Genomic DNA, 57,671 nt, shown 5'->3' with positions numbered 1-57,671 from the left:
TTTCGCCGCCGGACAGCACCTTGACCGGCTTATAAATATCATCGCCGGAGAACAGCATTCTGCCCAGGAAGCCCCGCAGGAACGTTTCGGTTTCGTCCGATGTGGAATACTGGCGGATCCAGTCCAGAATGGAATCATCGTTGTCGTTGAAGTATGCGGAGTTATCCACCGGAAAATAGGAAGTGGAAGTAGACACGCCCCATTTGAACGTACCCTCGTCCGGCTGTTCTTCCTCCATGAGAATCTTGAACAGCATGGTGATCGCCTGTTCGCTCTCGCCGATAAACGCCACCTTGTCGGTGCGTCCCAGCGTAAAGCTGACGTTGTTCAACAGCTTCACGCCGTCCACAGTCTTGGAGATGCCGTTGACCTGCAACACTTCCTTGCCCAGTTCCCGATCCATATCGAAGCCGATAAAAGGATAGCGGCGGCTGGACGCAGGGAGTTCTTCCACAGTCAGGTTGTCCAGCAGCTTCCGGCGGGAAGTCGCCTGTTTGGACTTGGACTTATTGGCGGAGAAGCGGGCAATAAAGGTTTTCAGTTCGGCGATTTTATCTTCAACCTTTTTGTTCTGCTGTTTGATGAGCCGCTGCATCATCTGGCTGGATTCGTACCAGAATTCGTAGTTGCCCACATACATTTTGATTTTGGTATAGTCAATATCCACGATATGGGTGCAGACGTCATTGAGGAAGTGGCGGTCATGGGAAACCACGATAACGGTACCGAAGTACTCGGACAAAAAGTCCTCCAGCCACGCGATGGCATCAATATCCAGATGGTTGGTCGGCTCGTCCATGAGGATAATATCCGGATTGCCGAACAGAGCCTGTGCCAGCAGGACTTTCACCTTTTCATTACCGGAGAGGTCTGCCATTTGCTGATAGAGCAGTTCTTCCGGCAGACCCAGCCCCTGAATCAGCTTGGAAGCGTTGGATTCCGCCTCCCAGCCGTCCAGTTCGGCGAATTCCGCTTCCAGTTCGGAAGCCAGAATACCGTCCTCCTCGGTGAAATCCTCCTTGGCATAGAGGGCATCTTTCTGCTGCATGATGTCGTACAGCCGCTGGTTGCCCATAATAATGGTATCCAGAACGGTATAGGCATCATAGGCAAAGTGATCCTGTTTGAGGACACTCATGCGAAGATTTTTCGGAATGGTCACTTCACCGGTAGTGGGTTTCAGCTGACCGCAGAGAATTTTCAGAAATGTGGATTTTCCGGCACCGTTTGCACCGATAACACCGTAGCAGTTGCCGGGGTTGAATTGCAGGTCTACATTTTTGAACAGCGTATCGCCGCCGAATTGCAGACTAACGTTAGAAACAGTAATCATAATTATCATATCCTTTCGCGGCGAGTCGCCGCTGACCTTACGCCCGCGGCGGGTCGCCGCTGACCCTACGCCCCAATTTCAACTGTGAAAAGGGTAGTGTTACGGCGGACAAGCCGCCTGTATGCCCCGCCGGGGAATTTTTGTTGGTGGAAAAAGCCTCCCCTGAAAGGGGAGGGGGACCGCCGTTAGGCGGTGGAGGGGTTCCTACGTAACTCTCAACATCAAACAAAAGATTTTACATCAGTGGGAGATTCTCTGTGTAATCTTCGGGTGATACTTAAATCTTACAGTACAAGTGAAACGCGAACTCTTTTCTTTTTTTGCTTCTTTTTTTCTTTTCAGTAAAGAAAAAAAGAAGCGTAACTCCTTGTGAAATCGCCTGTTTGCTGTAGCGGCAAATCCCTCCACCGCCTAACGGCAGTCCCCCTCCCTTTTCAAGGGAGGCTTATACACAAGCTTGCAAACGCCGTACAAAATAAGGTTGACCGCTTACATAAGAAAAATGCTTGAATATCAACATTACCGATACAGGCAAGGGCAACCACCGGCGTTGGCAAGCCCCAGGCGGACAGCGAGGGCAACGAGCGAATTCCGCCGGACGGTTTCGACACGGCTGCACTAGAAAGTACACTTTACGGGTGAACCCCTCCACCAGCTTCGCTGGTCCCCCTCCCCTTTCAGGGGAGGCTTATTTCAGGCTCCCATGAAAGGGCACCCGTAGGGCGTGCCTTGTGCTGAGCTGGCAGCCGCAGGCTGACTGAGAGGTTTCTTCTGCGAAACCTGAAACATGAGTAAAAGATTTCACCAAAACCCCGCCCGTATAATAAAAAAATCGCCCTGCCTGCGGAGAATCCCCCACGAACAGGGCGAAATATTTTCGTTTTGTCTTGCGACAGTGCTGTTACATTGCCGTCCGGTTTTCCAGTGCCTTGAACAGTGTCACCTCGTCGGCGTATTCCAGCGAACCGCCTACCGGCAGCCCAAATGCCAACCGTGTGACCTTGACCTTCAGCGGCTCCAGCAGCTGTGCCAGATACATCGCCGTGGCATCGCCCTCTACAGTGGGATTGGTCGCCATGATGACTTCCCGCACCTTGCCGTCCTGCAAACGTGCCAGCAATTCCCGAATCCGCAGCTTGTCCGGCGTAATGCCGTCGATCGGTGAGATCAGCCCGTGCAGCACATGATACACGCCGGTGTATTCCCCCGTGCGTTCCAGTGCCGTCACATCTTTCGGGCTCTCTACCACGCAGATCAGGCTGTGATCCCGTTCTTCGTCTGCACAGACAGAACAAAGTTCCATTTCCGTGAGATTCTGACAGCAGGGACAATAGTGAATGTCCCGCTTCGCCGACAGCAGAGCGTTGGCAAAGCGTTCTACGTCCTCCTCCGGTCTGGAAATGATCGAATACGCCAGACGCTGTGCCGATTTCAGCCCGATGCCCGGCAGTTTTGCAAATTCCTCCGCCAGAAGTTCCAGCGGGAGTGCGTGATAACCAGCCATTCTGTTCCCTTAGAACAAGCCCGGGAGAGAAACACCGCCGGTGATCTTGCTCATTTCAGATTCTGTGGTTGCCTCTACCTGATTCACTGCCTCGTTCACTGCACTGATGATCAGATCCTGCAACATCTCGATGTCCTCCGGATCTACCACTTCCGGCTTGATCTCCAGAGCCTTTACGGTCTTTTTGCCGGTAACAGTAACGCTGACTGCACCGCCGCCTGCGGTTGCAGTAAAGTCACGGCTCTCGATGTCTTCCTGCAGTTCGGAGATCTCGTCCTGCATCTTCTGTGCCTGACGGATCATTGCGTTCATATTCTGGGCACCGCCCTGATTCTGTTTCGGTAATCTTGCTCTCATGAGAAAATCTTTCCTTTCAGTATAAACTCATATCTTTTCGCATTGGTAAAAATGCGGGTTTCACTTCATCACTTACGCCAGCCTGTCAGGCAGGCTTCTATCATTCTTCCACTGCCGTATCCAGATGACTGTCCATTGCCTTTTGCAGCAGATTCTGTGCCTTGGAGGTCTGTTCCTCCGGCTCGCTGCACTTGGCACGGATATTGTACTCTGCCCCGAGGAACTGCTTGACGGTTTCCCGCAGGGACAGTGCGTTTTCCTTATTCTTCAGCAGGGTGAGGAAAAACCGGTTCTTTGCCACGATCAGCAGGTTGTTTCCGGCAACGTATGCCGAAGACTCCGCCAGACTGCCGGACACCGCCGGATTCACTGCCTGATATGCCGCCAGAATATCCGCCCAGTTGTTGACCGGCTGGATCTCTGCCGCCGTCAGGGGCTTCTGTTCCGGTTCCGCCGCAGCAGGCTCGGCTGCCGGTGCAGACTGTGTGGTCTGTGGTGCCGCAGCAGGCTGCGGGGCAGGCTGTGCCGGCTGAGGAGCCGCCGTCACTGCGGACGAAACTGGTACAGCGACTTTGGGTACTGCCAGCTGCAACAACAGCATTTCCAGTTCCACACGCTTGTTCTGATTTCGCTGCATGCGTTCCCGACAGTCTTGCAGCTGGGCGATCTGCCACAGGATCGTATCCAGCGAGGGCTTCTGTGCCAGCTGTTCCAGCCGCGGCAGCTCGTCCGGCAGACAGGTCAGCAGATCCGGCTGTCCCGTGCCGGCTTTCAGCAGCATCATATTCCGCAGCTGTTCCAGCAGTTCGTCACAAAGCCGCACCATGTCCTTGGACTGATCGTAGAGGGCACCGGTGTATTCCAGTGCCTTTGCCGCGTCCTGTGCCTGCACTGCTTCCAGAATGGCGAACACACTGTCCCGACCGGCAACACCGGCTGCCGCCGTAACAGATGCCGCGGTGATTGCTTCGCCGCCGGACGCACACTGATCCAGCAGGGACAACGCATCACGCATACCGCCGTCAGACAGGTGAGCGATCAGCTGTGCCGCCTCCGGCTCCAGCGAAAGCTGCTCCTCGCCGGCGATATATTCCAGCCGTGCCGCAATGTCCGCAGTGCGGATCCGGTGGAAGTCGTACCGCTGGCAGCGTGAAATAATGGTCGCCGGCACCTTGTGGACTTCCGTGGTCGCCAGAATAAACTTGACGTATTCCGGCGGTTCTTCCATGACTTTCAGCAATGCTCCCCACGCACTGGGAGAGAGCATGTGCACTTCATCGATGATATACACTTTATACCGGCAGCGTTCCGGCAGATAGACGGTGCCTTCCCGCAGGTCGCGAATGTCCTCGACGCTGTTGTTGGAAGCCGCGTCGATCTCCACGATGTCAGAAAGGGCTCCCCGTTCTGCTTCGCGGCAGATGTCGCATTCCAGACAGGGATTCCCCTCCGGCGTGCGGTGTTCACAGTTGACCGTTTTCGCCAGAATGCGGGCACAGGTGGTTTTTCCCGTGCCGCGGGAACCGGTAAACAGGTAGGCGTGGGCTGTCTTTTCCTCACGGATCTGATTCCGGAGAGCCGTTGTGATATGCGGCTGCGAGATCACATCGTCAAACGACCGCGGCCGCCATTTCCGATACAATGCCTGATACAACCCTTACACCTCCCAGCAAAAAAGATTCCGGAACATAGGTGTGCAGGTTTGCTGCGGCACACAAACACATCCGCTTAATGCTGCTCGGTCCCCCGCCTGACATGGTTCACGGTGCTTTGTTGCACAGGACCCGCACACCTATATTCCGGAATCCGTCCTGATGTCAACGCATCAGATATTTGTATTATAGCATACTCTTACAGAAATTGCAAGTGTTTTTCGAAAAAAACCACAGAAATTCCTTTCGGCCGTCAGCCAGAGAAAGCATACGTGAATATATATGGCACTTTACGCACAAGCTTTGTGCGGTGTTGCCATATCTCAGGAGCTTTCCAGACTTTTCCGCTTATCGTTCTTCCAGCGGTACATATTCCTGCGGCTCTGCCACAGAGAGATATGCCGGACGGATAATTTTCCGGCAGTTGATGAGTTCTTCCAGCCGGTGTGCCGACCAGCCGGCAATGCGGGCAATGGCGAAGATCGGCGTGAACAAATCCATAGGCAGTCCCAGCATGCGGTATACAAAACCGCTGTAGAAGTCCACATTGGCACAAACGCCCTTATAGATCTTCCGGTTCTGGGTGATAACTTCCTTGGCAAGGCGTTCCACGGTGGCGTACAGCTGGTACTCAGCGTGGCAGCCCTTTTCATCGGAAAGCTGTTCCACAAAGGATTTCAGGATCACGGCTCTGGGGTCGGATACGGAGTACACCGCATGACCCATGCCATAGATCAGACCGCTGTGGTCGAAGCCCTCGCCGCGGAGCAGCCCCTTGAGATATTCCCGCAGAGCGTCCTCGTCCTCCCAGTCGGGGCAGTGCTGTTTCAGGTCTTCGAACATCTCCATAACCTTGATGTTCGCCCCGCCGTGCTTCGGTCCTTTCAGAGAGCCCAGTGCCGCAGCAACGGTGGAATAGGTGTCCGTTCCGGAGGAGGAAACCACGTGCACAGTGAATGCGGAGTTGTTGCCGCCGCCGTGTTCCGCATGGAGCACCAGACACAGATCCAGCAGTTTTGCTTCCAGACGGGTATATTTGCCGTCCGGACGCATCATATACAAAATGTTTTCCGCAATGGAAAGCTTCGGGTCGGGCTTCTGGATAAACATGCTTCTGTCGTTGCGGAAGTACATAGAAGCCTGATAGCCGAACACCGCCAGCGACGGGAACTGGGACACCAGCTGGATACACTGCCGCATCACGTTGGGCAGGCTGGTATCATCGGGCTTGGGGTCATAGGCATGAAGTGCCAGCACGCACTTTGCCATTGTATTCATGATATTGTCACTGGGCATCTTCATAATAACGCCGCTGTTAAAGTGGTTGGGCAGTTCCTGATAATCTGTCAGCAGCCCCTTGAACTGTGCCAGCTGGTCGGCTTTCGGCAGATGTCCCATGAGCAGCAGATAGACGATCTCCTCGAAGCCAAAGCGGTCGTGGGTAATAAAGCCCTGCACCAGCTGTTCAATGGGGATCCCGCGGTACAGCAGCTGTCCGGCTGCGGGCACTTCTCGGCCGTCTACGATCTGGGTAGCGGACACCTTGCTGATCGTGGTCAGACCGGCACGTACCCCTTTACCGTCCAGATCGCGAAGGCCACGCTTGACTTCGTACTTTTTATAAAGTTCCTGTTCGATCTCGTAGTGGGGTTCTGCATCTGTGGTCAGCTGGTCTACCAGCTGCATGTCGTGCTTATATTGTGCGATCATTTGCTGGATCTTTGTAGAATGCAACAGTTTTTCTTTTTTCATCTTATTCAGTCCTCTCTTGTCGGAACAGCGGTTTCGTCTGTTCGGGCTCCATATCGTTCAAATTCTGCTGTTGGAAAGCAGTGCATAAAGCTCGTGTAGAGAATGCAACACCCTATGAACATTCTGCATAATACTATGATTGAAAAGTTGATTTCTTTTTATTATACAGGATTTTTGCAGAATTGTCAAGGCAATACCGCACAAAGATTGTGCGACAGATGCGTCGTCAAATTTTCCGTCAGATGAAACAAAAAGCGGAGTGAATACTTAATGTATTCACGAGCATTTTTGTGAAATATGACGGGAAATTTGCAAGCAGATGGCGTGCAAAGTCGCCAGACGCTCTTTGTGCGGTGTTGCCTCAAGTTCGTTGGTGACGTTAAAATATAACAAGGCGGCACTTCGTGCGATGCATTTGCCGTATAGTACAGGTGGAATGCGAATTCTTTTCTTTTCGCGGCGGGTCAGCCCGTCGCCCAGCGGAAATGGCGACGGCAGACTTGCTCAAGGATAGCAAGCCGCCGCTGACCTTACGCCCCAATTTCAACTGTAAAAAGGGTAGTGTTACGGCGGCGCAGCCGCCTGTTTGCCCCGCCGGGGGATTTTTGCGACGTGTAATCTTCGTGTGATATTTGACCTTGTAACACAAGGGAAACGCGAACTCTTTTCTTTTTTTGCTTCTTTTTTTCTTTTCAGTAAAGAAAAAAAGAAGCGTAACTCTTTGTGAAATCGGTTGGCTGCTGTAGCAGGTAACCCCCCAGTCACCTGCGGGGACAGCTCCCCCAAAGGGGAGCCTAGAAATACAAACTTGCAAACGCCGTATGAAATAAAGTTACCCGCCTGCACCAGAAAACACCTGAATATCACATTACCGATACAGGCAAGGGCAACCACCGGCGTTGGCAAGCCCCAGGCGGACAGCGAGGGCAACGAGCGAATTCCGCCGGACGGTTTCGATATGACTGCACTAGAAGTTGCACTTCGTGGGCGAATCCTTCCACCGCCTAGCGGCGATCCCCCTCGTACTGAGCGGTCCCCTCTGCCCTGCGGGCATCTCCCCACCCCGTGGGGAGTCACCGGACTTGTCCCAGCTGTTCAGCGGATTTCTCAGGCATCTCCCCACCCCGTGGGGAGTCACCCTTTTCAAGGGAGGCTTATATACTGCTTGCAAACGCCGTAAAAATAAAAGTCACCCGCCTGCACCAGAAAGCACCTGAATATCACATTACCGATACCGGCAAGGGCAACAATCGGCGTTGGCAAGCCCCAGGCGGACAGCGAGGGCAACGAGCGAATTCCGCCGGACGGTTTCGACATGACTGCACTAGAAGTTGCACAAAAATGTTTTTTCTACAATAGCCTTCCTTGAAAAGGGAGGTGGCTGCCCGTAAGGGCAGACGGAGGGGTTTCTTCCGTGAAACCTGAAACAGAAGTAAAAGATTTCAGCAGAACACCTACCTATTTCAAGGAAGTCTACAGTGTACTTACAATCACCCCAAAAATGAACAAACCGCATCGAGAAATCAAGGTTGATTTCGGTTTGTACACAAAATCATGTGGTTTCTCCGTGGCAGGCATCACTTTGTGTCACGAAATTTTCCGGTTTTTTTCAGTGCTTCAGCCAGAAACGCTCCTTCGTGTCGCTTTTGTAAATTTTTAAGCAAAGTCCGCGGGCGGCTTGCAAATCCAAACACTATATGATAAAATAGATAAATCGGAACGATGTATGTGCGATTCCTTGGCAATACCGCACAAAGCGAAACGCAGCACAACATCAAAACTCCCCGAAATTTTTCGGAATATCCGCAGGAAATCCCTGCGAAACCATACGAAACCATTCATCAAGAAAACAGTTTCAGAATTTGAAAGAGGAAGAAGAAGCATGAATGACTGTGGCATCAGTAAACTGGATCTGAAACGGCGAAACCGCATGCAGATCCTGAAAGTTGTTCGGGAACAGGGGCCAATCTCCCGCGTGGACATTTCGGCAATTCTGGGCATCACCCGTGCGGCTGTCACCATTATCACCAACGAAATGATCGACCAGCACATTCTACAGGAAGTGGGCGAAGAGCCGGTCAACCCCAATGCCGAAGTGCGAAAGGGCAGACGGAAGATCCTGCTGGACATCAACGAAACCTACAAGTTCGCGATCGGCATCTATGTGGACGAAAAAGAAATTTCCATTGGTCTGACCACCCTGAACGCGGCGGCGTTGGACAAGAAGTCGATCACGCACAAAGCCGACATGACACCGGAAGCACTGGCGGAACTGCTGGGGACCACACTGGAAAAAATGCTCCAGAACAGCTGTCTGACTTACGAGAACCTGCTGGGCATCGGCGTGGGCATCATGCCCTCCGCTTTTGAAATGATGGGCGGCAGTACAACGGACACCGGCTGTCCGGCATTTCCGGTGCTGCAAAAGGCACTGGAGGACAGCACCCGACTGCCGGTATACATCAACAGTGCCGTCACCGAATTCGCCATGGCAGGCGTGCACTACGGCGACCTGCATGCCAAGGCGGAAAATCAGGTCTTTCTGTACTGGGACAGCGGCAGTTACCGTGCCATTCCCGTCAGCGGCAACGCTCCCATTCTGCCTGCCGGCTCCGATGATGCCTTTGTGGAACACATCTGTGTAAACCCTGCCGGTGCTCGGCTGGAGGGCTACCCCAAGGGCAGTGTGCGGGCAGAACTGTCCGCGGCAGCAGTGGCGGAAAAGATCCGTCCGGTCTTTTCCGAAGAACAGACTCCGACACTGTACGCTGCACTGGAGGGTGACCTTTCCCGTCTGACACCGGCTTCCCTGCTGGCTGCGGCAGAAACGGACACCGCCTTGCAGCCTGTTGCAGACGAAACCATCAAGCAGTTCTGCGTCATGCTCCATATATTATATTGCCTGTATTTTGCAGAGCATATCAACCTGTACGGTTTCGGCTTTACACCGGAGCATCTGGAACAGATCCGCAAAGCTGCGGCAGAATTCGCTGGCAAGGATTTCGCACAGGCGATCATTCTCTGCCCCATCGGGGAACGGTATCACTTCCTAAGCGGCTGCACCTATCTGATCCAGACAGGATTCTATCAGCGTGGCGGGCTGTGCTCGTAAGCGGGTGGCGAAGAAGACCTGCTTACAAAATCTTTGTAATTTTAGATTCACGTGAAAATCCCTCAGTCACCCTACGGCTGCCAGCTCCCTTTTCAAGGGAGCCTGATTTAAGAAGTTACAATATGCGATTCACCTGCACATATTAAGGAAACACTGAATAAAGCACCTCTCCATTTCCGGAGAGGTGTTTTTTTATTCTGAAAGCTGTCTGATTTTCCCGTGGCGTTCTCGAAAAATTAACTTGTGTTTTTTTACGGAGAACACTTGCACACCAGTGGGAGATGTGCTATAATAATACTTGCGGTATGCGGCGGAAAATCCCTGCATCACGCACGATCATATGATGTATCAAAAATGGAGAGCCGATTCCCAAAACGACTTCTCCAAATTTATGCAAAAGGAGCAGAGTTCGCAGGGGTGCGGACCGGGTGAGAAATCATGAGAGTAGCAGAGATGAATCGAGAAGCATTGGAAGCATTTGCCGCTGACTGTAAAAAGCAGTACGAGGCATTTCAGGCACAGGGGCTGAAACTGGATATGTCCCGCGGCAAGCCCTCGCCGAAACAGCTGGATCTGACCAACGGCATTACCGACTGCCTGTCTGAGGACGACTATAAGGCAGAAAATGGTCTGGACTGCCGCAACTACGGCTGTCTGGACGGTCTGCCGGAAGCAAAGGCATTCTTCGCTCCCATGCTGGGTGTAAAGCCGGAAGATGTCATCGTCTGCGGCAACTCCAGCCTGAACATCATGTACTGGGCAATGTCCCTCGCCATGACCAACGGCGTAATGGGCAGCAAGCCGTGGGGCAAGTATGACAAGGTAAAGGTGCTCTGTCCGGTGCCGGGCTATGACCGCCACTTCGCTGTCAGCGAATTTCTGGGCATGGAACTGGTGAACGTCCCCATGAAGGAAGACGGTCCGGATATGGACATCGTCGAAAAGCTGGTAGCAGAAGACGATACCATTAAGGCGATCTGGTGCGTACCCATGTACTCCAATCCGGGCGGCGTGGTATACAGCGATGCAGTGGTAAAGCGTTTTGCAGCCCTGAAGCCGAAGGCAAAGGACTTCCGTATCTTCTGGGACAACGCGTACTGCGTACACCATCTGGTAGACAACCCGCCGGTACAGGCAAACCTGCTGGAAGAAGCCAAGAAGGCAGGCAATGAGGACATCTGCTATATGTTCGCTTCCACCTCCAAGATCACACACCCCGGCTCCGGCATTGCAGTCATCGCGGCAAGCCAGAACAATCTGGCATACCTGAAAAAGGCTCTGGGCTTCTCCACGATCGGCTACGATAAGATGAACCAGCTGCGGCACCTGCGGTTCTTCGGCGGCAAGTTCGAGAATCTGGTAGAGCACATGAAGAAGCACAAGGCTCTGATCGCTCCGAAGTTCCAGATCGTCGAAAGCACACTGGAACAGGAACTGGCAGATCTGGACATTGCCAACTGGTCCAACCCGCAGGGCGGCTACTTCATTTCCTTCAACCAGAAAGGCTGTGCAAAACGCATCGTTTCCCTGTGCAAGGAAGCCGGCGTGGTTCTGACCGGTGCCGGTGCATCTTTCCCCCACGGTGTGGATCCGGAAGATGAAAATATCCGCATCTCCCCCACATTCCCCACAGAGGAAGAACTCCAGAAAGCAATGGACGTTTTCGTTTGTGCTGCAAAGCTGGCTGCCGCAGAACAGGCTCTGGCAAAGTAAGCACTTCGCTCAGCATATAAAACTAAGGAATCACTGAATAAAGCCCGCCTGACGGCTTTGCACGCAATCTGCGTGCAGATTTTCCGTCATATTGCCCAGAAATCCCTTGCCATAAGACAGTATGCCTGCGGAATTTCTGTGCAATCTGCCGAAAAATCTGACTACGCATCTTACGCACAAGCTTTATTCAGTGTTTCCCTAAAAAATTTCCGGACGGACAGGGACAATCTCCTGTCCGTCTTTTTTGACAATTACCACAAAAGTCCATTGCCGGTTTTGTGCAGTATTTTTGCCCTGTCCGGAAAAGCCCGTAAAAAAATACGATTTCGGGGAAAAATATACGATTTTCCCGAAAACAGATTGACATTTCGATTACAAATATGGTACAATGGGATTACATGTAGATGGGTACGGGCACAGGCAGACACTCCGGTGTACCGGAAAGTCGCATGGAATACAATACATTCTATTTTTATGCAGGAGGTACTCCATGAAATTTTCTGACGGACTCTGGCTCAACCAGAGAGGATTTGACGTTTCCTATGCGGTACAGGCATACGATGTCACAACCACCAAAAACAGCATCAAGATCTTTGCCACTTCCAGTGCGATCTGGAACCGTGCAATGACACTGGGCGGTGTTGCGTTCGAGATCACATACACCGCAGTTGCACCGGACATGATCCGTGTGCACATCTGCCACCACAAGGGCGGCCTGCAAAACAAGCCGCAGTTTGAACTGAACCTGCCGGAGGGCTATGTGCCGGACGACATTCACGAAGAAGACGGCTTTGTTTCCATGACTGCCGGTCACACGACTTTGAAGATCAAGAAGGGCACAGACGGCTGGGACGTTTCGTTCTCCCGTAACGGCAAGCGGCTCACCGGCGGCGGCTGGCGTTCCACTTCCTATATTCAGGAAAACAAGTTCCACCGCGATGCACGTCTGGCTGTCCAGACCGACGACGACTTCTTCAACTACCCGCAGGACGCACACAACACTTTCATGCGGGAACAGCTGACACTGGACGTTGGCGAATGCGTTTACGGCTTCGGCGAAAAGTTCACCACATTCGTGAAGAACGGACAGAACGTGGAAAACTGGAACTCTGACGGCGGCACCTGCTCCGAGCAGAGCTACAAGTGCATTCCGTTCTACATCACCTCCAACAAGTACGGCGTGCTGGTCAACACAGCGGACAAGGTTTCCTTTGAAGTGGCTTCGGATACTATTAACAAGGTTTCCTTTACCGTACCGGGCGAGGAACTGGACTACTTCTTCATCGGCGGCGAAAACTTACAGGAAGTTCTGGTGAACTACACCAATCTGACCGGCAAGCCGGCTCTGCCGCCGGCAAAGACCTTCGGTCTGTGGCTGTCCACCTCCTTCACCACCACCTATGATGAAGAAACCGTTACTTCGTTCATCGACGGCATGGCAGAACGGGATATTCCGCTGCAAATGTTCCACTTCGACTGCTTCTGGATGAAGGAATACGAATGGACCAACTTCGAGTGGGATCTGGATCAGTTCCCGGATCCGCCGGCAATGCTGAAGCGTCTGACAAGCCGCGGTCTTGGTCTGTGCTGCTGGATCAACCCGTATATCTCCCAGAAGTCCAAGCTGTTTGACATCGGCATGGAAAAGGGCTACTTCATCAAGAATCCGGACGGCAGCGTCTTCCAGACCGACCTGTGGCAGCCGGGCATGGCGATCGTAGACTTCACCAATCCGGAAGCTGCCAAGTGGTTCGCTGCCGGCGTGCGGAAGCTGTGCGAAATGGGTGTCACCGCGATCAAGACGGACTTCGGCGAGAGAATCCCCACCAAGGCAGTTTACTACAACGGTGCAGATCCGATCCACATGCACAACTACTACACCTATCTGTACAACAAGACCGTTTTCGAGGTACTGGAAGAATACTACGGCAAGGGACAGGCATGCCTGTTTGCCAGAAGTGCCACCGTCGGCGGTCAGAAGTTCCCTGTACACTGGGGCGGTGACTGCTCCGCAGAGTACACCTCTATGGCAGAAACCCTCCGCGGCGGTCTGTCCCTGTGCTCCTCCGGCTTCGGCTTCTTCAGCCACGACATCGGCGGCTTTGAAGCAACAGCTTCTCCGGACGTGTACAAGCGTTGGTGTGCATTCGGCCTGATGTCCACCCACAGCCGTCTGCACGGCTCCACCTCTTACCGTGTGCCGTGGAACTTCGACGAGGAGTCCTGCGACGTGCTGCGGTTCTTCACCAAGCTGAAAGGCAAGCTGATGCCGTATCTGTTCGCACAGGCAGTCAAGACCCACACCACCGGTATCCCGATGATGCGTCCGATGGTCATGGACTACACCGACGATATTGCCTGCCGCTATCTGGATCAGCAGTACATGCTGGGTGACAGCCTGCTGTGTGCTCCGGTATTCCGCGAGGACGGCGTGGCAAACTTCTACCTGCCGGAGGGCAAGTGGTATGACATCATCACCGGAAAGACCTATGAGGGCGGCAAGTATCACGCTGTGACCTGCACCTTTATGGAAATGCCAGTCCTGGCAAAGCCGAACTCGATCGTCACCTTCGGTGCATTCGAGAACCAGTTCGAATACGACTATCTGGAAGGTGCAGATGCGATGATCTGCAATCTGGAAGACGGCAAGACCGCAGAAGCTTCCATTTACGATACCAAGGCAAATCTGGTGCTGACCATTCAGGCGACCCGCAAGGGCAATGTCATCTCCGTGGAAACCAGCAGCACCGACAAGACCTTTACCGTTTCTGTGGCCGGCACCGACAAGAAGATCACCCTGCAGGGCGGCAAGGGCGAGATCGTACTGTAAAAATCAGCGGCAACACCGGAAAGGCGGCAGTCATGACAAAAGGAAAAACCAAAGACGGGCTGGAGTATCTCTGGACGGACAAAAAGCGTACCCTGTTCGGACTGCCCCTGTCCTTTACCCGATATTATCTGACAGAAAGCAGGCTGATCACCCGCATTGGTCTGCTCACCGTAGTGGAAGACGAACTGGACATCTACCGCATCACCGACAAGAAAATGGAATTGCCGCTGGGACAGCGGCTGTTCGGCTGCGGCACGATCATTCTGTTCAGCAAAGACGTTGACACTCCGGAAAAGCACATTCACTCCATCAAGAATCCCCGACAGGTTTCCGACCTCATCACGGCTCTCATCAACGAACAGCGTGACCAGTTCGGGATCCGCGGACGGGACATGGTGGGACCGTCCGGCATGCCGCCGGAGGCATGGGAGAATGACGACTGCTGCAACAACTAAGGCAATACTATACACACTTGCATGCAGCAGCCAAACCCATTCATGCGAAAAAGAGAAAAGGAGGTCCTGAACACATTGCTTTCTTTCATCACAGAAAAACAGTCCTCGTGGGAAAAACTACAGGCGGAAACCCGCCCGATCTTTATCTACGGCATGGGCGACGGTGCAGAAAAGATCATGCGTGTCTTTCGGAAAAAGTCCATTCCGCTTGCCGGCATTTTTGCAAGCGATGAATTTGTACGCGGGCATTCCTTTGCCGGCTACAAGGTGCGGAAGCTCTCCGAGATCGAAGCCCAGGTAGACGACTTCGTGATCGTGCTGGCGTTTGCCGCAGGGTATCAGTCCCTTGTGGACAAGATCGTGGAGCTGAACAGCCGGCACACCCTCATTGTACCGGACGTACCGGTAGCAGGGGGCGGACTGTTCACCTATGATTACTGCGTAGAGCACGCGGCGGAACTGGAGGAAGTCTACGAGATGCTGGCGGACGACGAATCCCGACGGGTATATGCCAACATCATCAACTTCCGCATCAGCGGCAATATCCGCTATCTGATGGACGTGACTTCGCCCAAGGCGGAGATCTACCGCAAGATCATCAAGCTGACACCCAACGAGATCTACGTGGATCTGGGGGCATACAACGGGGACACCATTGACGAGGTGCTCCAGTACACCCGCGGAAAGTATATCCGCATCTACGCCGTAGAGCCAGACCGGAAAAACTTCAAGAAGCTGTGCAAGTATCTGGACGGCAAGAACTTTGTCTATGCCTACAATGCGGTGGCATGGTGTCTGGACACCACGGTGCCCTTTTCCACCAAAGCCGGCAGGCAGTCGGCAGTTTCCGCCTTTGGGCAGGAGATCGACGCACGTGCTGTGGACAGCATCTTACAGGGCAGACCGGCGACTGTGATCAAAATGGACGTGGAGGGCTGTGAACGGGAAGCACTCTGGGGAGCCTCCCAGACGATCGCGCACTTTTCTCCGAAGCTGATGGTTTCGCTCTATCACCGGAACGAGGACATCTTTGCTCTGCCGCTGCTGATCCGGCGGCTGAACCCGAACTACGACTTATATATCCGGCACCAGCTGTATATTCCCGCGTGGGAAACCAATTTATACGCAGTGCCCTCACAAAAGAATTCGCTGGCATAAAGCCGGCAGAAAACACGAAAGCCCTGCACGGGAGAACAAATCTCCTGTGCAGGGCTTTTTGCGGCGGGTCGCCGCTGACCTTACGCCCCAATTTCAACTGTGAAAAGGGTAGTGTTACGGCGGCGGCAGCCGCCTGTATGCCCCGCCGGGGGAGTTTTGTTGGTGAAAAAAAGCCTCCCCTGAAAGGGGAGGGGGACCGCCGTTAGGCGGTGGAGGGGTTCCTACGTAACTCTCAACATCAAACAAAAGATTTTACATCAGTGGAAGATTCTCTGTGTAATCTTCGGGTGATATTGGAATCTTACAGTACAGGTGGAACGCGAACTCTTTTCTTTTTTTGCTTCTTTTTTTCTTTTCAGTAAAGAAAAAAAGAAGCGTAACTCCTTGTGAAATCGGTTGTACATGAAAGACGATAAACAGATAAACTTGCAAACGCCGTATGAAATAAAGTTACCCACTTGCATAAGAAAAACAATCGAATATCAACATTACCGATACAGGCAAGGGCAACAACCGGCGTTGGCAAGCCCCAGGCAGACAGCGAGGTACGAGCGAATTCCGCCGGACGGTTTCGACATGGCTGCACTAGAAGTTACGCTTTGCGGAGGAACCCCTCCACCAGCTTCGCTGGTCCCCCTCCCCTTTCAGGGGAGGCTATATTACAAACTTGCAAACGCCGTAAAAATAAAGTTGACAACCTGCATCGGAAAACACCTGAATGCCAACATTACCGATACAGGCAAGGGCAACAACCGGCGTTGGCAAGCCCCAGGCGGACAGCGAGGGCAACGAGCGAATTCCGCCGGACGGTTTCGGTGTGGCTGCCCTAGAAAATTGCTGTCCTCGGGCAAGTCCGCGGATCGATGTGGGCATCGCCCCTACACATTCCAAGAAAGGCTATACTTCACACCAACTCCAACGCCCATGTAAACAGCTTCACCACCGCGGGCATGGTCAGCATGGACACCAGCGTGGTGACGGCGAAGATGTGGGAAGCGTAGGCATCGTTCATGTCGTGTTTCTGGCACTGGAGCGTGCACATTGCCGCCGAGGGGGCTGCCATCAGCACCAGCACCACAATACGGACAGACTCCGGAATGAAGCCCAGCGGCAGAAACAGTGCCGCCAGAATCACCGGCACGATCAGCAGCTTCACGGCACTGACATAGTACACCCGCGGATTTTTCAGGGCGTGGAACAGATCTGCCTGTGCCACGCTGATACCCGAAGCCACCATTGCCATAGGCGTATTCAGCCCTGCCACATAGCCGAAAGTCTTTCCCAGCAGATCCGGCAGCGGAATCCGGAAGAAGAACAGCAGCAGCCCGATCACGATACCGATCATGGTGGGAGAGCACAGCTTCTTCACCAGTGCTTTCCGGTCGTGCTGCCCTGTCAGCAGCATGATGCCGTGTGTCCACGCAAAGCAGAAGAACACCGACAGGAATGCCGTGGTATAAAACACGCCCTCGTTCCCCAGAATCGCACTCGCCAGCGGAATCCCCATGAAGCCGCAGTTGCTGTAAATGGCGGAAAAGCGTTCGATTTCCGTTTCCCGCCCCGGCTTCTGCCGCACCAGCAGATACACTGCCGCAATAAACACCACGTAGGACACCGCCGCCAGCAGAAACGTCCAGAGCATATTCACCACAAGACGGGACTCATACTCCACGTCGGCGTAGGCGTTCACCACCAGCACCGGCGTGACAATTTCCAATACAAAGTTGGAAAACTGCCTGCCGCCGTTTTTGTCCACGACTTTTGTCCGATAGGCAATGATGCCCACCACGTTCAGCAGCAGCATGAGAATTGCCTGCTTCAAAATGATCCATGCCAAATCCATACACCTCAATCCCAGAACAACGTGTGTGCTCTAAGGAAACACTGAATAAAGCTTGTGCGTAAGATGTGTAGTCAGATTTTTTGGCAGATTGCCTAGAAATTCCGCAGGCATACTGCCGTATGGCAAGGGATTTCTGGGCAATATGACGGAAAATCTGCAAGCAGATTGCGTGCAAAGCCGTCAGGCGGGCTTTATTCAGTGTTTCCCTAAAAATAGGCGAAATCCGGAACGTCCGAACTTCGCCCATTTTCTAGTATATCACATGACATTGAAAAAAATATGGCGGCAATATGGCGTACCGCAGAATTTTTGCAGCAGTTCCGCTTACCCGAAAATCGGCTGGATCTGTTTGCCGTCCCGTGCAAGAGCCACCGTTTCCGGCAGCTTCGTGAAATCCGCCACCATAGAAGCCGGCTTTTCCGCCGGTGCGTCCTGCCGCAGGGGCACAAAGTAATAGTGCTTCGTATTCAGCAGCAGCCCGATATTTTTCGCCGATGCCCGCAGTGCATCATTAGTGGCGATTGCCAGCACAATGGGTTTCTGCCGCCGGAGCATGGACTTTACCGCCATGGTCGCTGTGGTATCCGTGATGCCGTTCGCCAGCTTTGCGGCGGTATTGGCGGTACAGGGTGCCACCACCAGCAGATCCAGCAGGTTCCTGGGGCCAAGCGGCTCTGCCTGTGCAATGCTGCGAATCGCCGGTTTGCCGCAGATCTCCTCCAATTCGGCAACCCGTTCTGCCGCTGTGCCGAAACGGGTATCTATGGCGGCGGCATGCTCCGAGAAAATCGGTGTCAGTTCCGCACCGGCTTTTCGCAGCAGCTTCGCCTGTGCAAACGCGGCGGAAAAGGTACAGAACGAACCGGTCACCACAAAGCCGATTCGCTCACCTGTCAGGTCGTTCATGGGCAACGCTCCTCTCCTCGAGAATATTGCAAATGGTGTCTGCGATAATCTCTCCTGCGGTCATGGGTGCAACTTTCCCCGGAACGGCGGTGCGGCGTTGTCACCGGCAATTTTGCACGAAAAGCCGCATACCCTGTACGGGAGGGGATACCATGATCGCGATTTACGCACGACAATCCGTGGAACGTCCGGATTCCATTTCCATTGCAATGCAGGTGGAGCACTGCCGCCGCATCTGCCCGCGGTCGGTGCCTCAGCAGGTCTACACCGACCGCGGCTTCTCCGGCACCAACACCCGCCGACCGGCATTGCAACAGATGCTGGAGGCGGTGGAACAGGGACAGATCGAAAGCGTCTATGTCTATAAGCTGGACAGAATTTCCCGTTCCCTGTGCGATTTTGCGGCAATGATGCAGGAATTCCGCCGCCGCGGCGTGACCCTGCACTCCGTGCGGGAAAGCTTCGACACCCAGACGGAGATCGGCGGCATGCTGCTGAATCTGCTGATGATGTTCGCGGAACTGGAGCAGAAAACCATTGCCGGACGGGTGCGGGACAATTACTACGCCCGAGCCGTCCAACAGCTGGCACTGGGCGGTGTGCCGCCTTACGGTTACACGGCAAAGCCGGTGACACACGGAGGGCACTCCACCACCATGCTGGAAGTGCAGCCGGAGGAGGCTCAGCAGGTACAGGCATTTTACACCGGATACGGCGTGGCAGGGCAGAACGTGGAACAGCTGGTACAGGCTGCCAACCAAGCCGGCAGCCGTACCCGACAGGGGGCGAGGTGGTCCAACAGTGCGGTGCTCCGGCTGCTGCGAAGTCCGGTCTATGTGCAGGGAGATCTGTCCTGTGCAGTATTTTTGCAACGGCAAGGTGCAGTGCTGACACATGCGTTGGAGGCGTACTGCTGCGGAAACGGCTATCTGGTCTACGGCAGCCCCAGCCGGCGGCAGGGTTCCAAGCTGGTGCATCTGAAGGGCGAGCATGTTGCCGCCGGACTGCACCGGGGCTTCATCGACGGCACGCTCTGGCGGAGCGTACAGGAACGGCTGAATGCACGCGGCGGCAGCACCAACCGCGGCACAGGACACACCTCGTGGCTACAGGGGCTGGCAGTCTGCGGGCTGTGCGGCACACGCTGCTATGCCCGCAGCAACGGCAAAGGGGCAGCCTACACCTATTTTGTCTGCCGCGGCAAACGGCAGGGCATCTGCACCGGCATTGCCGGACTGCGGACGGAAACGGTGGAACAGGCAGTGGCTCCGGTGCTGGCGGAACAGGCGGCGGCAGTGCTGCCCTATGCACAGTCGGCAGAGCCGGAACCCTCTGCCGCGGCGGTGGCTCTGGAAAAGCTGGAACAGCGAATGCGGCGGCTGGCGGCTGAACTGGGGGAACCGCATGCGGCAGCGGTATTTCTGCGGGAGGAACTCCAGCGGCTGGGGACAGAGCACCAGCGGCTGGAACAGGAACTGCGTCAGAACGCCTCTGAACCGCCGTTACAGCCCGCAGAAAATTGGGAAGCATGGTGGGCAGATGCCAGCTTGGAACAGCGTAGGCATGCCGCTGGACTGCTCCTGCGGGAGGTACGATTGTTTCCGACATACGGGGAAGTATATTTGCAATAAAACAAAGAGGGCACCTCCCGAAGGAGATGCCCTCTCGATGCACTTACGTGCATGTAGATTCAGTTACACATGTTGCTACTATCGCAGCGAATGCTTACTTTCTCTTCTTAGCAACCAGTGCTACGCCACCGATTACAGCTACAGCTACAGCTACGCCAGCTACCGGCAGAGCATCGCCAGTCTTCGGAGAAGAAGTAGACTTAGCCGCCTTCTTGGTTGCGGTAGCAACCTTAGCAGCGGTAGTAGTAGCAGCTACCGGTGTAGCAGTCGGAGCTGCTGTGGTAGCTTCGGTGGTCGGCTCAGTCGGATCTTCAACGATGGTGATAGTACCAGCACCGCCGCCCGGAACGCCGCTGTCACCAGTTTCGCCGTTCTTGTAAGAGGTTTCTACGCCGTCGGAATCCTTACCGTCGATAGACAGGGTGAAGGTGTCGCCAGCCTTAGCATCCTTGCTAACTTCAACGGTGATTGCAGCGATCTGACCGCTAACAGCCTTCAGCGGAACAGTTGCATATGCAAACGGAGCGAATACAAAGTTGCCAGCATCGTTAGTAGCTGCCAGGCAGGTAGCCTTCTTTACAGAAGCTTCCAGGTCAACATAAGTCAGACCTTCGCCCAGAGTTACACCGAAGCCAACACTGTTGATGCTATCGGTAACGCCGATCGGCAGAGTTACCTGATAGTTAGCAGCCTTCAGTTCAGCCAGAGTCAGGGTCTTGCTGCCCATAGTCAGGCTTACGCCAGCAGCACTTGTCGGAACAGCCATAACAGCTGCAGATGCAGCTACAACAGCAGCAGCAGAGAGAGCTGCCATTGTCTTTTTCAATGTAGTCTTCATTGTTTCTATTTCCTTTCAAAAATAAAATTATATGTGATATACCAGCGATGCGATATGCACCTCACACCGCTAATATATACAAGCAAATGGATAAAAGTTTGTGAATCTTAGAAAAGCTTACTTACCGCCGTTAGCCATCTTGATAGCTTCTGCCCAGTCAATGTGGTTACCAGCACCGTTGTATGCCTGATATACTGCAGTGTACAGCATGTCGGTAGCATCCAGCTTTCCATCTTCTGTATTTTCGCCTGCCTTGGATTCCGTATCAATATCAGATGCCAGATAAGCCAGCTTGCTCTCCAGAGCAGTGCCATTCTTTACGGTATCAAAGATCGGAGCCTTACCAGCACCCTGCAGGGCAACATAGTAAGCAGTTTCGAACAGGTCAGTTGCATCAACCTTGCCGTCCAGTGTAGTGTCGCCCTTCAGAGCAACTGCTACCTTTACGGTATCTGTGATCTCAACATCTTCTTCGCCCTTGTACTTCAGACCAACTTCGCCGTCAAAGTAAACCTTGCCAGCAGTCTTTTCTGTTACAGTTTCGTAAGCTTCCGCCGGAGTCATTTCGAAGTCAATTGCAGTTGCCGGATCTACGGTAACATCTTCGCCATTTTCCAGATGCAGAGTTACGGATTCGATCAGACCAGCCACATTGAAGGATTCTTCATCGGACAGGTAGATGTTTTCAGCAGTTTCAGCGTCAACAGTCTTTACTTCTACAGAAGAAACACCGGTCGGCAGAGTTTCTGTAGTTGTGCCGCTGCCGTCGGTAGTAGTTTCACTGCCGTCAGTCGTGGTATCGCCGCTTACAGTAGTGGTTTCGCTGCTGACATCAGTGGTATCGCCACTTACATCGGTAGTTGCACCGCTGACATCGGTGGTTGCACCGCTGACATCGGTAGTTGCACCGCTGACATCGGTGGTTGCACCGCTGACATCGGTAGTTGCACCGCTGACATCGGTGGTTGCACCGCTGACATCGGTAGTTGCACCGCTGACATCGGTGGTTGCACCGCTGACATCGGTAGTTGCACCGCTGACATCGGTGGTTGCACCGCTGACATCGGTAGTTGCACCGCTGACATCGGTGGTTGCACCGCTGACATCGGTAGTTGCACCGCTGACATCGGTGGTTGCACCGCTGACATCGGTAGTTGCACCGCTGACATCGGTGGTTGCACCGCTGACATCGGTAGTTGCACCGCTGACATCGGTGGTTGCACCGCTGACATCGGTAGTTGCACCGCTGACATCGGTGGTTGCACCGCTGACATCGGTAGTTGCACCGCTGACATCGGTGGTTGCACCGCTGACATCGGTAGTTGCACCGCTGACATCGGTGGTTGCACCGCTGACATCGGTAGTTGCACCGCTGACATCAGTGGTTGCACCGCTGACATCGGTAGTTGCACCGCTGACATCAGTGGTTGCACCGCTGACATCGGTAGTTGCACCGCTGACATCAGTGGTTGCACCGCTTGCATCGGTAGTCGTTGTGCCGCTGTCGCCAGTGGTAGTTGTTGTAGTAGTTGTAGTATCCTTGTCCTTCAGAACAACGGTTACGTCACGAGTTACATCGAAAGCAGCAACGCCGTCAGCTGCACCGGAAACCGTTACGGTCTTTACGGTGTCAACAGAAACAACGGTCTTTTCCGGCAGCTTTTCTGCAACCTGTTCTTCTACGTACTTTTCTACTTCAGCCTTTTCAGCATCAGTGATTTCCAGTTCAGCAGTGTAAGTGCCAGCTGCTGCACCAATGGTTACCTTTGTTGCACTCTTCAGCAGAGCAGCAACATCAGCAGAGGAAACAGCGATCTCTACGTTTACGCCAGCGTCCTTCAGGCTACTGTTTACAGATGCAACGCCGTTATCGAAGTTTGCACCATACTTTGCAACCATGCCGTCAACTGTCTTCGGCTGATTTGCAGCAGCTGCAACGTTCTTTGCCAGATAATTTACAGCAGCAGCCAGAGCAGCGTCTGCGGAATCATAGCTCTTTGCAGCCTTTGTCAGATTCTTGAAAGAATTGTACTTCTTCTGTGCCTTTGCAATGTCAGCAGACAGCTTGTCAGTTTCTGCCTTCAGAGCAGCAACATCACCAGCGATGTCGAAGTCAGCATTTGCACGAACTTCATCTTCGGTCATGTTGTATTTAGCAGCCAGTTCCTTGACCTTCTGGTCTACAGCAGCAGTTACCTGACCAGCCAGATTGGTGTATACATCGTTTGCATACTCAGTTGCTGTGCTTACGCCATAGGTTTTGCCGTTTGCGGTGAAGCTCAGATCAGCGTCAACGCTCTTGCTGTTTGCGAAATCTGTCTTGATGGTTGCAGTGTAAGCAACACCAGTCAGAATGGAAGTATCCAGAGTGAAACCTTCATAGCCGTCCAGAGTGTCCAGCTTTTCAGCCAGCTTGTCTGTTGCAGCACTGAAATCAGCAGTACCGGAAATGGTAACCACGCCATCCTTTACCGTAGCGGTCGGATTTTCAGATGCGTTTACTGCCTTCTTCAGGAGTTCTACATAGTAGTTTGCGGAGTTGATGCCTGCGACAAACTTCTTTGCGTCCACAGTCACAGTCTTGTTGGAAGTTTCTGTGTTCAGCTGCTTTGCCAGAGTAGTGTTCCAATCGGACTCTACAGTGTAAGTAATAGTGTCTGCATCTGCACTAACAGTTTCCGGGAAACCAGTAGCCGGTTCCACCTTCAGCAGCTTGTCAGCTGTAACTTTCAGTGCTGCAGGAGCTTCCGCAGCGTTTGCAGAAATTGCAAGAACCTGACCCAGTGCAACCGGAATTGCGACAGTTGCAGCAAGAAGTCTGTTAAATGTCTTCTTCATTTCTTATTACCTCTCTTTTAATTAAATTGATTGCCGTCCGCACAGGTGGTGTTCCACCGCCCGCATCAGACGCATTCGCTTCCGGTAATCCCGCTTCATCTGCCGGAAACGCACGCTGCGGCAATTGTTCTTATGTCTACAAGGTCCTATAAAAAAGCCCTCGTAAACAATTTACATACGTATTTTAACATATTATTGTGCCCGTGTCAAGCCCAAAGCCCGATTTTTTTTAAAATTCTTTGCTGGATATTATCCCCGTTTTTGTCGCTTTTTCACAATTTCGAAGCCGTTTTTCCGAATTCAACACACTTTCCACCGACTTTTCAACATTTTTTCTATGGAATTCCGCAGAAACTGCCTTTTCCGGAATGTGGCAACGCCGCACTTCCGGCGGCAGGGCCAATGCCCACACCACGCGGATGCCCAGCCGTTTTGCCGCATCGAAGTCGGTTCCGCCGGGGCGGGAAGCGAGGTCGATCACCAGTGTTTCCGGCGGCAGGGCTTTCAACACCGTTTCAGACAGCAGCAACACCGGCACCGTGTTGAAGATCACGTCCGCCGCCGCTGCCCTTTGGGCGAGAGCGGACACCGGCACGGCGGAAAAGCCCTGCATCTGTGCCAGTGCACGGGTTTCACAGCGACGGGCACAGATCTCCGTCTGCATGCCCAACGCCCGCAGCCGCGGAGCCAGTGCCATGCCGATCCTGCCATAGCCCACCACCAGTGCCGATGCCCCGTGCAGGGTGCAGGCAGTTTCTTCCATGGCGATCCGGATCGCCCCCTCCGCAGTGGGGACGGCATTTGCGAGGCACAGTTCCTCCCGCCGGAGGTAGTCGGTCACAGTCATGCCGGCAGTTTCGAACCAATGTGCCACGCCGGAGCAACCGCCGCCGGCGACCAGTGCCGCAGGTTTTCCCTGTGCCGCCAGTTCGGGCAGCGACAGGGGAGATGTTCCGAATGGAGCCGGCACGGTTTCCCCGCTGCTGCCCGCAAGGACAGGCAGTACCAGCACGTCATACGCCGGAACATCTGCCGGTGTTTCGGCGAAGTGCAGGTTCGGCTGTGCCGGCAGTCCCACCGTCCAGACCGCCGCACCGGTTTTCTGCCGGAGCCGCTGTGCCGCATACTGCTGCCGCAGGTCACCGCCTGCGACAAGAATGACTTTGTCGGATTTCATACACGTTTCCTCCGCTTGCTGAAAATCAGGGTTTTCCACAGGGGGATCGACTTAGTTTTCAACAGATTTTCAACTTATTAACTTCTTTCCCTGTGGAAAACCTGTGGAAAGCACTGTCTGCCCGGCGAATTGCACGTCGGAGGCAGGCAGTGCATCATCACAGCACCAAATGTCAGAAAGTTGTGCAAATACACAAACTCCTGTTCTTAACGTATGCAAAAAGCGAAAAAGAAGTGCGGCGAGCGGCGAGTCGCTGCTGACCCTACGCCCGCGGCGGGTCACCGCTGACCTTACGCCCCAATTTCAACTGTGAAAAGGGTAGTGTTACGGCGGACAAGCCGCCTGTTCGCCCCGCCGGGGGATTGCGGCGAGTCGCCGCTGACCCTACGCCCCAATTTCAACTGTGAAAAGGGTAGTGTTACGGCGGCGGCAGCCGCCTGTATGCCCCGCCGGGGGAGTTTTGTTGATGAGAATCTATTGTGACAGTTTCTTGTGTAATCTTCGGGTGATATTGGAATCTTACAGTACAGGTGGAACGCGAACTCTTTTCTTTTTTTGCTTCTTTTTTTCTTTTCAGCAAAGAAAAAAAGAAGCGTAACTCCTTGTGAAATCGGTTGTACATGAAAGACGATAAACAGATAAACTTGCAAACGCCGTATGAAATAAAGTTACCCACCTATACCAGAAAACACCTGAATATCAACGTCACAAATACAGGCAAGGGCAACAATCGGCGTTGGCAAGCCACAGGCGGACAGCGAGTGTAACGAGCAAATTCCGCCGGACGGTTTCGGTGTGGCCGCACTAGAAAGTACACTTCACGAGTGAACCCCTCCACCCCTTTCAAGGGAGGCTTATAACAGCAGACTTGCAAACGCCATACAAAATAAAGTTACCCACCTATACCAGAAAACACCTGAATATCAACATCACAAATACCGGCAAGGGCAACAACCGGCGTTGGCAAGCCACAGGCGGACAGCGAGGGCAACGAGCGATTTCCGCCGGACGGTTTCGACACGACTGCACTAGAAAGTACACTTCGCAGATGCTGTTTCGGCGGAGCGATGTGGGCATCGCCCCCTACTTTTTCTTTTTTGTACCCTTTTCCACCACAAAAAGCACCCTCCAACAGGAGAGTGCTTTGAAACATGTGCAATTGTTGTGTCGTTATCCGACCAGACCGGAGCGTTCGATACCCTCGGTGAAATACTTCTGGAGGAATGTGTACATAACCAGAATCGGCAGAATCGCGATCAGGCAGCCAGCTTCCATCCAGACGATCTGCTCTCTGGGGCTGACATCTGCGTTATTGAACAGCTGCTGGGAAAGCAGGGTGCTCAGGTTCTTCAGCATCAGGGCAATGGTCTGGTTCTTGGTGAAGAATGTGGAGCTGACATAGTAGTCATTCCAGTACCAGACCACGGAGAACAGGAATACGGTCAGGAACGAAGACGAAGCATTGGGGATCATGACCTGCACAAAAGTGCGAAGCGGTCCGCAGCCGTCCAGATATGCCGCATCTTCCAGCTCCTTGGGCAGTCCCTTGAAGAACTGGCGGAAGATGAAGATCATCAGACCGGCACGAATGCCGTTGCCCATTGCCGCCGGCAGGTACATACACAGCTTGGTGTTGATCAGGTTCACTGTCAGGCTGCCGATACCAAAATGCCGGAACAGCATATACTGGGGAATGGAGATGATCTGCGGCGGCACCAGAATCATCATGACGACGATGCCGAACAGAATGCCCTTGCCCTTGAACTTAAAGCGGGCGAAGCCATAGCCTGCCAGTGCACAGGAAGCCACCTGCACCAGCGAGCAGCCGACGTTCAGCAGAAGCGTGGTTTTCAGGGTGTTCCAGATGTCCATGACATCTGCGGTTTCCTTGATGACATTGAGCGTCAGGTGACGGGGGATCCACATGACTGTCGGGTCACTCATGTCCGCAGAATCGCGGAATGCACAGCTGATCATGTAGATCAGCGGATAGAGAATGACGAAGCAAAGTCCGAACAGAATGAAGAACCGGAAAAACGGCCACACCGCATCGAACACCCGTTTCCGCCGCATATAGGCGATCTCGGATTTGTTCATGCTCTGCATGCGGATCTTCCGGGCCTCCCGCTTGCTCATACCGTTGCCCACCAGCGTATCCTCTTTCGGGGATGCCAGCGGCTTGTTTTTTGTTGTTTCCATAACTGACATCTCCTTTTAGTCTACTTCATAATAGATGAACTTGTTCAGAATCGCGGTAATGATCCCCACCGCCGCCAGCACGATAGCGAAGTATACCCACGCCATTGCCGAAGCCGGTCCGTACTGCCAGTCGCTCTGCAAATCGAGGATTCGTCCCATGACCACGTTGTTCGGATCGGTAAACGAGTCGATAATGGTGAAGATAAAGCAGGCGAGGATCATGGGGCTGACATAGGGGAGCGTGATCTTCCAGAAGTATTCCCACGCGGTGGCACCCTCCATCTGGGCTGCCTCCTTGGCGGAAACCGGAATGTTTTGCAGTGCCGCAAGGAAGATCAGGATCTGGATACCGGAGTTCCACACGATGCCGAAAATGTTGTCCGATACCATTTCAATGGTGGTCTGCATGCTGTCGGAAATGCCGTAGATGCCGAGGAATTCCATGAGTTCGCCAAGCAGGTCTGTGGAAAACATGGTGGAAAACTGGCTGGCATCGCTGTTGCCGGTGCTTTGCAGGTTGCCGTTGATAATGTTATACACCGGACCGGTGGCAATGATGACCGGCAGGAAGAACACGGCACGGGAGAATGTCCGTCCCTTGAACTTCTGATTCAGAATGACTGCCACGAACAGGGAGAACACCAGAATCAGCGGGGTTTTCCACGCAGTGTCCTTCAGCACCTTCACCAGATACTGGCGGTAGTTCGGGTCCACGTTGAACGCGTAGTTATAGTTGTCCATGCCGACCCAGCTGCCGACCATGCCGCCGGTGTCCGGCGTGATCTCCTGAAAGGAATAGAGCAGTGACTCCACCACAGGGATCAGGAAGAAAATCAGTGCACCCACGAACCACAGAGCAATAAAGCAGTAGCCGTACATGCTTTTTCGTTTTTCATATGCCATTTTCATGCTTCGTTCCAGCTCCCTTCCTCCACATAGTCCGCCATGGCGTATGCCGTGCCGTCTACAGTGACGATCTGTTTCGCCAGATCGGTTTCTACCACCGTGCCGTTTTCATAGGTGGTGGTGATGACATCGCCCTTTCTCTCATAGCCGGTGATGGTCTGGTCACCCAGTCCGGAGAGCACCGCCTTGGAGAATGCATAGCTCTGTGCGGCGTAGTCTGTCCAGCTTTCCGCACTGGCATAATAGAGCCCGTCCAGTACCGTATCTTTCAGCGTACTGGTTTCTTCGCCGATCATGTCAAAGTGCAGGCTGCTGCCGGAGGCAATGGCGAGAAGCACGGTTTCTTCCGGTGTTGCCGAAGCATTCACCGCACTGGTGCCGTAGGATTTCACTCCATGCATTACCATCTGGTAGAACGGAATGTCCTCGTCGAACACATCGAATCCGCTGGATTGCAGCGGCACGTCTGTGATCTCCTGCACATAGGGCAGAGCGTAGGCATTGGCTCCGTTCGCCAGCAGGGAAATGTCTGCATCGGTGATCTGCTGATATGCGTCCTCCAGCAGCTGCTGGGCAGCATCTCGTGAGATCGCCTGCTTGCCGTAGTCCCCGTAAAGAGCAGTGGTCAGGCTGCCCAGCGAAAGGGTGTTCAGGTCTTTCTTTTGCAGGCTGCCGGTAAGCTTCTCGGCAACCTCCGAAAAGGCAGACGGCGAGAGCAGGGACAGAGGCTTGTTCACAGTACTCTGGGTACCGTATGCCAGATTGTAATCATAGATGCGGGCATAGGAGCCGGAGATGCGGACGGCGGTATCCTGAAATGTATAGAACCCGCTGCCGGAACGGAACGTTTCATTTTCCGATACCGGATAAATGGTCACGCCGTTGGACGCGGCATAGCTTTGCAGGTCGTTCCAGTCGCCGTTTCCGCCCAGACAGCCGGCAGCCTTTGCCTTGATGTCCACCTTGCCGGAAATGCCGGCGTTGGTCCAGTTGTAGTACTGCACCTTCATGTTCTCGGCACCGCCGTCCGACAGGTTTTGCAGAATTTCCTCTGCCTGCTGGAAGCTGGTGAGAGCCGTTTTCATGCTTACGGGAATTCCCAGCACGGATTTTTCCTTTTTCGTACCGCCGTAGAAGTTGAGGTACAAAGACGGGTCCGTGTTCTCCACGGTATTGGTCACGCCGGCTTCTTCGGTGAGGTAGTTCCGGTATGCCGCCGCCACATCGGTATAGTCCGGTGTGTCCTCGGTTTCCAGGGGGTAGTACCGCACTGCCAGCGTGTCGGTTTTCATGTCGCCGTCCTCGAACACGGTCAGTGCCGTGCCGTTGTCGCCGGACATATAATAGGTATCCGAATCCCGCACCGTGAAGTCGAAACCGCAGACGTTGAAGCTGCTCTTGGACTGTCCGCTGACGCTTGCAGTCAGCTTGGCGTTGGAGTCACCCTCGGTGCAGACTACCATCATAGCGTTATCGCCGTTGACGATGCCGTACATGGGCAGGGAAACCTGCTCTGTCACTGCCGGTTCTGTCAGGGGAACCTCAGTCACATCGGAGCCATACACATAGCCGGTATAAGATTTCGCGGTCTTTTTGCCGTTGTTGAAGCGGATCAGAGCACCGCTGCCGTCGGGAATGACGAAGTAGCCCTCATCAGTAGAAGAAGCCGCCCCGAAGCTGCTGAGCATGGAGAGGGAAGTGGTCAGCTTGCCGGTTTCGGAGGTGTCGTCCTCCTCGATGTCGGCGGTGTCGATCTTCGCCTCCAGATAGTCATCTTCCAGCGTGTAAGTCACCGGCACGGTAATGCCTGCTTTCTTGAACGAATAGGTGATCTTCACACCGCTGCTCTTGTCCTTGACCTTGATCTTCGCATCGCCCTTGGAACGCATGTTGGTAGTGCTGCGGGCATCGGGTTCGCCGTAGATCATTTTCAGCGAGGAGGACAAGTCCTCTACAATGGTATTGGTGGCAGTCTTGTCGTGTCCCACATTTTCAGGAGTAGACCACCACATCTTGTCTTTTGCCTTGTCGTACAGTCCGATCACGGCGGTGTCGTCGTCCACGTACAGTGCCAGCTTGTCATTTTCCGTGACAAACCGTGCCGAGGAGATCACCGCATCATAAGTGTCCGCCAGTACGACCTGCCAGCCGTCCTCGTTGGTATAGGTGACTTTGCCGTCCTTGGCAGCACCGTCTGTGGTGTAGCTGCGTTCTACTTCGTCGTAGTCCTTGTTGTACAATTCCAGTGTCCGGTTGTCGCGGGAACGGAACAGCAATTCGTTATCCAGAGAAGAAACGATCTGGCGAACCATTGTGACCTTGCTGTATTCCGGATCCATGTACACCAGCCAGCGGCTTTCCGGACTTAGGAATACCACGAAGTCGCTGTTGTCGCTGTCTTCTTCCAGTGTGCAGACCACCTCGCCGGTGGCATCGTCAATGCCTGCCAGTTCGATGTCGTCCAGCAGATCTGCCACGTCCTCGTCGGAAATGGTATCCTCATAGTCCTCCGGACGGTAGTAGAAAGTGATGCCGTCGCAGGAATTCTTCTTCTGCATGTACTGGGTGACCTGTTCCGCCGTAATCGCAATTTCCTCCAGCGATTCGGAACGGGTCGCTTCTTCGGCGGTGTCGTCTGCCGTATCGGCATCGGCTGTACCGTCTGCCGCCGGCATCTCCTCCGAGGTGTCGGAAATGAGGGCAATGTCGTCCTCGCCCTCCGCCGCCGCCGGCAGGGAAACTGCCGTCATGCAAAGGCTCAGAGCACAGATGCCGGCAGCCCATTTTTTCCAGTTCTTCATATTGGTTCCACCGTCCTTTCTATACTCTCACGCGGTATGTGATCTCCGTGTAGACGGAAGAAACAAATACGTATACCTGCTGGAACAGTGCCACCAGCAGCACCAGCAGGATCAGAATAATCAGCATTGCCACAAAGGTGAGCAGCAGTGCCAGAATGGTCTTGCTGATCGAATACTGATGCACCGCCTTAATGGCGTTGAACATCAGGAGCACAGACCATGCAGTACTGATTACCGTGACGCAAGTAATAAAGATGACTTCGTCCTGAATCAGTACATGGGACAGGAGCGTCCGGATATACAGTCCGGCAACGTAGGGGATCATTGAATAGGCACTGTAGATATAGATTTTCTTGATCGTGCCCTCGCCGTCCAGCAGGGTACAGATCGACCAGTTGCCGATGACGAACACCAGAAATACCGCAATCGTCTGGACGATATACGGGACAATGCTGAACATCTTGGTGTTGGTGACGGCAAACTGATAGCCCACCAGATTGTCATGCAAAATCTTCGCCACGAACCAGAGCAGGATCACAATGCTGGCATACAGGACGGAACCGCCCTTTTTCCAACGCAGATCCTCAAAGCCCTCAAACGGGTGGAACACACTGTGCTTGACCCATTGCTTTTGTGTCAGATCCATCATAGCAGCATCACTCCTCCTCTCCCTCGTGCAGCATTTCGATCAGATTCTTCGGCTGGTTCTTTTTCTTCTTTTTGTTGCGGAAGTGGAAGAACACTGCCGCGGCGATCAGCACCACGACCACCAGAATGATCCATGTGAAGTTCTGATTCAGCCATTCAGAGCGATAGCCCTCAAACGCCTTATCGTACAAATTGCGGGACTGTGCCAGCTTGGCATATTTCATTGCCTCTTTATAGTTGCCCTCATTATAGAGTGCCGACGAGATGCCGATATACGCCATCTGGTAATTGCCGTCCCGCTTGAGCACCTCCCGCCACGGCTCCAGTGCCTCAGCATAATAGCCGGCGTTGTACAGAGCCACGGCATTGTGCACAATGCCCCCGAACTCGGTTTCGGTGAAAATGGTAACGGTATTCTTCATGGCATCCGAAACATAGATGTTCTTGCCCATGGTTTCCACCGCGGAAACTTTCATGGAAAAGCCGCCCAGCTGGTCGGCTGTGGTACCCAGAATGAACAGCAGGCTGCCGTCCTCATCGTACTGGAACACCCGTCCGGTTTCCAGATCCAGACAGTTGATGCGTCCCATGTCGTCAATATCGATGTCCACCATCTGGGTGGTGTAGTTCTCATTGGCGGTGGAATCATAAACAGAGTTCAGATCGCCGAATGTCGCCTCCAGCACGGAGAACAGGTTATAGCCGGCAGGGTTGACCTTTTTCACACGATCCGCCTCGGAGGAGGAGGACTGTGTGACGGTGTAGATGAAGCCCTCATCGTCAATGTCAAAACTGGTGATGCCTGCCGCCACGTTACGGGAGGAATTCGCCCGCATTTCGTCGGTGGCGATCATGTTCCAGAAGTAGTTCGCCACCACTTCCGCAGTAGCGTCCACGGAGTTGGCACCGAAATAGCCCTGAAATTCGCCGTCACTATTGAACATGGCAGAGCCGTTGGTGATATTGTTCAGCACCATGTAGATATTGCCCGCCTTGTCCACAACGACTTTCTGGGGCTTAAAGGTTTCGTTTTCATATAATGTGGAGTCCGGTCGTGTCAGTTCCAGCTGCACATTGCCGTCCAGATCACACACCAGCAGACGGGAATTTCCGGTGTCTGCGATGTACATGCACTGGGTTTCCCGGGACACATAGATGCCCTCGGGATCTTTCAGTGTGGTTTCGCCGTCCACGGTTTTCAGCTTGTCATAGATTCTGGTCGCCTTGGAAAAGCCGCTGTCTGTGACAACGATGCGGTTGTTGCCGCTGTCCGCAATGTAAAAGCGGTCTTCCCAGTCCCGAAACAGATCGGAGGGGGTATTGAACGCACCGCAGCCCAGATCCAGACCGCTGACAGCACGCTGTGCCGCATAGCCTGCCTGTGACGGTGTCGCTTCGTCCCAGCGGTCGTAGTTATAGACGTTGTAATGTTCCGCCGAAACTGCCGGCATGCCGATCACCGCCGTCAGCGTCAGCACGGACAGACACGCCGCCGCCAGATGATTTGCCTTTTTCTGCAAAGTCTTCACCCTCCCTTTAGTCCTTGATTCCGGAATGTGCCATGGTTTCGATGACCTGCCGCTGTGCCAGCATAAAGATGACGATCGGCGGCACCAGCATGAACACGGCGGCTGCCATTGCCACGCCGGCTCTCGCCAGACCGGCAGATGCTGCCTGCTGTACCACGGTGGGCAGCGTTTTCAGGGATTCGCTGAACACCAGCGTGCCACCCTGAATGTTCCAAGCCGCCTGGAACGAGAAGATGATGACAGTCATCAGTGCCGGCTTCTGGTTCGGCATGACCACCTGCCAGCAGATGCGGAACATATCTGCTCCGTCTACCTTTGCCGCTTCGATCATGGCATCGGGCACCTGCGTCATGGACTGCCGCATCAGGAACAGGTTCATGGGGGCAGCGACAGAGGGCAGGATCAGTGCCCAGTAGGTATCGATCATGCCCATTTTTGCCATGACCATATACTGCATGATGTAGATGACGTTACTCTGATACAGCAGAGCAACGACGATGATCGCGTTGATCGCCTTGGCACCGGGGAAGCGTACCTTTGCCAGACAGAACGCCGCCATTGCGGAGAATACCACCTGACACACGGTAACGGATATGGTAACAAAGACGCTGTTGAATACATAACGGGAGAACGGCACCCACAAGTCGGAACAGAGCCGGAACATAGCACTGTAGTTGGACAGCGTGGGATCGATGACGTACAGCTTCGGCGGGAACACGAACAGTTCCTGCACCGGCTTCAGGGACATGACCACTGCCAGATAAATGGGCAGTGCCATGAACAGTGCCAGCACCAGCAGAAAGACGAAAATGCCGACAGTGCCGCCGATCTTATGTCCGGCACGCTTGGTGGAAACCTTCAGGTGTGTGCCGTATACCTTTTCTTTTTTTGCCATACTGCACCCCCTTAGTCCATATACTTGCTGAGGACTTTGCCGATCAGCTTGTTCAGAATATACATGACCACAAACAGAATCATACAGATCGCAGAGGCATAGCCCATTTCATAGCGGATCCAGCCGTAGTCATAGGCGTGGTTCATAATGGTGTGTGCCTTGTAATCGGTACTGGGGAAGCCCACCAGATTCTGTGATACCGTGCCGGCGGTGAAGGAGCTGACGATCTGCATGACTGCTGCGAACATCAGCTGCGGTCCCATGGACGGGATCGTGATATAGATCAGTTCCTGCCAGCGGCTCTTGATGCCCTCAATGGCACCGGCTTCATACTGGGAACGGTCGATGTTCTGGAAGCCGGCACGGAGTGCCAGAAATCCGGCACCCAGACTGATCCACATCTGGACAACGATGGTGACACCCAGCACATAGCTGCCGTCCGTCAGCCACTGGATCGGTGCATTGATTAGTCCCAGATCCAGCAGGAACGAGTTCAGATAGCCGTAGGAGTCGCCGCTGAAGATCAGCTTCCAGACGGTGTACACGTTTGCCATAGACGGAGCGTAGAAGATCAGGGTGAAGATCGTGCGGAGCTTCGGGTGCAGTTCATTGATGAGCCACGCCAGCAGGAAGCACAGCACATAGCTGATCGGTCCTGTGAACAGGGCAAACACCAGCGTAACACGAATGGACTGGATAAAGACCTTGTCCGCGAGGAACAGGGTGGTGTAGTTGGACAGTCCTATGAATTTCGGCATCTGTACCATGTTGAAGTCCGTAAAGCCCATAGGCAGGGACATCAGCACCGGCACGATGGTAAATACCAAGAAAAACAGCATGAACGGAGCGATCATGAGATAGCTTGCCTTGTTCTGCTTCACCGCCAGCCACGTGAGCCGCCGGTTTTCCTGTCGGGTTCTTTTGCCAATCTCGGCAGTATCCAAAGGGGTTCCCTCCTTCTCTTTAAGAGTCTAATCCGAGGTTTTCACGCTTTCTGGTGATCTCCTCGTTGATGTCCCGATTGTACGACATCAGCGTATCACGGGGGTTCTCGTTATTGTTGACCACGTCACGGAATGCGTTCATCACGTTTCGGGTGACAGAGTATGATGCCGGAATGATCGGGATCTCTTCCAGTTCGTCCATGGCTCCCAGAATGGTGTCCGCCTCGTCCGTGGACCATGCCAGCTGGGTAAGTGCCTCGGTATTCGCCGTTGCGTACCGTCCCATTTGTCCCAGCAGTCCCTCGATCTGGGTACCGTATTCCACCTGTACTTCGGTGGAGCAGAACCACTTGAGGAACGTCCATGCATTGTCCATGCCGTTGGTCTTTTTGTCTACCTTATTGAAGATGACTGCACCGGTGTTGTTGGAGTTGACGGCGTGAGAAATGGTGCCGTCCTCCTGCAAAGTGCCCGGAATGGGAGCGAAGCCCCACAGCCCGTCGATTTCCGGAGCCGCCACTGCCAGCTGGTTGAAGAAGGTGCAGTAGTCGGAAACCACAATGGGATATTCTCCCGTCCGGAACCGGCTGAATGCATCATACTGCTGGTCGAAGTCGTACTTGGTATAGAAGTCTGTCCACATCTCGAATGCATCGATCGCCGCATTGGTGTCGAATGTGGTCTTTGTCTGTGCACTATTATAATAGTTCTGTCCACGCTGGAGCAGGAGCGAAGCAAAGGTCAGACCGGATTCGGTCGCCGCAGAAATGGTTGCCTGATTGGCATCTGCCGCTACCGCCGGCAGCACCAGACCGGCAGACATGTAACTCCGCTGGAGGGCGGGAAGCATATCGATCAGTTCCTCCCACGTCTGCGGTGCCTGCGTGAAGCCCAGTTCACTGAGCACGTCCTTACGGTAGAACATCATTGCCCAGCTGCGTGTCAGCGGCAGGCCGTAGGTGCCGCCCTCATACTGATAGGGCACCATTGCCGTATCCTGATACAGCCTGGTCATTTCGTCGTAGCCGTCCATCTGGGAAACGTCTGCCAGCAGTCCGCGGGCTGCCAGATTGACAGGAAATTCGCCGCCGAGGAACAGTGCCACGTCCGGCCCCTTGTCCGCCAGTGTGGCTTCTACGACACCGCCGACTACCAGATTGATCGAGATCGGCACGTTGTACTGCTGCTGGAATTCGGATTCCACCAGATCTTTGACCACCTGTGCCTGATCGCGTCCCAGCGAAACCCATACTTCAATGGCATCATCGCCGGTGGTGGAGGACAGCGAGCTGTAATCCTCGTCCCACGACGCGGTGAAACGCTGGAAACTATAGGAGAGTGCACTCCAGAAGCCTGCCTTGGCAGAGGGGAAGTCTGCGTCCGGAGAAGCCAGTTCCAGATAGTCCACTTCCAGCGGCTGGTCGCGGTAGTCCCGCATCCACGAGGACAGGGAAGTGATATAGTCCTTGATCTGGGACAGGTAATTCGGAATTTGCAGGGGTTCGCTGATGCACTTGTCCAGAATGACTGTCATCTGTTCCAGAGAAGCGGCTTCAGAACCCTTGGAGTTTGCCAGCGACTCGATATGTCCCTGAATGGCTTTCAGTTCGTCAGAGATCCGCTGGAATTCGTCCACCAGTTCCGGAATCTTTTCATGTACATAATAGTCGGTGTACTTGTCCGGCTCCGGACCAGTGATCATTACGATCTTTCGGTAATACGTATTCAGATCCAGCACGATCGCGTCCAGCTGCCGCATGGAGTCGCCGATCTCGCCGGGAATTACTTCCATGGTAATGGTGTGGTCTTCGCCGGCAGTGAGGTACACATACACGTCCTCGCCGTCGTCGTTCTGGACGGTAGTCATGCGGAAATCGGTGTCATAGTAAAATTTCACCTGATCGAATTCCTCGCTGGGAACCTTGCCGTCAATGTAGATGCGGCGGTTGGAGTAAAATCCACGCATTTCCTCCTGCCGTGCCTTGATACCCAGCTTGTACCAGCCGTCGCCGGCGAGGGTGCCTGCATCTACCTGCCATGTAATGGTCTGGAGTGCCTTTTCCCAGTTGCCGCTGCCGATGGTGTTATACAGCATGTGCTTCGGGTCGGAAGGGGAAATGGAACTGGAGGAATTGTCATAGGTCGGATACAGCACGGAATCCGATTTCAGCACGGCGTTTTCGCCCTCGATGCGAACCACACCAGAGGGCGTACTGTCCTTGGAAACGGACGCATTGACGCTGCTGACATAGGTGTCATAATCGGAAACTTCTTCCGGCTGTGCAAAGCGAATGGTTTCCAGTGCAAAATACGCCTTTTCGGAAGAAAGGGTGATCTCGTGCGTGCCCTTTTCCAGATAGAAGAACACCGGCTCATTGAACAGACCGTCGGAATCGCCCAGCCATGTGGTCTGCCACAATTCGATCTGTTCCTGTGCCGGGCGTACCTGATTGCCCACGTCATCGGTCTTGATCTCAGTCTTGTTCTGGTAGACCTTGTTCAGTTTCAGACGGGAAGCGGTGTCATAGGGCACCTCGCCGTCAATTGCCAGAGAAACGGAGATCTCCGAGGTATTGGAAACGATGGGGCAATAGGTCATCTGCACGGAATAGATGCCGGTTTCCGGCACGTTCATCTGGTAGCTGAAGCTGCCCTCCGCGTTGTTCCAGATCAGGGCATTGTTCCGAGATTCTCCGTTTTTGTCAGTATAGCTGCCTGCTTCATAGCTTTCGCAGTCTGCCTTTTGAAAATTCGCACCGGAAACGGCGATCTCCGCCGCCGGACGGGGCTGCTCCGCATACTGGTCGTAGTAATCGCTGTAGGTTTCCTGCTCCTCATAGGTGAGGTCGCCGCCGGTATCCGATACCGCCTTCTCCGCAGATGCCGCTGTGGTCTGCACCGTGTCGGTCTTTGCCGCAAATGCCGCCGTCGCAGGAAGTGCCGCCGCTGTCATCAGACAAGCCAGTACTGCGGCGGCTGCACGTTTGTGCCATTTGTAATTCGCCAAGGCTGTTCCACCCTTCTTTCTGTCCGCCGTGGCTTTTGGGGGACGGACGTATTTTTTCGGCAGCACCACACTTTGCATATAATGCCACCTTGACTATCTGTGCAAATCGGACAGACAGCCGTTTTTTCTGCTGATGACCGCATGATCAGCGGTGCACCACCGTGGGAATTCTACAAATTATACAGAAATCCCGCAAAACAGTTCTTAAATATTATAGCAATTTCCGGTGAAAATGTCAAGCTGGTGAAAATTGGGGCGATTTTTTTGACCGATTTGTGAAAATCGTCAAAAGCGGCGAAATTGCGTGGTTTTTTCGACATTTCGCCACAGATCCTGCATATGCCTGCAAACAGAAACAGAAATTTTTTTGTGACGGAATCCAGAACGCTCAAATTGTGCAAACAGTTTACAGGAAAATCGGGGTCGGCGGCGGGGAATCGGAGAACGCAAAAGCATGAGGCAATACCATTTCTGATATGCTTCGCCAAATGTTGTCAAGGCTAAGAAAACACCGCACAAAGCCGTCTGGCGGGCTTTATGCGGTGTTTCCTTAAAAGTCTGTTCTCTCTGCTGCAACGCAGTCATTCCGTAAACGTAACAGTGGCATCTACAACGGTCTTATCGCCGCTGATCAGGATCTGGTTCCGGCTGCTGTCATTCAGAGAGCCGGCGGCGTAAGAGTAACCAACATTATAGTCGCTGTTTTTGCCGTGGAGATTCAGCTGTACATCGCCGTAGTCCATGGCAATGGTGTTCTTGCCGTACAGGGCGGTATCAATGGTGCTGAAATCCCCGAATTCCAGATCAAAGCTGCTGTTCCAGAGGGTGCTGGTTTCGCAGTGCACATCACCGTCGAAAATGGTGAACGCACTGGACTGTGCCTGATCGGTTTCGGTAAACTTCTGCAATTTTAAGCTGCCGTAGTCCAGTTCCATTTCGCTGCTACCGCAGGACACGTCTGTCAGCCGCACATCACCGGCATCGTTTTTCACCTTACAGAGGTTTCCGATCTCTGTCTGCTTGACAGTGAGGTCACCGTAGTCCAGCTCCAGGGAAGCTGTGCCGCTGACAGTGCTGTCTGACAGCAACAGATCGCCGGCATCATTATCCGCAGTCAGGTTTGCCGCAGTGACATTTTTCACCTGACAATCGCCGTAGTCCAGATCGACAGACAGGGTGCTGACATGAATGCCGGAAATGGTACAGTCGCCGGCATGGTTGGCAATGGCAACGGCTCTGTATTCGGCGGGCAGGGTGACGGTGATCTTTGCGGCAGGGGCATGGAACGGGTGAAATCCGAAATGGGTATAGCTGTACCACGGTTCGGAATCGGAATTCAGCTGGATTTGCAGCGTGTCGTCTTCTACGGCAACATGGTAGCTGTTCTGCGGCACATTTTCAGCAGTAATGGAAAATTTGCTGCCATTTTGAACTGTCACGTCGGCGTTGTCAATGTCCATGAGCACAGAGGTAAATGTTTCCGAGGGTGTGTCGGTCTGGTCGATGAGGTGCAGGTTTTCCCGATAGCGGTTCTGATCCAGTGCTCCGGCACAAACCGCTGCACCACAGCAGATCGTTCCGGCACAAAGGCAGCTGACACCGGCAATGATCCAAGGTTTCATTTTCATTTTTTTAATTGCTCCTTTCAGTGGTCTGCAATGCCTGTTTCAGCTGGGCAAACTGTTCTGCCGGCAGCGTCAGCGTGACATCGGAATCGGAGGGAAACAAGGGCAGCCGCGAACGAACGGAAAGTGTGGTGCCCCGTTGTTTGGTGATACAGCGGTCTGTGGTTCGAATGGACGTGGATTTTCCGGAACGGATCGAAAGGTGTTCCAGCTGAATAGTTTCCACGGCTGCCGGTGCAGCGGTCTGAGATCTTGCCCACGGCGAAAAGGAACCCGTGGCACCCCAGCCCAGCAGCACCAGCCCATAGGCGGCAGCGACGACAAGAATTCGTTTTTTCACTGGGTTTCGTCCCCTTTCAGCACAAAGTGCAGCATTTTTTTCGTGGTAAATATGGTGAACCGGACAATGCCCTTGCACGCCAGCCAGATGGGATAGGCAACGAGAATGCCGACACCGCCGCTGCCCAGTCCGAAGCCCAGCAGCATCAGAGCGGTGGGAACGTCCTGAAATACAGTAATTACGAAGCTGAACAGTCCGCCCAGCAGAGCGGCTCCCAGCGAAACGGGAATGCATATCAGCACGATCAGGGCGGTGAGCAGCAGGCTGTACCATGTGACCAGCAACGGCAGCCAGATGTAAAAGGTGCATGCCAGAACGATCAGCTTTGCCGTGCGGTTCGAGTGTTTTATGACAGCGGGCTGGGGAGAAATGCCGTTCTCCCGCAGGATCTGCTGTGCCAGTGCTTCCGGCGTGCCCAGTGCGGCACGTTCTTCTTCGCTGGCATCTTCCAGAAATTCCAGATAATAGCGGATCGTTTCCTGCCGTTCCGCTGCCGGCATGAGAGAAAGTGCTCGTTCCAGACGGGCACAGTATACTTGTGGTGTCATAGGAATATCGCTCCTTTTTGATGATTGCTTTTTGGATCATGAGGGGTTGCCCTAGTTCTTCTCGTCCAGAAAGAAGTCTACCTGTTGTTTATAGTTGAGCCACTCTTTCCGGTACTGTTCCAGCAGTGCCCTGCCGGAAACTGTGATGCGGTAATACCGACGGTTTCGCCCTTGATAGGGGCGGTCATAGGTGGTAAGGCTGCCGTTCTTTTGCAGCCGCCGCAGCACCGGATACAGGGTGGATTCTGAAACGGCAAAGTGTTCCTGAATGTCCTTGGTGATCTGATAGCCGTAGGTGTCCTCCTTGGTCAGCAGAGCCAGCACCATTGCATCCAGCAGCGTTGCACCAATTGAAAATGCAGACAATGGTTTCACCTCCTCAAGGTGGGTTTTAGGCAATACCGCACAAAGATTGTGCGACAGATGCGTCGTCAAATTTTTTGTCAGATGAAACAAAAAGCGGAGTGAATACTTGATGTATTCACGAGCATTTTTGTGAAATATGACGGAAAATTTGCAAGCAGATGGCGTGCAAAGTCGCCAGACGCTCTTTGTGCGGTATTGCCTTTATTGCAGGAAAATTCGAAGAATTCCCAAAATAAGCAGATGAACAGGATAAAAAAGATAGAAAAACCATTTGGAAAATGTCCGGCATCGTGTTCCGCGTGCTCCATTATAGCACAACAAAATGCCGAGGGCAGATGTGCCAATTCCCGCCATACTTAAAAATGCATACAGCAGGTTTTCTTCTAAGGAGAAACGTCCCAATCCACCCAGTACATTCATTCCGCCAAACAGCAGTGCTGCAACGGCAAATGCAATGGCTTCTTTGGTGCGGTTCTTTCCTGCCCAGCGAAACAGCAGCGTGAAAATCGGTGCCAGCCATGCCCAGTCGCTGATGCTGCTTAGCAGGATCAGTGCCAAAACCGCAACGCCCTTTATCCAGCGATTGTTTCCGTGTTCCAGCACCCAAAGGATTCCAAAGCAAATACAGAGGGTAAACAACATGTTCAACCCGCAGAACTTCAGCGTATCTGTTTCAGAAAATGCCAAGTCATACGGCAGCTGGGAGATTCCCGCAAACAACAGCAAGCGGAAAAAGTAGTTTCGCTTCGAACGGGTGTAGCCATATCCCTCCACCAAAAAATAGACCATGGAAATCGCTGTGAAGTATCCCACTGCGGTGAACAGTTCACACAGCACCGTCCCAGCGGGCAGAAAAATTGTAGCGATGTGATTGAGCAGCATCGTCCCCATAGCAATGTATTTTAGGACGTTTTGGCTCCAGCCCGCATGTGATTTTGTGTCAGACTGATACATCAGATACCGCCTTCCTCTCTCTTTGTGGAATGTGCGTTTCTTTTTTTATTGCAATATTATACGTCGTATAATATTGATTACGCATATATTATAGCACGGTGAAACCTATCTGTCAAGCCAAAACATGGTAAAAACAGCTTCAAATGTAAACAATCATAAGACATCGTGTAAATTCGAGTTCATAGTTGCACGTCGGCGTGCAACTTTTGCCCTCTGAGAGCCTATTAGTGAGAGGGGTTGTCGGAAACGAACAGTTCCTGTCGCAGAAAACCGAAAGGAGAAATGGAAAAATATGTCAAACTCAACGGAATCCAAACGGCGTGCCCTGTTCTGCTGTCACTATGCCAGACTGGGCGATGTCGCAGAGGCGGCACGGTGTGCCGGATACCCACCGGAAACGGCTGCGGCAGACGGGGCGGCGATTCTCCGGCAGCAGTGTTATCGCCGCATGGTGGCGAACTACCGCAGTGTGCTCCACGATGATCCGGCGGCAGCGGTACGGGCAGGACTGGAACGGCTGGCGTTCGGCAGAAGCAATGATGCGATCGGGCTGCTGCTGGCAGAGGAACCGCCTGGGGCGGCAGCGGTACAGGCTCTGGATCTGTTTCCGGTGTCCTCTGTGAAGCGGGACAAAAACGGCGGCATGGAGATCCACTTCTTTGACCGGCTGAAAGCGTTGACGGCTCTGTATGAGTACGGCGGTGATGCAGACGGCAAGGCGGCGGCACATGCCCTGCTGACGGCACTTTCCGGCAGAGAGGCGGTGGACAGCGATGCAGAAGATTAAGAACTTTTCGCCCCAGCAGAAACTCGCCATGTCGTGGTGGAGCCGCAAGCCCTACTGCGACTATGATGCCATTATCTGTGACGGTGCAGTTCGTTCGGGAAAAACTCTCGCCATGTCTATCGGCTTTGTCAGCTGGGCGATGACCTGTTTCCAGAACGGCAGCTTTGCCCTGTGCGGCAAGACGATCACGTCCCTGAAGCGAAATGTCATGACACCGCTGCTGGAACTGCTGGGCAGTCTGGGGTTCACCTGTCTGGAACGGGTGAGCAGGAATTATGTGGACATTTCTCTTTCCGGCAGGACGAACCGGTTCTATCTCTTTGGCGGCAGGGACGAAAGTTCTGCGGCACTGATTCAGGGCATGACGCTCTGCGGGGTATTTCTGGACGAAGTGGCACTGATGCCCCGTTCCTTTGTGGAGCAGGCACTGGCACGGTGCAGTGTGACGGGGTCGCGGCTGTGGTTCAACTGCAACCCTGACCACCCGAACCACTGGTTCTATCGGGAGTGGATCCGCAAGACCAAGGAAAAACACGCCCTGTATCTCCACTTCACCATGGCGGACAACCCCTCTCTTTCCAAGCGTGTGCGGCAGCGGTACGAACGCATGTACAGCGGGGCATTTTATGACCGGTTTGTACTGGGCAAGTGGACGGCGGCAGACGGGCTGGTGTATCCCATGTTTACACCGGAACGCCATGTGGTACCGTCGGCTCCGCCCTGTGACCGCTACTGGATCTCCTGTGATTACGGCACAGTGAACCCGTCCTCTTTCGGGCTGTGGGGGCACTGTGACGGCACGTGGTACCGGCTGGAGGAATACTATTATGACGCAAGAGCCGAGGGCGAACGGCGAACCGATGAGGAACACTATGCCGCATTGGAACAGCTTGCCGCCGGATATGACATCGAAACTGTGGTGGTGGACCCTTCCGCAGCAAGCTTTATCGCTTGCATTCACAGCCACGGGAAATTTCGGGTGCTTCCGGCAGACAATGACGTGAACGCCGGCATTCAGCAGGTCAGCCGCCTGCTGTTGCAAGACAAGCTGCGGTTCTGCGAATCCTGTCGGGATATTCGGCGAGAGTTCAGCCAGTACTGCTGGAACGATTCCATTCACGGAGATGCTCCCAAAAAGGAGCATGACCACGCCATGGACGACATGCGTTATTTTGTACGCACAGTGGTCTGCCGGAATCCGGCAGACGGATTTTTTGCGGTATCCGCAGCAAGGAGGTGAGATGACGGGAAAAGCACCCTTTTCCCGTCAGAATGTATGGGATTATTTCCGAGGAAAAAGAAACCGCCTGTGGGCGGCGGCATTTTACAGACTGCGGCACGGCAGGAACAGCCTTATGCCGTTCCGGAAACGCCGAATCCCTGTGAAGCGGCACTGTACACCGGACTGCGTCGGGCGGTGCCGGTGATCGATGCCGCGATCGGAAAAATCGTCCGGCTCACCGGCAGTTTCCGGCTGGTGTGCGAGGACAGACACATGCAGCCGCAGCTGGACGATTTTGTACAGAACGTGCCGGTGGGGCTGACCGGACAGTCCCTGCAAAGTTTTGCGGACTGTTATCTGGACAGCCTGTTGACCTACGGCAATGCTCTGGGGGAAATGCTGATCGACAACCGCACCGGCTTTCTGGGCGGCTTACAGACAGTCCCCGCAGAGTTGGTACAGATTCGCTCCGGCAGTCAGCCGCTGGAACGGCAGTACTGGCTTCGCGGGGAGCAGGAATCGGACATGGTGCGGATCGCAAGACCGGAACGCATCCTGTTCACGGCACTGAATCCCCCTGCCGGCGGTGTTTATGGAGTATCGGTATTGCGTGGACTGCCGGCATTGAGCCGGATTCTGCTGCGGATCTTTGAGTGTATCGGGCAGAATTACGACCGCATGGGCAACGTCCGCTATGCTGTTACCTATAAGCCCTCTGCCGATCCGGCCGAACGGGCCTATGCCGGCGAACGGGCAAGACAGATCGCCAGGGAGTGGAGCGAGGGCATGCGTGCCGGCACACAGGGCGAGATTCGGGATTTTATCTGTGCCGGCGATGTGGACATTCGGGTCATCGGGGCGGACAATGCCCTGCTGGATACGGAAGTGCCGGTGCGGCAGCTGTTGGAACAGCTGATCGCCAAGCTGTCCATTCCGCCGTTTCTGCTGGGGCTGAACTGGACTTCTACCGAACGCATGAGCAGCCAGCAGGCGGATATTCTGACTTCTGAACTGGAATATTACCGCCGCCTGCTGGAGCCGGTGCTCCGCCGTGTGGGGATCGCATTCCTGCGACTGGCGGGGTCTGCGGCCGGCGTTTCGGTGGAGTGGAGCAACATCAATCTACAGGACGAAACCGAGTATGCACAGGCACGGCTGTGGAACGCACAGGCGGCACAGCTGGAACAACAGTTGGAGAATTGCTGAGGAGGGATTCGAAAAATGGTACAAAATCAGATCCGCTCGCTGTTTTTGCTGTTTGCCGGCGAGGAGGAACTGCCTGACGCGGTACAGCCCGTGCTGGACGAAGCGATTCTGGAAGTGCAGCAGGCTCTGAAGGACGGAGCAGACGAGGACGATGCCCGTCTGAACTGGCTGGCGGCAGCGGTGGCGTTTCTCCGGTACACGGAGATCACCGCCGCCAGAGATCGGGCAGCCTGCACCTTTGCCGGAACGATCGCACAGAACACAGACGCTGCCCAGAAGCTGGAGTTTGCCGGCTTGCTGGTACAGGCATACCGCCGGCTGTGCCGGTCGCTGCTGGAAGATGAAACGTTTTTGTTTCAGACGGTGTAGGGGTTCTTCGTGAAGTGTACTTTCTGGGGCAGCCGTGTCGAAACCGTTCGGCGGAATTCGCTCGTTCCTCGCTGTCCGCCTTGGGCTTGCCGTCATAGAGGGAGGAGAACTGTCGTTAGGCGGTGGTGGGGTTCTTCGTGAAGTGTACTTTCTGGGGCAGCCGTGTCGAAACCGTCCGGCGGAGTTCGCTCGTTCCTCGCTGTCCGCCTTGGGCTTGCTGTCATAGAGGGAGGGAAACTGTCGTTAGGCGGTGGTGGGGTTCCTCCGTGAAGTGTACTTTCTGGGGCAGTCGTGTCGAAACCGTTCGGCGGAGTTCGCTCGTTCCTCGCTGTCCGCCTTGGGCTTGCCGTCACAGAGGGAGGAGAACTGTCGTTAGGCGGTGGTGGGGTTCCTCCGTGAAGTGTACTTTCTGGGGCAGTTGTGTCGAAACCGTTCGGCGGAATTCGCTCGTTCCTCGCTGTCCGCCTTGGGCTTGCCAACGCCGATTGTTGCCCTTGCCTGTATCGGTAATGTTGGTATTCAGGTGTTTTCTAGTGTAAATGGGTGACTTTTATTTTTACGGCGTTTGCAAGTTTGTATTGCTAGGCTCCCCTTTAGGGCACCCGAAGGGCGTGCCTTGTGCTGAGCTGGCAAGCCGTAGGCTTGACTGAGAGGTTACCCGCTACAGCAGCCAACCCATTTCACAAGGAGTTACGCTTCTTTTTTTCTTTACTGAAAAGAAAAAAGAAGCAAAAAAAGAAAAGAACTCGCGTTACACTTGTACTGTACGGCAATGCATCACACGAAGATTACACGGAGAATCTTCCACTGATGTAAAATCTTTTGTTTGATGTTAAGAGTTACGTAGGAACCTCTCCACCGCCTAACGGCGGTCCCCCTCCCCTTTCAGGGGAGGCTTTTTCCCTTGTGAATTTTCATCAACAAAAATCTCAGGGTCAGCGGCGGCTTGCTATCCTTGAGCAAGTCTGCCGCCGCAAAGAGAAAGGAATAGAAATGCTGCTGGAATTACTATTGGAACGGCTGAAAGCCGCACTACGGGTAAAGGGCAACTGGGCGGTTTATGCCGCGTATGATCCCGCACCCTTTGCCAAACGAGAGGAATCTTTCCTCACCGTGGGAATCACTGCACTGGAAACGGAGCAGGCGTTTTCCGACGAAACTTACTGGTATTTTCCATTTTCCGCCGCTGCTCAAGTGCGGCTGCTGACGGCTCCGGAAACGGATGCACAAGTGCTGTATGACCGCTATTGGCAGACGGTGGTTTCCGGTATGCTGTCCGCCGGCTGCACAGTGCAGAAGATTCGCACCGGAGCACCGACGGAGTGGAAACAGTTCCGGAAAATTGCACTGGAGGGCAGCTTTACCCTCTCCGGTGTCTTTCAAATTGCCAAAGAGGAGGTGCTTGCACCATGAGTGGAACATTTCAGGTGGTTTCCCCGCGGGAGTTTCCCGTTCGTCTGGGCGATCTCACCTTTTATGCTGCCGGCTGGAAGCTTTCCGGTACCAGACAGTACGCCCAGCAGGGCGGCGTACAGGGAGCAGGCTATGTGACCAATACCAGCTGCCGTGCCAGACAGTTGGTGCTGGACGGCAAATTCTGCTTCGCAGACAGCCCCGCAGAGGTGGTTCTGGCGTTGGATTCCGCCATACGGGAACGGACACTGTTCGCCTTTAATCTGCGGGATCTGCGGTTTTTCGGCACCAGTTTGGCAGCGTATACGATTTCGGAAACGGCGGCACAGGGCGTGCTGCCCTGTCAGCTGACGCTGATCGCTCCCAACGCCCTGAGCCGTGTGACGGCGGAAACGGAAGGAGGCAGCACATGATACAGGTGGTGTTAATTGCCAGAACCGGAAAGGCGTATCTTGCAAACGGCATTGCCGCCTTTACGCTGGACAAGGAAGCCTACACGCCCTACAGCCAGCTGACGGCGACGGTGTACGGGAATTTCAGCATACAGCAGTTCGCCGGCATCTATCGGGTACAGCTGCTGCTGGACGGCATGGAACTGCACTTCGGGACAGTGGAAAAGTTCCGGCTGGTGCAGGAAAACGGCACCTCCTATGTGCGGTTTTCCTCCCGCGGGCTGACGGCACTGCTGCTGCAAAATCAGCTGGAGCCGGGGCTGCACACTGCTATGTCGCTGGACAAGCTGATGCAGGATTTCGTGACATTTCCCAAGGAGATCACGTGGGAATCTGACACGGATACCAGCAACTATCTCTTTGTCAAAGAGGGCACCAGCATGTGGGACGGCGTGGCAAACCTGACCTATAAGCTTTGCGGGCGGTATCCCTTTGTGTACCATGCCAACGAAATTCGCATGCACCTGCCGGAAACATACCGGAATTTTTATGTGGGTGCAGACACACTGCTGGACATGGGCATGACGGCAGACCAGTCCCGCATTTACAGCCGGTTTTCCATGGCAGATGCCGACGGCACCTATGGAAAATTTCAGGAGAACGACCCCAACGCCGCAGCACTGGAACTGGTGCGGACAAAACAGCTGCCGCTGGATCGGCAGTATCTCTACGACCCGCAGCAGGCTCTGGTGTTTCGGCGGAAATTTGCCGGACGGGGATTGGTTTCCTACTATTTCGACCGCATCGGAGCAGTGGCAGCAGATCTGGGCGACCGGATCACCTGCTCCGGCATTATTGAAAACGCTCCCATTACCCATATCCGCATGACCGGCAATCAGAACGGTGTGCGGACGAGGCTGGAAGCGTATCAGGACGAGTTTTATCCGGCATAAACGGGAATTTCCGGCAGAAACTGCCGGTTTCCATATAATAAAAACACGTGCCGCAGCAAGCGGCAGAAAGGGAAGGAATTTTATGTATCAGGATCTGAAACTGGAAAAGGGCATGTATCACATCACTGGCAAGAGCTTTTCGGAGGTACTGGAGGGCATGGACCCGTCTGGTGCGTATGCCGAAACACCCCTTGCCGGACTGGACGCGTATGAGCGTCAGCTGAAGCGTTTTGACATTCACGTCAGCGGTTCCCACTGTGACCGCGTAGAGAAGTTCTTCTCCACCACAGACAGTGCGGTGCTGTTTCCGGAGTTTATCCGCCGTGCCATTCGCAGCGGCATGGAACAGTCTGTGCTGTCTGATCTGGTGGCAGTGCACACCATTTCTCCCGCCGGAGAGTATCAGCCGGCAGTGCTGACGGACACTACCGCCTATACCACCAAGACCACACAGGGCAATGCCCTGCCCACTGCCTCCTATCTGGAAGCAGCAAACACCGTGCGACTGGACAAGTACGGCCGTTCCATTCACGCTTCCTATGAGGCAGTCCGCCGCCAGCGTCTGGACGCATTCAGTGCGATCCTCCGTGCCGTGGGCGTGCGTCTGTCCAACGGGCTGCTGGGACAGAGCATTTTGTGCATGAAGGAAACCAATGGTTCCCTGATCGACGTTGTCACAGACGGCAAGCTGACTTATGCCGATCTGGCGAAGCTGTACGGCGAATTCCGCAACTTCGACATGACCAAGGTGCTGGCGGCTCCGGCGGTGGCTGCGGAAATCATGGCAATGGAGCAGATGCAGGATATGGCTTCTGCACAGCCCAATACCATTCTGCTGCCCTTTGGTGCCCAGCTGCAAAAGTGTGCCGGCATGTCCGCAGATTACATCGTGGGACTGGACAACCGCTTTGCACTGGAGATGATCACCACAGACGATGTGCTGCTGGAAACAGACAAGCTGATCGACAGCCAGCTGGACGTGATCACGGTTTCGATTCGTGCAGCGTTCCGCGTAATGCTGAGTGAAGCAGTACATGTGCTGAGCCTGTAAGTTTGTGGAAGCATTGTGCAAAAAGTCCGCCTGACGGCTCTGCACACAAGCTGACAGTACGTTTTCCACACAGCAGTGTGGGAAATAGGCTGCCGCATAAAAAATAGTTTTCCACACTGCTGTGTGGAAAACTAAGGGAACCGCTGTACGGGTGGGAGAAGTTTTTTCGCGGGAGGGTTTTCCACAGTGTGGAAAACAGTGCAGCAGAACAGGAGGAATAGATCTATGGAAAATCAGGAACAGAATCCGTCCGGCACGGAACTGGAAGCCAAGCTGGAACAGCTGAACCGCTTTACGCGGCGTACCCTCACCCAGGAGGAGGTATTCCTCTTTGATGTGCGGCTCTGTGACAATGAAATCGATCGGGACGGGGAACGCTTTTCGCTGGAGGCTCTGGAGCAGCTGAAAGCTTTGTTTGTGGGGAAAACCGGCATTTTTGACCACGATCCCAAGGGAGAAAATCAGACTGCACGAATCTATGCTGCGGAACTGGTACAGGAGCCGGAGCGTGTGACCTCTGCCGGCGAAGTGTACACATTTCTGAAAGGGCATGCCTACATGGTACGCACCGATGCCAATCGGGATCTGATTCGGGAAATTGACGGCGGCATCAAGAAGGAAGTGAGCATTTCCTGTGCTGCCGTATCGCAGACCTGCTCGGTCTGCGGCAGTGACCGCCGGAAGAATCCTTGTGCCCACCGCGTGGGGCAGCTGTACGGAGAGAAACGCTGTCATGTGGTGCTGTCTGATGTGACAGATGCCTATGAGTGGAGTTTTGTGGCAGTGCCGGCACAGCGGGAGGCAGGGGTGACCAAGCAGTTCGGCATGGAAACCGACGGCGAACGCCGCTGCAAACAGCTGGAACAGCAGCTGCAAAACCGGAACGCTCTGCTGAACCGCGTGGAGAACAGCCTGCGGCAGGAAATTGTGCGGCTGCGGTTTCTGGTGGAGGGCAGTGCGGCACAAGATGCGGTTTCTGCTGCGGTGGAACGCATGTCGCTGGAGGAACTGCTGGGGTTTCAGGAAACGCTCCGCACCAAGCAAAAGCATCTCTGTCAGGCACAGCTGCGGACACCGGAGCCGCAGGAACAGAACGGGGCGTTTCGAATGGGATAAGACGGCAAAACCGAAAAAAACACCGGTCTGCCCCTTGACAAACCGGAGAAAAATGCGTATAATAAAAATAGAAAGAGCATACCGGTAGACGGTTGCTCCCACGATAGTTGTTAAGAAATAACTGCCTATTTGCGAGAGGGGCGGTTATTTCTTTTTATGATCGTCATGGAAAATGTGATACAACAACGTTGTAAATGTAACCAAGAACGTCAGAAATGCGAAAAGCTCTGACCAAGTTACGTAATGTTCCATAGCATCACCTCCCATCGTATGCAGATACGTGGGAGCAGGAAACGAAACCGTCCACCGTTTTCGGTATGCCCTAGGGCTTTATTATAGCATATCCTGTCGAATTTTGTCAAGACAGCAAAACCGAAAAAAAACGCCGGTCTGCCCCTTGACAAACCGGAGAAAAATGCGTATAATAAAAATAGAAAGAGCATACCGGCAGACGGTTGCTCCCACATTGTAGAGAGAAAATAGTCGTCACTACTTGCAGGAAGGGCGGCTATTTCTTTTTATGATCGTCATGGAAAATGTGATACAACAGCGTTGTAAATGTAACCAGGAACGTCAGAAATGCAAAAAGCTCTGACCAAGTTACGTAATGTTCCATAGCATCACCTCCCATCGTATGCAGATACGTGGGAGCAGGAAACGAAACCGTCCACCGTTTTCGGTATGCCCTAGAGTTTCATTATAGCATAGTCTGCCGAATGTTGTCAAGACAGCAAAACCGAAAAAACGCCGGTCTGCCCCTTGACAAACCGGAGAAAAATGCGTATAATAAAATTAGAAAGAGCATACCGGTAGACGGTTGCTCCCACGTGTAAGAAGTCAAAGATTTAACCGCTTAAGTTGGTAGCTGGAGCGGTTATTTCTTTTTATGATCGTCATGGAAAATTGCGTATAGCAAAGATGCAAAAGCAATCAAAAGTGTCAAGAGAGCTAAGAGCTTTGACCAAGTCACATAATGTTCCATAGTATCACCTCCCAACGTACAAAATTGTACATGGGAGCAGGAAACGAAACCGTCCACCGTTTTCGGTATGCCCTAGGGTTTCATTATAGCATAGTCTGTCGAATTTTGTCAAGAAAAATCAAACACACCAACAAAAAAGCGGTATACCTTTCCGGTACACCGCTTTTCTTATTGACTACAGGCACATGCCTGTGCATATTTTAGGAATGTGTCGAATAGTTCGGAGCTTCCTTGGTGATCTGAATATCATGCGGGTGGCTCTCCAGCAGACCGGCGTTGGTGATCTGTACGAACTTTGCCTTTTCGTGGAGCAGCTCAATAGTCTTGCAGCCGCAATAACCCATACCGGAGCGAATACCGCCTACCAGCTGGAACACGGAATCGGCAACACTGCCCTTGTACGGCACACGACCTTCTACGCCCTCCGGCACCAGCTTCTTGGCACCCTCCTGGAAGTATCTGTCCTTGGAACCATTTGCCATAGCAGCCAGACTGCCCATGCCGCGGTATACCTTGAAGGAACGTCCCTGATAGATCTCGGTTTCTCCCGGAGATTCCTCACAGCCAGCCAGCAGTGAGCCCAGCATAACGACATTTGCACCGGCAGCCAGAGCCTTTACAATGTCGCCGGAGTACTTGATACCGCCGTCTGCGATGACCGGAATGTTGTGCTTCTTTGCCACCTGAGCCACGTCATAGACTGCGGTGATCTGCGGCACGCCGATGCCGGCAACGATACGGGTGGTACAAATGGAGCCAGGTCCGATGCCGACCTTGACAGCGTCTGCACCGGCTTCGATCAGAGCCTCTGCTGCTTCTGCGGTAGCGATGTTTCCGGCGATGACCGGTACATGCGGAAATGCTTCCTTGACCTTTTTCAGGGTAGTCATGATGTTCTTGCTGTGACCGTGTGCAGAGTCCAGAACCAGCACGTCTACCTGTGCATCTACCAGAGCGTGAGCACGTTCCAGAACATTTGCGGTGATGCCGATCGCAGCACCGCAGAGCAGGCGACCCTTTTCGTCGCGGGCAGAGTTCGGGAACTGTACTGCCTTTTCAATATCCTTAATGGTGATCAGACCCTTGAGGTAGCCTTCTTCGTCCACCAGCGGCAGCTTTTCGATCTTGTGCTTGCGGAGAATCGCCTGTGCTTCTTCCATAGTCGTGCCTACCGGAGCCGTGATCAGGTGATCCTTGGTCATTACTTCCGAGATCGGGCCGTTATAGTCGGACAGGAACCGCATGTCACGGTTGGTGATGATGCCCACCAGCTTGCCCACATTGTCTACGATCGGCACGCCGGAGATCTTGTACTTGCCCATCAGAGCATTGGCATCAGATACCAGATGATTTTCCGTCAGGGAGAACGGATTGACGATAACGCCGTTTTCCGAACGCTTTACCTTATCCACCTCGTCTGCCTGCTGTTCGATGCTCATGTTCTTGTGAATGATACCGATGCCGCCTTCACGGGCAATGGCAATTGCCATTCTGGCTTCGGTGACGGTGTCCATTGCCGCAGTCATGATCGGGTTGTTGAGCCAGACATTGCCGGCAAGTCTTGTCCGCAGTTCGATCATGTTCGGTGTTACGTCCGATTCTGCCGGAATCAACAGCACGTCGTCGAATGTCAGTCCCTGTTTTCCAAACTTTTCACACAGTTCCATTGAATGACCTCCTCAATCTTCCGAAGATCAGTTCTGCAAAGGTCTGCCGCTAAAAATACAGAGTGGTGCGTGCCTTCCGCAAAGCTGTCTTTTCGTTTTGTGGTTCTGACGCGTGGCATCAGAATTCCAGAGAACCTGTCCGCAGGATAGACAGACAGGTTCGTCAATAGGTTATTGTATTTATGATACTCTTTTTTTGTCGCTTTGTCAAGGCTTTGGGGGAATCTTCGGGGAATTTAACATGTTTGCTAAAATTCTGCCTTATTTTCTCCAGCAGCTGTCAGAGCAGCACGCAGCAGTGTTCCCGACAGACGGACAGGACGGAAACGGGTATATTTTGCGGGGAAATGGAGTGCTGTGTCCGTTTCTTTTTGTGAAGCTGCATACATCGAAATGCCCTCTCCACCAGCTTCGCTTGTCCCTCTCTCCGCAGGACGTGCCTTGTGCTGAGCTGGCAGTGCGTAGCACTGACTGAGGGGTTTCCATTTATGCCGAAAACGTCATAAAAAGACTTTACGAAAAAACCTCTCCACCGCCTGACGGCGGTCCCCCTCCCCTTTCAGGGGAGGCTATCATGAAAATTGATTTCCGTGAATCCGCCCTGTTCCCCGTCGAAATCGCCAAAAATTTTTCTACATTCTGCTTTTCTTTAAGAATTCTTTAAGCAAACGCCTTTATACTGGATAACAACAGGAAGACAGGCTGCGAAAACCTGTCAACAGCTTCTCGCATTCCAATTCCCGCCTTGCGGCAGACGCCGCTGTTCCGAGGGCAGGGGAAAATAAGGAAACACTGAATAAAGCTTGTGCGTAAGATGCGTAGTCAGATTTTTCGGCAGATTGCACAGAAATTCCGCAGGCAGACTTGGTGTCTGGCAAGGGATTTCTGGGCAATATGACGGAAAATCTGCAAGCAGATTGCGTGCAAAGCCGTCAGGCGGGCTTTATGCAGTGTTTCCATAGCTCCGCAACAGACTGCATCAAAGGAGAAGTGAATGATATGAAGAAACAACCCCACCGCTATATGCGGAAAACAGCAGCAGGCATGGTTGCTCTGTCCATGCTCTGTGCCGCAGCAATTCCCTGCGTACTGGCTATGCCGGCAGGAGCCGCAAGTGCCTCCGGTGATCTGAACGGGGACGGCTCTGTCACTGCCGCAGACGCTGCCATTTTGCAGACTGCTCTGCTGGGCAGTTCCAAGCTGACTGCCCAGCAGTATGCCAACGCCGATGTCACCGGTGACGGTGCTGTCAACGGTCTGGACTTGTCCCGCCTGCGGCAGATGATCGCCACTGTACCGGTCAGCGATGCCATTGCCATTCATCTGAGCGACAGCGGCATTACCGTAGAGGGCGACACCAAGGGTGTCACTGCTGTTTCCGGAAAAACCGTGACCATTTCCGCCTCCGGCAACTATACCGTAGACGGTGCCATTACAGAAGGACAGATTCTGGTCAATGTGGCAGATCCCACTGCGGATCCTGATGCGGTTTCCCTGTACTTGCAGGGCGTGACCATGACATCTTCCACCGGTGCTCCCTGCATTCTGGGACAGAGTGCAGGGAAGCTGAAGCTGACCTGCTCCGGCATCAACACCCTGACTGACACGGCGGCAGCTGTCAACGCCGACACCAGCGGTGTCATCTACGGCGACTGTGACGTTACCGTCACCAAGAACAGCACCGGCACCCTGAACATCACCAGCAGCATGAACACGGCGATCCGTTCCAAGGACGACATCAAGCTGAACGGCGGCGACATCAGCATCAACACAGATGTCGATGCCACTTCTGATGCCGATGCCATTCGGGCAAATAATACACTGGAAATAGACGGTGCTTCGGTGACCGTGACTTCTTCCGCAGACGGTCTGAAATCCTCCAAGGAGGACGTTTCCATTCTGTCCGGCAAAGTCGGCATCAAGGCAGGCAATGATGCCGTGCAGGCTGCCACAGCCCTGAACATCTCCGGCGGTACGGTGACCGCCAGCGGTGACCGCGGCTTTACGCTGGACGAAAACGGCGTACTTGCCATTACCGGCGGCGATGTGCTGGCAACGGCGACGGACTACGCATTCGGCATGGATTCTGCCGGTACAGCTGTGACTGTGGACACTTCCGGCTGCACGCAGGGCGTGGTACAGCTGGACTATGCGGCAGAGTGGAAAAAGAGCAATGCTGTGACTCTGAAAAAGGGCAGCAGCACTGTCTTTGAAATGACACCGAACAAGAAGTACACCTATGTGCTGGCAAGCAGCGGCAGCCTTTCCGGTTCGGACAGCTACACTCTATACACCGGCGGCACCCAGATGACACACGACGGTTCCGATAACGGCACCTTTGCCATGACCGGCACCCTCACCAAGTTCACCGGCGTACAGGAACTCGCCGGCGGCAGCGTGACACCGACGGACGACACTGTGGCAACGGCTCTGGTCTACAGCGGCAGCAGCGTCACGGCGACCAACGCTTCCGGCAGTGTCGTTTCCAACCCCTCGAACCTGACGATCTCCGGAGCCAATGTAACGGTTACCGCTTCCGGCGAACTCTCTGTCAGCGGTGAAAGCACCAGCGGACAGCTTGCCGTCAACGTGGATAAGACCGCGGAACCGGAGGGCAAAGTGGTGCTGAATCTGGAGGGACTGACCTTGTCCAACGACAGCGTTGCTCCGATCTATGTGGAGGCGATCAGTGACGAAGTGCAGATCTCTGCCAAGAACGGCACGACCAATACCATTTCTGACGGCACGTCCCACACGGACACCTATGTGGACAGCGACGGCAACACCAATCCTGTCAACGGGGCGATCTTCTCCCGCGACGACCTGAAGCTGAAGGGCAAGGGCACGCTGATCGTCAACGGCAACACCGAGGACGGCATCGTCTGCAAGAACGACCTGAAGATCTGGAACGGCAGCATTACCGTCAACGCCGCAGATGACGGCATTCGCGGCAACGACTCCGTCCGCATCGGCGACCCTGATGCCACCGATTACAGCACTCTGTCTGTGACGGTGAACACCAACAACGGCAGCACCGGCGGCGACGGCATCAAGAGCAACTCCACCGAAACGGATAAGGGCTATATCACCATCAACGGCGGTACAGTCAACATCAATTCTTATGCAGACGGCATTCAGGCAGAGCAGACCTTCACCATGAACGGCGGCGACCTGAATATTACCACATATCAGGGCTCTGACTTTTCCGGCAATGCTTCCGGCGGCTGGGGCGGCGGCATGGGCGGTGACGGCAACTCCGGCAAGACTGACATCAGTGCCAAGGGCATCAAGGCAATCGGGCTGTATGATGAGGCCGGCACCACATGGCAAAGCGGCGGCGACCTGATCGTCAACGGCGGTACGATCACCATTGACTCCTCCGATGACAGCCTGCACTGCGGCGGCGATATGCAGTTGCTGGGCGGCAGCATGACCCTTGCCACTGCAGACGACGGTGTACACAGTGACCACGCTCTGATTATCGGCAGCACCGGCGGCGATGATGACACTCCCTATGTGAACATCACCAAGTCCTATGAGGGCATTGAGGGTGTGGATATTACCCAGAACAGCGGTACTGTTATGGTAACCTCCAGCGACGACGGCTACAATGCCGCAGGCGGTTCCGACAGCAGCGGCAACAATAACAACGGCGGCTGGGGACAAGGCGGCTGGGGCGGCCCCGGCGGCGGAAACTCCAGTAACGGCAGTCAGACCATGACCTTTAACGGCGGTTATACCTATGTTAATGCAGCCGGCGACGGGCTGGACTCCAACGGCAACATTTCCTTCAACGGCGGCTATGTCTTTGTTTCCCAGACCGGCGGCGGAAACGGCCCGCTGGACTGCGGCGACAGCAATAACTCGATCACCTATTCCGGCGGCACCGTCATTGCAGCCGGCAGCAGTGATATGTTCGAAACACCCAGCAGCTATTCTTTCCTGTCCCAGACTTCTGTTTCTGCCGGACAGACCATTACCTTTACAGATGCCAGCGGCAACGTGCTTGCCACATTTACCCTGCCCAATGGCTCTGCGGAAATGGTAATGTCCAGCAAGGAATCCAGTGTGACCTGCTATACCGGCGGCACGCTCTCCGGCACGACATATTTCGCAAGTCAGGACGACACAGACCGCTGCGGCTACGGCGGAACCATTAGCGGTGGTACGGCCGTTTCTGCAAGTTCCGGCGGCAACGGCGGCTGGGGCGGCGGCGGAAACAACCGCCCGTTCTAAGGCAATACCGCAAAACAGTTTCCGGAGCGTGTTCGCATAAACGCTCTGTATTTCCTCTCTTGAAATAGTGCCTGTAGAAGCAGGAATGCCCATTCCCCCTCAGGGCAGCATTCACTGCTGCCGCAGTAAAAAAGCGGAGATCCGGTTTTCATCGGATCTCCGCTTTTTGTGTTTATTGGGTGTGCCTTACGTAACATGGTCAGAACTCTCTGCGTTTCTGACGTTCCTGGTTACATTTACAACGCTGTTGTATCATATTTTCCATGACGATAATAAAAAGAAGTAACCGCCTGACTCTCACATAAGGCGGTTACTTTTTAATCACCAACATGGGAGCAACCGTCTACCGGTATGCTCTTTCTCTTTTTATTATACGCATTTTTCTCCGGTTTGTCAAGAGGCAGACCGGCGTTTTT

At 53.9% G+C, this 57,671-nt stretch carries 43 protein-coding genes and 1 other RNA gene (1 of these 44 running past the window's edge); 18 read left to right on the top strand and 26 right to left on the bottom strand.

Annotated features, from left to right (window positions below; genetic code table 11):
* The 6 genes from DXB92_RS08280 to DXB92_RS08255 form a co-directional block, all read right to left on the bottom strand.
* Nucleotides 1-1,333: the 5' portion of an ATP-binding cassette domain-containing protein gene (locus DXB92_RS08280; RefSeq protein WP_117733500.1), read on the bottom strand. 269 nt of this gene lie to the left of the window's left edge; 1,333 of the gene's 1,602 nt are visible here — the first part of the coding sequence; the start codon lies at nt 1,331-1,333; its stop codon lies off the left edge, out of view.
* Between the two features lie 901 nt (nt 1,334-2,234).
* Entirely contained in the window at nt 2,235-2,837 is a 603-nt protein-coding gene (recR, locus tag DXB92_RS08275; RefSeq protein WP_021682542.1) for a recombination mediator RecR, read from the bottom strand.
* A 9-nt stretch (nt 2,838-2,846) separates the two neighbouring features.
* On the bottom strand, nt 2,847-3,194 hold the full coding sequence (locus DXB92_RS08270) for a YbaB/EbfC family nucleoid-associated protein (RefSeq protein ID WP_021682541.1): 348 nt from the start codon (nt 3,192-3,194) through the stop codon (nt 2,847-2,849).
* A 100-nt stretch (nt 3,195-3,294) separates the two neighbouring features.
* Nucleotides 3,295-4,848, bottom strand: coding sequence for a DNA polymerase III subunit gamma/tau (gene dnaX, locus DXB92_RS08265; RefSeq protein WP_117733499.1), 1,554 nt, complete (start codon nt 4,846-4,848; stop codon nt 3,295-3,297).
* Between the two features lie 37 nt (nt 4,849-4,885).
* Nucleotides 4,886-4,984, bottom strand: an RNA gene (gene ffs, locus DXB92_RS08260) — signal recognition particle sRNA small type.
* A 210-nt stretch (nt 4,985-5,194) separates the two neighbouring features.
* On the bottom strand, nt 5,195-6,532 hold the full coding sequence (locus tag DXB92_RS08255) for a citrate/2-methylcitrate synthase (RefSeq protein ID WP_242986628.1): 1,338 nt from the start codon (nt 6,530-6,532) through the stop codon (nt 5,195-5,197).
* A 1,480-nt stretch (nt 6,533-8,012) separates the two neighbouring features.
* Here DXB92_RS08255 and DXB92_RS13365 point away from each other — a divergent pair.
* The 6 genes from DXB92_RS13365 to DXB92_RS08230 all read left to right on the top strand — a co-directional run bounded on the left by DXB92_RS13365 (nt 8,013) and on the right by DXB92_RS08230 (nt 15,866).
* A complete protein-coding gene (locus DXB92_RS13365; RefSeq protein ID WP_147330038.1) occupies nt 8,013-8,258 on the top strand; it encodes a hypothetical protein in 246 nt (81 codons plus the stop codon).
* Between the two features lie 222 nt (nt 8,259-8,480).
* Nucleotides 8,481-9,710 carry a winged helix-turn-helix transcriptional regulator gene (locus DXB92_RS08250; RefSeq protein ID WP_181976982.1) on the top strand — a complete coding sequence of 410 codons (1,230 nt, stop codon included), beginning with the start codon at nt 8,481-8,483 and terminating at the stop codon, nt 9,708-9,710.
* A 438-nt stretch (nt 9,711-10,148) separates the two neighbouring features.
* Nucleotides 10,149-11,423, top strand: a complete 1,275-nt coding sequence (locus DXB92_RS08245; protein ID WP_117733497.1) for an aminotransferase — start codon at nt 10,149-10,151, stop codon at nt 11,421-11,423.
* A 490-nt stretch (nt 11,424-11,913) separates the two neighbouring features.
* Nucleotides 11,914-14,253 carry an alpha-xylosidase gene (gene yicI, locus DXB92_RS08240; RefSeq protein ID WP_117733496.1) on the top strand — a complete coding sequence of 780 codons (2,340 nt, stop codon included), beginning with the start codon at nt 11,914-11,916 and terminating at the stop codon, nt 14,251-14,253.
* 32 nt (nt 14,254-14,285) lie between these two features.
* On the top strand, nt 14,286-14,708 hold the full coding sequence (locus DXB92_RS08235) for a PH domain-containing protein (RefSeq protein ID WP_117733495.1): 423 nt from the start codon (nt 14,286-14,288) through the stop codon (nt 14,706-14,708).
* A gap of 75 nt (nt 14,709-14,783) precedes the next feature.
* Nucleotides 14,784-15,866 carry an FkbM family methyltransferase gene (locus DXB92_RS08230; RefSeq protein ID WP_117733494.1) on the top strand — a complete coding sequence of 361 codons (1,083 nt, stop codon included), beginning with the start codon at nt 14,784-14,786 and terminating at the stop codon, nt 15,864-15,866.
* 904 nt (nt 15,867-16,770) lie between these two features.
* On the opposite strand, the gene DXB92_RS08225 is transcribed toward DXB92_RS08230, so the two are convergent.
* A complete protein-coding gene (locus DXB92_RS08225; RefSeq protein WP_021681156.1) occupies nt 16,771-17,709 on the bottom strand; it encodes an AEC family transporter in 939 nt (312 codons plus the stop codon).
* A gap of 324 nt (nt 17,710-18,033) precedes the next feature.
* Nucleotides 18,034-18,615: a dipicolinate synthase subunit B gene (locus DXB92_RS08220; protein ID WP_021681155.1), complete on the bottom strand. Its 582-nt coding sequence runs from the start codon at nt 18,613-18,615 to the stop codon at nt 18,034-18,036.
* Nucleotides 18,616-18,767: 152 nt separating this feature from the next.
* Between DXB92_RS08220 and DXB92_RS08215 the strand changes: the two genes are divergently transcribed.
* Nucleotides 18,768-20,246 (top strand): recombinase family protein, encoded by a 1,479-nt coding sequence (locus tag DXB92_RS08215; protein ID WP_181976981.1) that lies wholly within the window; start codon nt 18,768-18,770, stop codon nt 20,244-20,246.
* 94 nt (nt 20,247-20,340) lie between these two features.
* On the opposite strand, the gene DXB92_RS08210 is transcribed toward DXB92_RS08215, so the two are convergent.
* The 17 genes from DXB92_RS08210 to DXB92_RS08130 all read right to left on the bottom strand — a co-directional run bounded on the left by DXB92_RS08210 (nt 20,341) and on the right by DXB92_RS08130 (nt 41,861).
* Nucleotides 20,341-21,084 (bottom strand): LPXTG cell wall anchor domain-containing protein, encoded by a 744-nt coding sequence (locus DXB92_RS08210; protein WP_117733492.1) that lies wholly within the window; start codon nt 21,082-21,084, stop codon nt 20,341-20,343.
* Between the two features lie 117 nt (nt 21,085-21,201).
* On the bottom strand, nt 21,202-23,922 hold the full coding sequence (locus DXB92_RS08205; protein ID WP_117733491.1) for a hypothetical protein: 2,721 nt from the start codon (nt 23,920-23,922) through the stop codon (nt 21,202-21,204).
* Nucleotides 23,923-24,151: 229 nt separating this feature from the next.
* Nucleotides 24,152-25,099, bottom strand: coding sequence for a dipicolinate synthase subunit DpsA (locus DXB92_RS08200; RefSeq protein ID WP_117733490.1), 948 nt, complete (start codon nt 25,097-25,099; stop codon nt 24,152-24,154).
* 1,170 nt (nt 25,100-26,269) lie between these two features.
* Nucleotides 26,270-27,298, bottom strand: coding sequence for a carbohydrate ABC transporter permease (locus DXB92_RS08195; protein ID WP_117733489.1), 1,029 nt, complete (start codon nt 27,296-27,298; stop codon nt 26,270-26,272).
* Nucleotides 27,299-27,313: 15 nt separating this feature from the next.
* Nucleotides 27,314-28,207: a sugar ABC transporter permease gene (locus DXB92_RS08190; RefSeq protein ID WP_021683485.1), complete on the bottom strand. Its 894-nt coding sequence runs from the start codon at nt 28,205-28,207 to the stop codon at nt 27,314-27,316.
* Nucleotides 28,204-31,005, bottom strand: coding sequence for a DUF5696 domain-containing protein (locus tag DXB92_RS08185; protein WP_117733488.1), 2,802 nt, complete (start codon nt 31,003-31,005; stop codon nt 28,204-28,206). The genes DXB92_RS08190 and DXB92_RS08185 overlap by 4 nt, the downstream gene beginning before the upstream one ends.
* Before the next feature lie 19 nt (nt 31,006-31,024).
* Entirely contained in the window at nt 31,025-31,654 is a 630-nt protein-coding gene (locus tag DXB92_RS08180) for a Yip1 family protein (protein WP_021683487.1), read from the bottom strand.
* Between the two features lie 7 nt (nt 31,655-31,661).
* The gene (locus DXB92_RS08175; RefSeq protein WP_117733487.1) at nt 31,662-33,173 is read right to left on the bottom strand and encodes a hypothetical protein; all 1,512 of its coding nucleotides are present in this window, start codon (nt 33,171-33,173) and stop codon (nt 31,662-31,664) included.
* Between the two features lie 16 nt (nt 33,174-33,189).
* Entirely contained in the window at nt 33,190-34,077 is an 888-nt protein-coding gene (locus tag DXB92_RS08170) for a carbohydrate ABC transporter permease (protein ID WP_181976978.1), read from the bottom strand.
* Between the two features lie 11 nt (nt 34,078-34,088).
* A complete protein-coding gene (locus DXB92_RS08165; RefSeq protein ID WP_021683490.1) occupies nt 34,089-35,021 on the bottom strand; it encodes a sugar ABC transporter permease in 933 nt (310 codons plus the stop codon).
* Between the two features lie 19 nt (nt 35,022-35,040).
* Nucleotides 35,041-38,106, bottom strand: coding sequence for an extracellular solute-binding protein (locus DXB92_RS08160; protein ID WP_021683491.1), 3,066 nt, complete (start codon nt 38,104-38,106; stop codon nt 35,041-35,043).
* Nucleotides 38,107-38,313: 207 nt separating this feature from the next.
* Nucleotides 38,314-38,604 (bottom strand): hypothetical protein, encoded by a 291-nt coding sequence (locus tag DXB92_RS13970; RefSeq protein ID WP_147330037.1) that lies wholly within the window; start codon nt 38,602-38,604, stop codon nt 38,314-38,316.
* 5 nt (nt 38,605-38,609) lie between these two features.
* Nucleotides 38,610-39,656, bottom strand: a complete 1,047-nt coding sequence (locus tag DXB92_RS08150; RefSeq protein ID WP_117733485.1) for a DUF4097 family beta strand repeat-containing protein — start codon at nt 39,654-39,656, stop codon at nt 38,610-38,612.
* 4 nt (nt 39,657-39,660) lie between these two features.
* Nucleotides 39,661-39,993 carry a hypothetical protein gene (locus tag DXB92_RS08145; protein ID WP_117733484.1) on the bottom strand — a complete coding sequence of 111 codons (333 nt, stop codon included), beginning with the start codon at nt 39,991-39,993 and terminating at the stop codon, nt 39,661-39,663.
* Complete coding sequence (locus DXB92_RS08140) at nt 39,990-40,541, bottom strand: DUF1700 domain-containing protein (protein ID WP_117733483.1); 552 nt, start codon at nt 40,539-40,541, stop codon at nt 39,990-39,992. Before DXB92_RS08140 ends, DXB92_RS08145 begins: the two co-directional genes overlap by 4 nt.
* Nucleotides 40,542-40,592: 51 nt before the next feature.
* Nucleotides 40,593-40,868, bottom strand: a complete 276-nt coding sequence (locus DXB92_RS08135; RefSeq protein ID WP_051343876.1) for a PadR family transcriptional regulator — start codon at nt 40,866-40,868, stop codon at nt 40,593-40,595.
* Between the two features lie 240 nt (nt 40,869-41,108).
* Nucleotides 41,109-41,861: a TraX family protein gene (locus tag DXB92_RS08130; RefSeq protein ID WP_021683499.1), complete on the bottom strand. Its 753-nt coding sequence runs from the start codon at nt 41,859-41,861 to the stop codon at nt 41,109-41,111.
* Between the two features lie 292 nt (nt 41,862-42,153).
* Between DXB92_RS08130 and DXB92_RS08125 the strand changes: the two genes are divergently transcribed.
* From DXB92_RS08125 to DXB92_RS08085, 9 genes are all read left to right on the top strand, one after another.
* Entirely contained in the window at nt 42,154-42,648 is a 495-nt protein-coding gene (locus tag DXB92_RS08125) for a hypothetical protein (RefSeq protein WP_021683500.1), read from the top strand.
* The gene (locus tag DXB92_RS08120; RefSeq protein ID WP_021683501.1) at nt 42,635-43,888 is read left to right on the top strand and encodes a PBSX family phage terminase large subunit; all 1,254 of its coding nucleotides are present in this window, start codon (nt 42,635-42,637) and stop codon (nt 43,886-43,888) included. The genes DXB92_RS08125 and DXB92_RS08120 overlap by 14 nt, the downstream gene beginning before the upstream one ends.
* Nucleotides 43,889-43,957: 69 nt before the next feature.
* On the top strand, nt 43,958-45,076 hold the full coding sequence (locus DXB92_RS08115; RefSeq protein ID WP_242986627.1) for a phage portal protein: 1,119 nt from the start codon (nt 43,958-43,960) through the stop codon (nt 45,074-45,076).
* 15 nt (nt 45,077-45,091) lie between these two features.
* Nucleotides 45,092-45,445, top strand: coding sequence for a hypothetical protein (locus tag DXB92_RS08110; RefSeq protein ID WP_117733481.1), 354 nt, complete (start codon nt 45,092-45,094; stop codon nt 45,443-45,445).
* 993 nt (nt 45,446-46,438) lie between these two features.
* On the top strand, nt 46,439-46,858 hold the full coding sequence (locus DXB92_RS08105) for a hypothetical protein (protein WP_117733480.1): 420 nt from the start codon (nt 46,439-46,441) through the stop codon (nt 46,856-46,858).
* Nucleotides 46,855-47,271, top strand: coding sequence for a hypothetical protein (locus DXB92_RS08100; protein ID WP_117733479.1), 417 nt, complete (start codon nt 46,855-46,857; stop codon nt 47,269-47,271). Before DXB92_RS08105 ends, DXB92_RS08100 begins: the two co-directional genes overlap by 4 nt.
* A complete protein-coding gene (locus DXB92_RS08095) occupies nt 47,268-48,203 on the top strand; it encodes a hypothetical protein (RefSeq protein ID WP_117733478.1) in 936 nt (311 codons plus the stop codon). Before DXB92_RS08100 ends, DXB92_RS08095 begins: the two co-directional genes overlap by 4 nt.
* Nucleotides 48,204-48,285: 82 nt before the next feature.
* The gene (locus tag DXB92_RS08090) at nt 48,286-49,254 is read left to right on the top strand and encodes a hypothetical protein (protein WP_021682697.1); all 969 of its coding nucleotides are present in this window, start codon (nt 48,286-48,288) and stop codon (nt 49,252-49,254) included.
* A gap of 225 nt (nt 49,255-49,479) precedes the next feature.
* Nucleotides 49,480-50,370: a hypothetical protein gene (locus tag DXB92_RS08085; protein WP_117733477.1), complete on the top strand. Its 891-nt coding sequence runs from the start codon at nt 49,480-49,482 to the stop codon at nt 50,368-50,370.
* A 1,182-nt stretch (nt 50,371-51,552) separates the two neighbouring features.
* Here the strand turns inward: DXB92_RS08085 and guaB are convergent.
* The gene (guaB, locus tag DXB92_RS08080; protein ID WP_021680876.1) at nt 51,553-53,019 is read right to left on the bottom strand and encodes an IMP dehydrogenase; all 1,467 of its coding nucleotides are present in this window, start codon (nt 53,017-53,019) and stop codon (nt 51,553-51,555) included.
* A gap of 241 nt (nt 53,020-53,260) precedes the next feature.
* Between guaB and DXB92_RS13355 the strand changes: the two genes are divergently transcribed.
* Nucleotides 53,261-53,494, top strand: a complete 234-nt coding sequence (locus tag DXB92_RS13355; RefSeq protein ID WP_147330036.1) for a hypothetical protein — start codon at nt 53,261-53,263, stop codon at nt 53,492-53,494.
* Nucleotides 53,495-54,018: 524 nt separating this feature from the next.
* Nucleotides 54,019-57,255, top strand: coding sequence for a carbohydrate-binding domain-containing protein (locus DXB92_RS08075; protein WP_181976977.1), 3,237 nt, complete (start codon nt 54,019-54,021; stop codon nt 57,253-57,255).
* Nucleotides 57,256-57,671 lie beyond the last annotated feature (416 nt).

It is taken from the genome of Ruminococcus sp. OM06-36AC (genome assembly GCF_003438725.1).
GTDB lineage: Bacteria > Bacillota > Clostridia > Oscillospirales > Ruminococcaceae > Ruminococcus_C > Ruminococcus_C callidus.
The sequence above is the reverse complement of the archived record's forward strand: the minus strand, read 5'-3'. Positions and strand labels throughout refer to the sequence as shown.

Coding starts and splice junctions, on each gene's coding strand:
- DXB92_RS08250 (WP_181976982.1), top strand. CDS start 8,481: ATGAATGACTGTGGCATCAGTAAACTGGATCTGAAACGGCGAAACCGC.
- DXB92_RS08205 (WP_117733491.1), bottom strand. CDS start 23,922: ATGAAGAAGACATTTAACAGACTTCTTGCTGCAACTGTCGCAATTCCG.
- recR (WP_021682542.1), bottom strand. CDS start 2,837: ATGGCTGGTTATCACGCACTCCCGCTGGAACTTCTGGCGGAGGAATTT.
- DXB92_RS08100 (WP_117733479.1), top strand. CDS start 46,855: ATGAGTGGAACATTTCAGGTGGTTTCCCCGCGGGAGTTTCCCGTTCGT.
- DXB92_RS08180 (WP_021683487.1), bottom strand. CDS start 31,654: ATGATGGATCTGACACAAAAGCAATGGGTCAAGCACAGTGTGTTCCAC.
- guaB (WP_021680876.1), bottom strand. CDS start 53,019: ATGGAACTGTGTGAAAAGTTTGGAAAACAGGGACTGACATTCGACGAC.
- DXB92_RS08135 (WP_051343876.1), bottom strand. CDS start 40,868: ATGGTGCTGGCTCTGCTGACCAAGGAGGACACCTACGGCTATCAGATC.
- yicI (WP_117733496.1), top strand. CDS start 11,914: ATGAAATTTTCTGACGGACTCTGGCTCAACCAGAGAGGATTTGACGTT.
- DXB92_RS08215 (WP_181976981.1), top strand. CDS start 18,768: ATGATCGCGATTTACGCACGACAATCCGTGGAACGTCCGGATTCCATT.
- DXB92_RS08270 (WP_021682541.1), bottom strand. CDS start 3,194: ATGAGAGCAAGATTACCGAAACAGAATCAGGGCGGTGCCCAGAATATG.
- DXB92_RS08095 (WP_117733478.1), top strand. CDS start 47,268: ATGATACAGGTGGTGTTAATTGCCAGAACCGGAAAGGCGTATCTTGCA.
- DXB92_RS08190 (WP_021683485.1), bottom strand. CDS start 28,207: ATGAAAATGGCATATGAAAAACGAAAAAGCATGTACGGCTACTGCTTT.
- DXB92_RS08210 (WP_117733492.1), bottom strand. CDS start 21,084: ATGAAGACTACATTGAAAAAGACAATGGCAGCTCTCTCTGCTGCTGCT.
- DXB92_RS08195 (WP_117733489.1), bottom strand. CDS start 27,298: ATGGAAACAACAAAAAACAAGCCGCTGGCATCCCCGAAAGAGGATACG.
- DXB92_RS08120 (WP_021683501.1), top strand. CDS start 42,635: ATGCAGAAGATTAAGAACTTTTCGCCCCAGCAGAAACTCGCCATGTCG.
- DXB92_RS08110 (WP_117733481.1), top strand. CDS start 45,092: ATGGTACAAAATCAGATCCGCTCGCTGTTTTTGCTGTTTGCCGGCGAG.
- DXB92_RS08245 (WP_117733497.1), top strand. CDS start 10,149: ATGAGAGTAGCAGAGATGAATCGAGAAGCATTGGAAGCATTTGCCGCT.
- DXB92_RS08130 (WP_021683499.1), bottom strand. CDS start 41,861: ATGTATCAGTCTGACACAAAATCACATGCGGGCTGGAGCCAAAACGTC.
- DXB92_RS08125 (WP_021683500.1), top strand. CDS start 42,154: ATGTCAAACTCAACGGAATCCAAACGGCGTGCCCTGTTCTGCTGTCAC.
- DXB92_RS08150 (WP_117733485.1), bottom strand. CDS start 39,656: ATGAAAATGAAACCTTGGATCATTGCCGGTGTCAGCTGCCTTTGTGCC.
- DXB92_RS08255 (WP_242986628.1), bottom strand. CDS start 6,532: ATGCAGCTGGTAGACCAGCTGACCACAGATGCAGAACCCCACTACGAG.
- DXB92_RS08090 (WP_021682697.1), top strand. CDS start 48,286: ATGTATCAGGATCTGAAACTGGAAAAGGGCATGTATCACATCACTGGC.
- DXB92_RS08200 (WP_117733490.1), bottom strand. CDS start 25,099: ATGAAATCCGACAAAGTCATTCTTGTCGCAGGCGGTGACCTGCGGCAG.
- DXB92_RS08185 (WP_117733488.1), bottom strand. CDS start 31,005: ATGAAGAACTGGAAAAAATGGGCTGCCGGCATCTGTGCTCTGAGCCTT.
- DXB92_RS08160 (WP_021683491.1), bottom strand. CDS start 38,106: ATGCAAAGTGTGGTGCTGCCGAAAAAATACGTCCGTCCCCCAAAAGCC.
- DXB92_RS08220 (WP_021681155.1), bottom strand. CDS start 18,615: ATGAACGACCTGACAGGTGAGCGAATCGGCTTTGTGGTGACCGGTTCG.
- DXB92_RS08105 (WP_117733480.1), top strand. CDS start 46,439: ATGCTGCTGGAATTACTATTGGAACGGCTGAAAGCCGCACTACGGGTA.
- DXB92_RS08235 (WP_117733495.1), top strand. CDS start 14,286: ATGACAAAAGGAAAAACCAAAGACGGGCTGGAGTATCTCTGGACGGAC.
- DXB92_RS08140 (WP_117733483.1), bottom strand. CDS start 40,541: ATGACACCACAAGTATACTGTGCCCGTCTGGAACGAGCACTTTCTCTC.
- DXB92_RS08170 (WP_181976978.1), bottom strand. CDS start 34,077: ATGGCAAAAAAAGAAAAGGTATACGGCACACACCTGAAGGTTTCCACC.
- DXB92_RS08075 (WP_181976977.1), top strand. CDS start 54,019: ATGAAGAAACAACCCCACCGCTATATGCGGAAAACAGCAGCAGGCATG.
- DXB92_RS13355 (WP_147330036.1), top strand. CDS start 53,261: ATGTTTGCTAAAATTCTGCCTTATTTTCTCCAGCAGCTGTCAGAGCAG.
- DXB92_RS08225 (WP_021681156.1), bottom strand. CDS start 17,709: ATGGATTTGGCATGGATCATTTTGAAGCAGGCAATTCTCATGCTGCTG.
- DXB92_RS08085 (WP_117733477.1), top strand. CDS start 49,480: ATGGAAAATCAGGAACAGAATCCGTCCGGCACGGAACTGGAAGCCAAG.